The organism is Bradyrhizobium centrolobii (assembly GCF_001641635.1).
Taxonomy (GTDB): Bacteria; Pseudomonadota; Alphaproteobacteria; order Rhizobiales; family Xanthobacteraceae; genus Bradyrhizobium; species Bradyrhizobium centrolobii.
The window spans coordinates 1-56,646 of the sequence record NZ_LUUB01000045.1 but is presented as its reverse complement, the minus strand read 5'-3'; the positions used below and the strand labels follow the sequence as shown (position 1 = coordinate 56,646).

Here is a 56,646-nt window from a genome sequence, read left to right as displayed (position 1 = left end):
CTGCCGAAGGTTTTGCATCCCGTCGCGGGCCAGACGCTGCTCTCCCATGTGCTCGCCGCCGCGCCGCATGGAACCGGGACCTCGCTCGCGGTCGTGGTCGGTCCCGACCATCAGGCGGTCGCCGATGAAGCCAGGCGGATCTGTCCCGGGGCGCTCACCTTCGTGCAGGCCGAACGGCTCGGCACCGCGCATGCGGTGCTGGCGGCGCGCGAGGCGATCGCGCGCGGCGTGGACGATCTCCTGATCGCGTTCGGTGACACCCCGCTGATTTCCGCCGAGACGTTTGCGCGGCTGCGCGCGCCGCTCGCCAAGGGCGCGGCGCTCACCGCGCTCGGCTTTCGCGCCGCCGACCCCACCGGCTACGGCCGCTTCATTGTCGAGGGCGACCATCTGGTCGCGATCCGCGAGCAGGCCGATGCCAGCGCCGAGGAACGCAGGATCACGCTGTGCAATGCCGGCGTGATGGCGCTCGACGGGCGCCGCGCGCTCAAAATCCTCGACAGGATCGGCAATGCGAACTCGAAGGGCGAATATTATCTCACGGATGCGGTCGGCATCGTCCGCGAACAGGGATGGGAGGCCATGGTGATCGAGACCAGCGAAGACGAAGTGCGCGGCATCAACACCAAGGCGCAGCTCGCCGAGGCCGAAGCCGTCATGCAGGCGCGGCTGCGCAAGGCGGCGATGGAGGCCGGCGTCACGCTGATTGCGCCGGAGACCGTCTATCTCGCCGCCGATACCGTCTTCGGCAAGGACGTGACGATCGAGCCGTTCGTGGTGATCGGTCCGGGCGTGTCGATCGCCGACGGCACCGTGATCCATTCCTTCTCGCACATCGTGCAGACCTCGCTCGGCAAGAACGTCTCCATCGGCCCCTATGCTCGCTTAAGGCCTGGAACCTCGCTCGGTGACGGCGCGCGCATCGGCAATTTCGTCGAGACCAAGGCCGCGACGCTCGAGGCCGGCGTCAAGGTCAACCATCTCTCCTACATCGGGGACGCCACCATCGGCGCCAATTCCAACATCGGCGCCGGTACCATCACCTGCAACTACGACGGCTTCAAGAAGCACAAGACGATCATCGGGCAGGGCGCCTTCGTCGGCACCAATTCGTCGCTGGTCGCCCCGGTGAAAATCGGCAACGGCGCCTATATCGGCTCGGGCTCGGTGATCACGCGCGACGTGCCCGACGACGCGATGGCGCTGGAGCGCAGCCAGCAGACCATCCGGGAAGGCGGCGCGGCGCGCTATCGCGAGATGAAGACGGGCGGGAAGAAGCCGGAGAAGTGACCGGCGCTATTCGTCGTCGGCAAATTCCGAGAAGATGGCGCGGGTCAGGCGCCAGCCGCGCGGCTTGGCGCGCTTCACCGGCTCGCCCGCCGGGTGCTTCACGAAGACGGGCTTGCTTTCCTTGCCGCGCTGGGGCGGCGGCCAGTGCGCCAGATGCGTGCCAGTGGTCTCGCTGGCGCGCAGATACATCGATGACAGACCTTTGCGGTCGGATGATCCCTTCATGGCCATATCTCCCGGGCGGGAATCGTTGGCCAAATGTATTGACAGCGAGTTAACGTGCAGGGTTAAAGGCCGGTCAGTTCGACGCACGTTAGGGCTACCACCATTTGGCGCTGTCGCAATCCGCAATAATTGTTGAGTATCGCGTTCGTTGCGAGTTTCGATAAAAATCGAACAGGTCGTTTTGACGATTTTTCGGCGATTTGGGGGATATTGATCCGCATGTGCGGGATTGTCGGCATTCTCGGGCGCGAACCGGTTGCGGAGCAACTGGTGGATTCGCTCAAACGTCTTGAATATCGCGGCTACGACTCTGCGGGTGTTGCTACGCTCGAAGGCAGCCATCTCGAGCGCCGCCGCGCCGAAGGCAAGCTGAAGAACCTGGAGAAGCGGCTCTACGCCGAGCCTCTGAAGGGCACCACCGGCATCGGCCACACGCGCTGGGCCACGCACGGCAAGCCGACCGAGCACAATGCGCATCCTCACGCGACCGAGCGTGTCGCGGTGGTCCACAACGGCATCATCGAGAATTTCCGCGAGCTGCGCGAGGAGCTCGAGAGCAAGGGCACAGAGTTCCACACCGAGACCGATACCGAGATCGTGCTGCATCTCGTCGACGACCTGCTCAAGCGCGGCAACAAGCCGGTCGAGGCGGTGAAGCTGACGCTGGCGCGGCTGCGCGGCGCCTTCGCGCTCGGCTTCATCTTCGCCGGCGAGGGCGACCTCATGATCGGCGCCCGCAACGGGCCGCCGCTCGCGATCGGCTATGGCGACGGCGAGATGTATCTCGGCTCCGACGCCATCGCGCTCGGCCCGTTCACCGACACGATCAGCTATCTCGATGACGGCGACTGGGTGGTCCTGACCCGCAAGGACGCCACGATCTTCGACAAGGACGGCAATGCCGTCCAGCGCGAGAAGATCAAGCACGCTGCCTCGACGTCGCTGGTCGACAAAGCCAACTACCGCCATTTCATGGCGAAGGAGATCCACGAGCAGCCGGAAGTGGTCGGTCATACGCTGGCGCGCTACATCGACATGGCGACGGAGTGCGTGTCGCTGCCGGTCAAGCTGCCGTTCGACTTCAGCACCGTCCAGCGCGTCACGATCACGGCCTGCGGCACGGCGAGCTACGCCGGCTACGTGGCAAAGTACTGGTTCGAGCGCTTTGCGCGCCTGCCGGTCGAGGTCGATGTCGCCTCCGAATTCCGCTATCGCGAGTCGCCCTTGCGCAATGGCGACCTCGCCATCTTCATTTCGCAATCCGGCGAGACCGCCGACACGCTGGCCGCGCTGCGCTACGCCAAGGCCGCGGGCGTGCATACCGTCGCCGTCGTCAACGTGCCGACCTCGACCATCGCGCGCGAGAGCGAGACCGTCTTGCAGACGCTCGCCGGGCCCGAGATCGGCGTCGCCTCGACCAAGGCCTTCACCTGCCAGCTCATGGTGCTCGCAGCGCTCGCGGTCGCCGCCGGCAAGGCGCGCGGTGAACTGTCCGAGGCCGACGAGATCAAGCTCGTGCACGGCCTCGTCGAAGTCCCGCGCCTGATGGCGGACGCGCTCACCACCGAGCCGCAGATCGAGAAGCTCGCGCGCGAGATCGCGAAGTCGCGCGACGTGCTCTATCTCGGCCGCGGCACCAGCTTTCCGCTGGCGCTCGAGGGCGCGCTGAAGCTGAAGGAGATCTCCTACATTCACGCCGAGGGCTATGCCGCCGGTGAGCTCAAGCACGGGCCGATCGCGCTGATCGACGAGAACGTGCCGGTGGTGGTGATTGCGCCGCATGACCGCGTGTTCGAAAAGACCGTCTCGAACATGCAGGAGGTGGCCGCCCGCGGCGGCAACATCATCCTGATGACTGACGCCAGGGGCGCCGCCGAGGCGACGGTCGATTCTCTCGTCACCATCGTCATGCCGGATATGGCGGCGGCGTTCACGCCGATGGTCTATGCCGTCCCCGTGCAGTTGCTCGCCTACCATACGGCGGTGGTGATGGGCACCGACGTCGACCAGCCGCGCAACCTCGCCAAGTCCGTGACCGTGGAATAAGACATAAGGGATCAGGTCGCCGCCTGCTTCGTGGTCTTCCAAAACCTGCTAGAAGACCCTAGCTTGAATGCAGCGACTGACCTGGAACCCGAATGACCGCCCGCGACGACGCGTCTCCGCCTGCGCCTCTGCCCGATCCTGCCCCGGAACCGCATACCGGCCTGATGGGCCGTTTCCGCAACTATTTCCTCACCGGCCTCGTGGTGACGGGGCCGATTGCGATCACGCTTTACCTGGTCTGGTGGTTCGTCACCTGGGTCGATGGCGTGGTGCGGCCGTTCGTGCCACTCGCCTATCGGCCGGAAACCTATTTGCCCTACGGCGTCCCCGGCTGGGGACTGATTGTCGCATTTTTCACGTTGACGCTTGTCGGCTTCCTCGCCGCCAACCTGATCGGCCGGACGCTGGTCGATGTCGGCGAGACCTTTCTCGGCCGGATCCCGGCCGTTCGCGCCATCTACCGCGGCTTGAAGCAGGTCTTCGAAACGCTGTTCTCGGGCAAGGGCTCGAGCTTCCGCAAGGTCGGCCTGGTCGAGTTTCCATCGCCGGGCATGTGGTCGATCGTGCTGATCTCGCAATCGCCGAGCGAGGACATCGCGCGCAGCCTGCCGGGGCAGGAGGAGCACGTCTCGGTATTCCTGCCGTGCTCGCCGAACCCGACCACCGGTTTCTTCTTCTACGTGCCGAAGAGCAAGATCATCGAGGTCGAGCTGAGCGCCGAGGACGCGGCGACGCTGATCATGTCGGCCGGCGTGGTGCAGCCGGGCTCGGCGCCCGATCCGAAGAAGGCGGCGGCGCTCGCCGGCGTGGCGAATGCGGCGCGCATCGCCAATGCTTCCGCCAAGCTCCAGCCCGAGCCTGCGAAGGTCGAGTGAGCGGCAACCCATGACCGACGAAAAGACGTTCCGCGATAGGGTGCATGAGGCTCGCGAGGGCGGCGTTCGCATGCTTACACCGGGCGAAGCCAAGGAGTTGCTCGACCACGGTGGCGTCACCGTCATCGATGTCGGCGAAGAATGGCAGTTGCTTGAGCGCGGCACGTTGCCCGGCGCGCGTAACGTCACCCGCGGCGAACTCGAGATCAAAGCCGATACGAAGGAAGAGCGCCGCGATCTCGCCTTGCGGGACCGGCACCAGAAGATCCTCCTGACCTGCGGTGGAGGCGGCAAGACAACGCTGTCGGCGGCCGCGTTGCAGGAGATGGGATTTACCGACGTGTCCGTGCTTCAGGGCGGATGCCGCGGCTGGCAGAAGGCCGGCTATGCGCTGGAGCCGTATCCAGGTCCGGACAGCGCCACTACCGCGCGGGACACCAGCAAGTAGAATCCGCGGCCGACGGTTGGCCTTGCTGTGGCCGGAACCCGATCGGAGCCGACGATGACAACCACGATTGCAATCCTTGCACCGGGCGCCATGGGCAGCGCGGTGGCCCGACGCCTGAGCGAGCATGGCGCGCGCGTGCTGACGTCCCTGAAGGGACGGAGCGAAGCCACGCTGAAACGGGCGGCGGATGCAGGCATGGTCGGCACCGACGATGATGCGATCGCGGACGCCGACATCATTCTCTCGATCGTGCCCCCGGGCGAGGCGGTGGCGCTGGCGGAGCGTCTGGCAGGGTTGATCGTCAGGCGCGAGAAGAAGCCGGTCGTCGTCGACTGCAATGCCGTCAATGTCGACACCGTGCTCCGGATCGAGGAGATCATCGGCTCGGCGCAGGCGCCGTTCGTCGATGCCGGCATCATCGGCTTCCCGCCGCAGCCCGGCGGCAAGAGCCCGGCGTTCTATATGTCCGGCGAGCACGCGAAGGACGTCGCGGTGCTGAAACAGCTCGGGCTCGACCTGCGGATCGTCGAGGGACCGGTCGGTGCAGCCTCCGCGCTGAAGATGTCGTACGCCGGCATCGTCAAGGGCCTTGCCGGCATCGGCTCGGCCATGGTGCTCGCAGCGACGAAGGCGGGCGCGGCCGATGCGCTCCGCGACGAGCTCGCGCTGAGCCAGCCCGCAATTTTGGCTCGGCTCGAGGTCGCGCTGCCGGACATGATCCCGAAGGCCTATCGCTGGGTCGCGGAGATGCGGGAGATCTCAGGCTTTCTTGGGCCCGATCATCCGGCGAGCCAGATCTACGAGGGATTTGCGCGCTGGTTCGAGCATCTTGCCGAGGATGCCAAAGGCGAGGCGGCGGATGCCGCGCTGATGAAGGCGTTCGCGGCGAGTGTCCAAAAGAAGGTCTAGATTGTACCTGCAAGCCCGATGCGCTCGTGAAGGCTCGGCGCTCTGCGGCGGGAAAACCGACAGCGCGGGCATTGCGCCGGCCACGGATTAGCGTGCATTCGTCCATTGGCGCCAATGGGTCGGCTGAATGTCGGCGTGGGTTTTGCCCCACCGGTCGACCCAATTGGATCCATCCTTGTGACAAGGAAAAGGAAGCGAATGGACAATACCATCAAAGTCCAGCGCGCAGATTTCGAGATCTCCGTCTGACGGAGCTGTCGAAGCTGACTGCCATTCGGTGGAAACGAACTGCATAATCTACCTCCAGCAGGGATGCGGGGATAGTTCCAATGTACGCTCGGCGATCCGATGAATGCCGCCCCTCCGAAGCAGCACCTGCTTCGCCTCGCTTACCGCAATGCCTCACCATAGCACGAGTGATCCGTCCTTGAATGTGAACCAGTTCGCAACAAAGCAGGGCAAACCGTACACTTCATTGGGGCAATTGCATTGTCCTTGCTTCGGGCGCCTATGACACCTCCGGACGCACGATCACCGCTTGCAAGTGAGTCCGTCTCGGCTGCCGCCGGTTCACGAATTGGGCGTGAGGCCGAATGTCGCGAAACGCCAGGCCACGCTTGAGCATGCTCTGCGGCCGAGACTTTCAACTCGTCATGCGCGAGTTTGACCGGCGCATCTATCAAAGATGCATGCCAAGAAGAGTTGCTTCGGGTGACGGATTGCCGGGTCAGGCCCGGCAATGATGGGACCACGTCGCTTCAGCCCGCTCCAATCAGCGGAATCGCCTCGTCCCGCTCATACAGATACAGCAGGCAGCGCAGCGCTTCGCCGCGCTCGCCCTTCAGCTTAGGATCGTCCTTCAAGATGCGCAGTGCCTCGTCGCGGGCCTGCGTGATGAGCTGGCCGTGAACTTCCGGGCGCGCGATGCGGTAGCCGGGCAGGCCGCTCTGGCGCACGCCCAGCACGTCGCCTTCGCCGCGCAGCTTCAGATCCTCCTCGGCGATACGGAAGCCGTCGGTGGTCTCGCGGATCACCTTCAGCCGCGCCTTCGACATCTCGCCGAGCGGCTCTGAGTAGAGCAGGAGGCAGGTCGAGGCTTCCGAGCCGCGTCCGATGCGGCCGCGCAGCTGATGCAGCTGCGCAAGGCCAAAGCGCTCGGCGTTCTCGATCACCATGATGGTCGCGGCCGGCACGTCGACGCCGACCTCGACCACTGTGGTCGCGACAAGAAGCCCGATCTCGTGGGCGGCGAACTGCGCCATCACGCGGTCCTTCTCAGTGCCCTTCATCTGGCCGTGGACGAGGCCGACGCGGTCGCCGAAGCGCTTCTGCAAGCTCTCGAAACGTTTCGTTGCGTTGGTGAGGTGCTCGGTGCCTTCGGCCTCGGATTCCTCGACCAACGGACAGATCCAGTAGACCAGCTTGCCGGCGGAAAGCGCGCGGCCGACGCCGTCCATGACCTCCTCGATCCGGCTCATCGGCACCGCGCGGGTGTCGATCGGCTGGCGGCCGGCGGGTTTCTCGCGCAGCTCAGAGATGTCCATGTCGCCGAAATAGGTCAGCACCAGCGTGCGCGGGATCGGCGTTGCGCTCAGCACCAGCACGTCGACGGCATCGCCCTTCGAGGTCAGCGCCAGCCGCTCGCGCACGCCGAAGCGATGCTGCTCGTCGACGACGGCAAGCGCGAGGTCCTTGAAGATCACATCGTCCTGGATCAGCGCATGGGTGCCGACGAGGAGGTCGATCTCGCCCTCGGCAAGCCGCGTGATGATCTCGCGCCGTTCCTTGCCCTTTTCGCGGCCGGTGAGGATCGTGACCCGCAGGCCGGCGCGCTCGGCGAGCGGCGCAATGGTCTTGATGTGCTGGCGCGCCAGGATTTCGGTCGGCGCCATCAGCGCGGCCTGCTTGCCGACTTCGGCGACGGCGGCGGCAGCGAGCAGCGCCACCACGGTCTTGCCGGAGCCGACATCGCCCTGAAGCAGGCGCAGCATGCGCACCGGTTGTTTCAGATCGTCCGCGATGGCAGCTGCCGCGTTGCGCTGGGAGGGCGTCAGCGCATAGGGCAGGGCGTCGATGATCTTGTTGCGCAAGTGTCCGTCGCCGGCATTGCGAACGCCGGCGGGCCTGCGCAACTGCGCGCGGATCAGCGCGAGCGCCAGTTGCCCGGCCAGGAGCTCGTCGAAGGCGAGGCGCGACCAGTAGGGTTTTTCGGGCAGGATGTCCGTGAGCTCGACCGGTTGGTGCACGCGGGTGAGCGCCTCGGCGATCGGCGGGAAGTTGCAGCGGCGCAGCACTTCCGGGCTGATCCATTCCGGCAGGCCCGGCAGCTTTTGCAGCGCCTGGGCGATCGCGCGCCGCAGCGAGCCGAGCGCAAGTCCCTCCGTCAGCGGATAGACGGGATCGATGCCGGAGAGCTTTGAAATGGCCTCCTCGTCCAGCACGCGGTCGGGATGCACGATCTGTGGGGTGCCGTCATACATCTGCAGCGTGCCGGAGACGTAGCGTTTGGCGCCCATTGGCAGCAGCTTCTCGACATAGCCGGGCTTGGCGCGGAAGAAGGTCAGCACGACGTCGCCGGTGTCGTCGCTGGCGTAGACCAGATAGGGCGCGCGGGAATTGCGCGGCGGGGGCGGGCGGTGGCGGTCGACCGTTACCTCCAGCGTCACCACGGTTCCCGGCACGGCGTCGCGGACCTTCGGCCGCGCGCGGCGGTCGATCACGTTGCTCGGCAGGTGCAGGAGCAGGTCGACCAGCCGCGGCGTCTCATCGCGGCTGAGCAGGTAGCGCAGCAGCTTGTCCTGCTTCGGGCCGACGCCGGGCAGGCTGGTCACGGGAGCAAACAACGGGTTGAGCAGGCTAGGGCGCATCAGGCGAATCTAGGATCGTTTTTGCCCGTCATGCCCGGCTTTATGCCGGGCATCCACGTCTTTTTTCACGTCCCGGCGCGGGCGGAGGGCCATGAGGAATCGATGGCCTGAACTGCCGCAACAAAGGGCTGACACGGGTCATCCGAGTGGCTATATCACCCCCGCCCGGCACGTCCGGGCTTTTCGCGTTGGACTGGATTTGAGACATGACGGGAACGACACGATCGAGCGACGGGCTGGATGAGCGTCGCAAGCGGCTTCTGTTCCGCTGCTGGCACCGCGGCACGCGCGAGATGGACCTGATCCTCGGCCGCTTCGCAGACGCCGAGATCGGCAACCTGTCCGATGCCGAGCTGACCGAGCTCGAGCGCCTGCTCGAAGTCAACGATCCCGACCTCTATGCCGCCGTCACCGGCGACAAGGTGCTGCCGGCCGAGGTCGCCGGCGCACTGTTTGCCCGCATCAAGGCGTTTCCGATCGCGGACCGCAAAGCATGAAACAGCCGTCGAAATCGCCGGCCGAATTGCTGGCACCGGGTCGCGCCCTGACGCTCGCCAATGTCGCGGAGGGCGCGGAAGGCCTCGTCGTCTCCGATCTCGCCCGTGCCATCGCGGCGCGGCCGAAGAAACCTGCCGTCAGCCTCGCCGTGGTCTGCCGCGACGGCCCGCGCATGCAGCAGCTCGAACGCGCCCTGCAGTTCTTCGCGCCGGACTTGCCAGTGCTCCAGTTTCCAGCCTGGGACTGCCAGCCCTATGACCGCGTCTCGCCGCATGGCGGCATCTTGGCGCAGCGCCTGACCACACTGGCGCGGCTCGCCTCGCTCACCGGCAGCGACAAGCCGCTGATCGTGCTGACGACGGTGAATGCCATCGTGCAGCGCGTGCCCTCGCGCGACCTCGTGGCGGCGCAAGCGCTGTCGGTCGCGCCCGGCAACGTCGTGCCGATGGACACCATCGTCGCCTGGCTCGAGCACAATGGCTACAACCGTTCCTCGACCGTGCGCGAGCCCGGCGAATATGCCGTGCGCGGCGGCATCCTCGACCTGTTTCCGGCCGGCCTCGACCAGCCGGTCCGCTTCGACTTCTTCGGCGACAGCCTGGAATCGATCCGCACCTTCGACGCCGAGACCCAGCGCACGCTGCTCGACATGCGCGCGCTCGACCTCGTGCCGATCTCGGAATTCCAGCTCGTCACCGACACCATCCGCCGCTTCCGCATGGGCTATGTCGCCGAGTTCGGCGCGCCCGAGCGCGATGACGCGCTCTACGAGGCCGTCAGCGAGGGCCGCCGCCATCCCGGCATGGAGCACTGGCTGCCGCTGTTCCAGGAGCGGATGGACACGCTGTTCGACTATCTGCAGGGAGCGCCGATCGCGATCGAGCCGCAGGCCGAGGACGCGATCCGCGAGCGCTTCAAGCAGATCCTCGACTACTACCAGGCGCGCCGAGACGCGCTCGAGCATCCGACCGGCGGCGCCATCTACAAGCCGCTGCCGCCGGACCGGCTGTACCTGACGGAAGAGGAGTGGACCAGGCGCGAAAGCGGGATTCCGCTGGCGCGGCTGACGCAGTTCTCCGTGCCGGCCGACGGCGCGACCGTCGTCGATGCCGGCGCGCGCAAGGGCCGCGACTTCGCGCCGGAGCGTAACGACACCACCGTCAACGTGTTCGAGTCCGTGGTCAGCCACGTGATGGCGCTCCAGGCGCAACGCAAGAAGGTCGTGATCGCGCTCTGGACCGAAGGCTCGCGCGACCGCATGACGTCGATGCTGCGCGACCACAAGCTGACCCACACCACCAGCGTCAACAGCTGGCGGACGGTGCAGGCAACCCCGCGTAACGAGACCATGCTCGCCGTGCTCGGCCTCGAAAGCGGTTTTGAGGCCGACGAGATCGCGCTCATCAGCGAGCAGGACATCCTCGGCGACCGCCTGGTGCGGCCGCGCAAGGCGAGCCGCAAGCTCGACAATTTCATCTCGGAAGTGACGAGCCTTGCCGCCGGCGACATCGTCGTCCACGTCGACCATGGCATCGGCCGCTTCATCGGCCTGCAGACGCTCGCCGTCGCCGGGGCGCCGCATGACTGTCTCGAGCTGCATTATGCGGCCGAGACAAAACTGTTCCTGCCGGTCGAGAACATCGAGCTGTTGTCACGCTACGGCTCCGACCAGACCACGGTCGAGCTCGATCGTCTCGGCGGCTCTGGCTGGCAGACCCGCAAGGCCAAGCTGAAGAACCGCATCCGCGAGATCGCGGGCGAACTGATCAAGATCGCCGCGGAACGCCAGCTCCACGAGGCGCCGAAGCTGCCGGTGCAGCCGGGCCACTATGACGAGTTCTGCGCGCGCTTCCCCTATGACGAGACCGAGGACCAGTTGGGCGCGATCGAGTCGACGCTGAAGGACCTCGAGCGCGGCCGCCCCATGGACCGGCTGATCTGCGGCGACGTCGGCTTCGGCAAGACCGAGGTGGCGTTGCGCGCGGCCTTTGCCGTCGCGCTGGAGGGCAAACAGGTGGCGGTCGTCGTGCCGACCACGCTGCTCGCCCGCCAGCACTACAGGACCTTCTCGGAGCGCTTCCGCGGCTTCCCGGTGCAGGTCGCGCAGGCCTCGCGCCTGATCCCGACCAAGCAGCTCAACCAGGTCAAGAAGGGCATCACCGACGGCTCGGTCGATATCGTCGTCGGCACCCACGCGCTGCTCGGCAAGTCGATCAAGTTCCGCGACCTCGGCCTTCTCATCGTCGACGAGGAGCAGCATTTCGGCGTCAGCCACAAGGAGCGGCTGAAGGCACTCCGCTCCGAGGTGCACGTGCTGACGCTGTCGGCGACGCCGATCCCGCGCACGCTGCAACTCGCGCTCACCGGCGTGCGCGAGCTCTCGATCATCGCCTCGCCCCCGGTCGACCGTCTTGCGGTCCGCACTTTCGTTGCCCCGCATGATGCTCTCATGATCCGCGAGGCGCTCCTGCGCGAGCGCTATCGTGGCGGCCAGGCGTTCTACGTGGTGCCGCGCATCGACGACCTCGCCGAGGTCAAGGATTTCCTCGACAAGAACGTGCCGGAGATGAAGGTCGCGGCCGCGCACGGCCAGATGCCGCCCGCCGTGATCGAGGACATCATGACGGCGTTCTACGACGGCAAGTTCGACATCTTGCTGTCCACCACCATCGTGGAGTCCGGTCTCGACATCCCCAACGCCAACACGCTGATCGTGCATCGCGCCGACATGTTCGGCCTTGCGCAGCTCTATCAGCTCCGCGGCCGCGTTGGACGCTCTAAGCTGCGCGCCTACGCGCTGTTCACGCTGCCGGCCCAGCAGAAGATCACGGCGCAGGCCGAGCGCCGGCTCACCGTGCTGCAATCGCTGGAGACACTGGGCGCGGGCTTCCAGCTCGCCTCGCACGACCTCGACATTCGCGGCGCCGGCAATTTGCTCGGCGAGGAGCAGTCCGGTCACATCAAGGAGGTCGGCTTCGAGCTCTACCAGTCGATGCTGGAAGAGGCGATCGTCAATCTCAAGGCCGGGGTCTCCGAGCCCGCCGCCGACCGCTGGTCGCCCTCGATCACGATCGGAATGCCCGTGCTCATTCCAGAGGATTATGTCGGCGACCTTTCGGTGCGGCTGTCGCTGTACCGGCGGCTCGCCGATCTCGACACCGAGGAGGAGATCGAGAACTTTGCCGCCGAGATGCGCGACCGTTTTGGCGTGCTGCCGGACGAGGTGCGCTATCTCTTCAAGGTCGCTGCGATCAAGGCGTTCTGCCGCAGGGCCAATGTCGAGAAGATCGATGCCGGTCCGAAGGGCGCCGTCATCGCCTTCCGCGACAACTCGTTCGCGCATCCCGACCGCCTGGTGTCGTTCATCCGCAGCCACGGCCAGGCCGCAAAGGTGCGGCCCGACATGAAGGTGGTGTTCTTCCAGGACTGGGAGACGCCGGAAGAACGTCTCGCCGGCACCACAGAGATCATGCGCCAGCTCGCGCAGCTCGCTCAGAGCAAGAAGGCGGCGTAGGGCGCAGAAGTAGTTTCCCCGTCATTGCGAGCGAAGCGAAGCAATCCAGAAATGTATCCGCGGAAGGACGCTGGATTGCTTCGTCGCTTCGCTCTGCGCAATGACGGTGTTACTGGAAGCATTTGTACGGTGGGTAAAGGTGCGTAGCGCCATGCCCCCATCTCTGCACCCGGAACTGGAATCGGTGGGCCACCCTCGATCAATCGAGATGGAATCTCAAGTAAAGGTTTCCGGCCGGCTCATTCTGGAAATACAGGAGCCCTCGCGGCGCCACGCCGGTAAAAAAGCGAAGCCTCGGTGGCGGGTCGCCGGGCACTATCCTCTGCGATGGCGCACCTAGTTCGAAGAAACAGCAGCCGGGCTTGCCTTCGATTTGAATGCGCGCGTGGTCAGGGTCGTCGCGAGACAGGAAAATGATGACCGTCAGGTTTAGCTTCTCGACCTTCACATGGCATACCCCATAGGGGCACGCCGTCGAACCTGCATCGCTGTCGGTTGGTGTTTCAACGCCGTAATCCAGCCTGTAGTCCTTGGCGTAGCCGGAAGCCGGCATGAGCAGAACGGCGGAAATGAATGCTGTTGCGAATTTCATCGTCGACCGGAATATCGAGTCGCACCACAGACGAGTTCTCGCCCGGAGGTTGCAGGCAGATCATAGAAACAAATCAAGAACAAAGTCAACCGGCTCCTGGCTTTCGTGCATTGACGACAGCGGTGATGTCGCTGCGGGTGCGCCTTCTGGGCATCTGATGAACTATCTCAATCCCTGACGACGCGACGGAGAACTCGGATGTTCGGGTCATTACGATCGGGAGTTCGCTCGACGGGCGGGGCGACCGGAACACGATTGGTCTGCACTGCCTTGGGCGTCGAGAGCACGCCCTGGTCCGTCGGCGCTGCAAGAATTTGTATTCTCCCATTCGTCGTTGGTGAGGCATAGATTGGCGGGCGCGCTCGCATGATCGAATCGTTTGGATCGCGCGGACGGATCTCGCTACGGCCGTCATCCTCTAGATTCGGGATCGCATTGCTGGCCTGCTTGATAGCCGCATCAATCATTTCCTTTATAGGACCCAATACTGAGCCGGGGTCATCGACATATTGCTCGGACGCGATAACGCCGTTCTTAAATCTGTTGAGGTCATCGATGGTCTGCTGGACAGATTTTCGCGGCCCCTCGTCGCACCAGGACCCCTTGCCAGACATGTAATGATCTATGACGTCGCGCGCGCGCCTCGTAATGTCTTCCTTGTCTGACGGATTGATCGTGACAACCCCAGAGCCGATCGGCGGTAAAGGTTTCTTTTCAATCGTCGGCATCAACAATTCTCCTGTGCAAATGAAAAAACCCGCAGCGAATTTCTCCGCGCGGGCCAACTGATTTATTTCGATGATGCCATTCTGCCGGTGTTTTGCCCGACGTGGCTTCGTAAAATCCGTATGGCTTCACGTCAGCAATTGACAGCTCCTTTGCATGGGGTTGTCTTTCAGATTTTGTCGGATCACAGGGCAAACCGAGGTCCGAAGGGGCGATCCTGCGAAAGAGGGCGCGATGATATCTACGACGCCGCGCGCGGCGCTTCAGCCGAGAGACGCGCGAGCAGCGTCCGCGCGGTATCCGACGGCGACAGCGAGTCGACGCTGACGACGGGATCGCTGCGCATCTCGCGCTTGCCGTTTGAAGTGTGCCGCATCACCGCCGACAGGCGGCGAGCGATCATGTGCGCGGTCCGGAAGTCGGTTTCGGCAAACACCACGATCACCGAGCCGTCCTTCTGGACAGCGCCAAAATCCATCTGCCGCATCAGCCGGCTCAAGATTCGTGCGGCATCGAGCTGGGCGCGGGGATTGCCCGGATCGAAGGCGAAGCGCGCGACCGACAGGCCGCCGCCGCGGGCGAGCGTCTGCTCGACCGCCTTGGAAAAATCGCGGGCGAAGGCTTCGACCGTCAACAGTCCGCTGCGCGGATCGAGCCAGCCGCCGGCGTCGATCGAGCGCAGCGTGCGGCTCAGCTGAGCCTCCATCGCGTGCTGGCGGATCAGCGGCAGCGCGTTGGCCGCGATCCTGGCCGGCTCGCCCGAGATCAACTCGAGATTGGGCAGGTCGTAGCCCTGCGAGAGCTGGTGCGCGGTGACGACGACGGGCAGGTTGCGGAAGCGGGTATCCTCCGCGAGCACCGTGAGGAAGGCGTCGGCGACGCGCGCGGTGAATCCCTCGGCGAGGACGACGCCGTCGATGTCGCGCGTGTTGAGGTGCTTTGCGGCGGCCTCGATCGAGAGCGCGCCGATCACACCCATGCGTTCGCCGAGCGCGACCGAGAGTGCGGGATAGGCCGCGCCGCGGCCGATCAGGAGCACGGTGGCATCGCGCACGGGATCGGCCTCGGGCAGGGAGACCTTTGCCGTCACCTCGGGAAGGCGGCGCAACACGGTCGCATGCAGCGTGCGCACGCGGAGCGCCGCACGCAGCCGCGCGATCAGGCGGTCCGGATTGCCTTCGCGTGAGGAGAACGGCAGGGCGTTGTGGGGGAGCGTGCCCGGCGCATCCAGCGCGACGAACGGAATGTAGAGTGATTGGTCGGCGATCTTCTTGGCGAACGGCGCGATGTGCGGCTCGTGGCCGCCGGTCATTGCGGCGAGGACCGCGGCAGGTTGAACCTGCTCGACGACGCGTGCAGCACTCGTCCAGTCGCTGTCGACGATGGGGAAGAAACGGCCCTCGTCCAGCGCCGAAATGAAGGCCGGCCGCTCGGCATTGGAGACAAACAGGATCGGGCCCGCCTGGGACATCGCAAACTCTGATCACGCAATACGTGGCGCGTAATCTAGTTTGGCCGCCTTAATGCAGCGTCAACGTATCAGTTGAAACTGCGCTCAAACCGGGCCGGAACGATCGCGAAAAGCCTCAACCATCAGGGGGTTAAGGCCGAGCTCGCTGAGCGCCTCGCGGGCGCGGGCGTTATCCTGGGCGCGGCCTGCCAGCCGGTGCCCGGAGAGCCGGTCGGGCAGCGCGGTCAGGAGCGCGCCCTGGCCGAGCCGGCGCGCCCATTCCTGGAGGTCGTTGGACAGGAAGCGGTAGCCGCCGACCGCCATGATGCCGGACGGGGGCGCGGTGACGCAGATCGCGCCGCTCGTGCGGTCGATCCGCGCGGCGTAGCCGGTGTCGACATAGTCGCGCGGCGGCTGCGCCGTCAGCGCCTCGCCCACCGGCTGCGGCGGGGCGTAGGCCGCGATCGGCACCATCGGCCCGCGAAGGCCAAGCGTTCCCTTTGGCGTAAGCAGGATCTCGCCGGCGATCGAGGAGCCGGACTGCTCCCGCGGCGCGCCATGCGGGCCCGGCATCACCGGCACCGGCGTGCCGTCCTCGCCGCGCCGGGCGCCGAACAGGCCGGCCTCGCCGAACAGATAGATGTCGGTGAGCGGCGCATGCGGTGCGATCCAGGCATCGCTCGCGGCCACCTGCTCGGGCGCGCGCCACAGGCCGATGACGTTGCGCAAGGTCGGCATCCGCGCCGCGAGGTTGGAATCGCCGAGCCTAAGTGCGAGCTGCGCCGGCGCGATCAGCACCTCGCACTCATGCTCGTTGATCTGCTGCTCCAGCACGTCGTGCTCGAAGGGGTGATGCAGCGCCAGCGTGCCACCGGAGAACAGCCACGCCGCGAGCGAGGAGGCGAGGCCCGCAAACGACATCGGCGTGAACGCCGCCATCACCGTCGCACCCTGCTTGATGTCGGCTTCCAGCGACATTGCAAGCCCGCCGGCGATCAGGCTGAAATGCGGCCGCGGCACCGGGCGTAAGCCTTCCGCGGTGACGTCGAACGAGATCATCGCCGCCTTGCGGCCGTCCTGAATGACGCTGCGCGTGGTGCCGGGCGGGCGCGCCAGCACCTCGTCGAGCGAGGCCATGCCTTCGGGCAGGTCGGTGCCGAAGCCGAAGACGTGGCGGATCGAGAAGGCCTCTGCCGCGGCATGCATGGCGAGGTCGGAATAGATCACGCCGTCGATCTTGCTCATGGCGACGATGGCGCGTGCCGCGGTGCGGTTGAGCGCGGCGGTCAGTTCCGCATGGCGCCAGAGCAGCGGCAGCACGGCGACGACAAGGCCGGCGCGATGGGCGGCGAGCACAGTGAGCACGAACTCGACCGTGTTCGGCAACTGGATCGCGATGACGGAGTTGGCCGGCAGACCGGACTCGACGAAGTGCGCCGAGAGCGCCTCGATGGCGAGGTCGGCCTCGGCATAGGTCAGCCGCTTTGGCGAGCGCCCGGTCACGCGGACCTTGTTGAGGGGGTCGAGCAGCGCCGGCGCATGCGGCTGGCGGGACAGCGTGCGCTGAAACAGCGTGTCGAGCGTCGGCGATACGGGTGGCTGGTTCACGGCGTCACTTCGCTTGGGGCTGCCCCTTCGACCACCAGGTCTCCGGCAGATAGCCGGACAGCGCAGTGGTCGACGGTCGTTCTATCCGATTCCAGCGCGCGATCCATTGCTCCGATACGTTAAACAGCGGGATTGTGTAGAAGCCCGCGATCAGGGCCCGGTCGAGCGCCCGCACCGCTGACACGAACGCCGTATGTTCACGGGCCTCTAACAGGGCCGCGATCATGGCGTCGACGGCCAGATCCTTGACGCCCATGTAGTTGCGGGTGCCTGGACTGTCGGCAGCCGCGCTGCCCCAATAGAAATATTGCTCGTTGCCCGGGGACAGCGACTGGTCCCAGCGGTTCTGGATCATGTCAAATTCGAAAGCGAGGCGGCGCTGGTCGAACTGCACGGGATCCACCGATCGCACGGAGGGCTCGATGCCGGCCCGCTTCAGGTCGCGCTGGAAGGCGAGCGCGATGCGCTCCTGGTCGCGGGTCGTGACCAGGAGCTCGAAGGTGAGGGGGGCCTTGGTCCTGCGATTGCGCAGCACGGTGCCGTCGAGATCGTAGCCGGCGTCGGACAGAAGCTTGAGCGCCGCGCGCAGCGTCGTCCGGTCGCGCCCTGAGCCGTCGGTGACCGGCAGGCGGTAGCTGCCGTCCATGATGTCCGGCCGAATCTGCGCGGCGAAGGGCTTGAGCAGCTCGCGCTCGCGCGCATCCGCAGGGCGGCCGTAGGCCGACAGGTCCGAGCCGGCAAAATAGCTGGCCACGCGCGAGTAGAGCCCGAAGAAATAGTTGCGGTTGACCAGCTCGAAATCGAACAGCAGCGTCAGCGCCTGGCGCACGCGGATGTCGGCGAAGACCGGACGTCGCGTGTTGAACACCAGGAACTCCGAAGGCTGCGGCACGCCGGGTTTGATGGTGTCGCGAATGACTTCGCCGCTCTTTGCGGCGGGAAAATCGTAGCCGTCATGCCAGCGCAGGGGCTCGTTCTCGACGCGGAAATCATAGAGGCCGCGCTTGAAGGCTTCGAACTGGCCGTTGGCCTCGCGGTAATAGTCGAGCCTGATCTCGTCGAAATTATAGAGCCCGCGATTGACCGGCAGGTCGCGGCCCCAATAGTCGGGATTGCGGGTCAGCGTCACGCTGGCGCCGGGCTTGACAGCAGTGACGCGATAGGGGCCCGAGCCGATCGGGCCCGCCATCGTCGTCTCCTCGAAGGTCGCGACGTCGACCGCATGTTTCGGCAGGATCGGCATCAGGCCGAGGATCAGCGGCAGCTCCCGGTCGTTGGCACCGGCGAGATCAAAGCGGACGGTGAGGGGATCGAGCGCCTCGGCCTTGGCGACCTTGGCGTAGTATTGGCGGTGGTTGGGACGGCCGTGATCGCGCAGGAGCTGCCAGGAGAACAGGACGTCCTCTGCGAGCACGGGCCTGCCGTCGGAGAACCGCGCGCGGGGATCGAGATGGAACGTGACGTAGGTCCGCTCGTCGTCGGTCTCGACTGATTTGGCCAGGAGCCCGTAGAGCGTGAACGGCTCGTCATAGCCGCGCGCCAAAAGGCTCTCGACCACGTAGTTCCGCGTCTGCTGCACCGCCAATCCCTTCACGATGAACGGATTGAGGCTGTCGAAGGTGCCCAGAATGCCCCAGGTCAGCCGGCCGCCCTTGGGCGCGTCGGGGTTGGCGTAGGGCATATGGGTGAAACCCGCTGATAGCGCCGGCTTGCCGTGCATGGCAATGGCGTGGGCTTCCTCGGCCCGCACCGCAGTTGCCGGCAGCGCGACGGCGAGGGCAAGGCCGGCAATCAGGCGGACGCCGGGGCCCTCGATCAGGCGCTGGAACATGAACATCGGCACACGTTGATTCGAGGAGCGGCGAACCTGAATCCTATCACAGGGAATTTCACGAAGCGCAGGCACTGGCGCAGTCAAAGATGGTTGTCGGCATTGATCTTTTCGTCCGCCACGTTAAGAAGGCGGGCAATCGCGCAAGAGCGCCGAACCCGTCACTTTTCCGCCTCTATTGACGGGGAGACAGCCGCGCCAAGGCGGCGGCCTGGTTCGGTGCTTCGGGGCGGTTCGGGCACTTCCCGTTCAGAAAGGGTTTTCCGCAATGAATTTCCGTTACTTGGCCGCGTCCGTCCGGCCGCGCGGGCGACTTCTCGCCCTTTTGACGGCGACGGCATTGGTCGTTCCGTTTGCCGTAGAGGCCCAGACCCCCGCGCCGGCTCCCGGTGCGCCCAAGGCGGCTCCGGCGCCGAAAGCTGCTCCGAAGGCTGCCCCCAAGGCGCCGGCTCCAGCTCAGGCACCCCAGGCGCAGCAGGCTCCTGCTCAGGGCGCCCCGGCGCAGCAGCAGGCTGGACAGCCCGCAGATCAGCAGATCCAGCTGATTTACGCACCGTGGACCAAGTTCTGCCTCAAGGGCCAGGACGCCAACGCCAAGCAGGTCTGCTTCACCGGCAAGGACGGCCGCATTGAGTCGGGCCAGCCGGTCATCGCGGCCGTGATCATCGAGCCGGAAGGCGAGCCCAAGAAGATCCTGCGCGTGACCCTGCCGCTCGGGATGCAGCTCGTCCACGGCACCCGCATCATCGTGGACAACAACGCGCCGCTGCAGAGCCCCTACGTGATCTGCTTCGCCAATGGCTGCATGTCGGACTACGAGGCGACCCCCGACCTCATCAACAACATGAAGAAGGGGCAGAACCTTGTTGTGCAGGCGATCAACGCCAATGGCGCGCCGCTGACGCTGCCGCTGCCGCTCGCCGGCGAGTTCGCCAAGGCCTATGACGGCCCGCCGACCGATCCGAAGAAGTTCGAGGAAGACCAGAAGAAGCTCCAGGAAGAGCTTCAGAAGAAGGCCGACGAACAGCGCAAGAAGCTCGAACAGCAGGGTGCAGTAGCTCCCGGCGGCGCTCCCGCAGCGCAGAAGTAATCGGGGCTCAACGCCCGGACATGAAAAAGGCGCTCGGTTCGAGCGCCTTTTTTGCTGCCCGCTTTATCGGGGCGAAACTCAGTTCAGCGAAGGGTTGCGCGGGCGGTAGCCGCCGGCCTTGTCCTTGATGAAGATCTCGGCGACCTGGGAGTGGCGGATCGGCTCGCCGGAGTCATCCGGCATGAGGTTCTGCTCCGAGACGTAAGCGACGTATTCCGACTCCGCGTTCTCCGCGAGCAGGTGATAGAACGGCTGATCCTTTTGGGGCCGCACCTCCTCAGGGATCGACAGCCACCATTCCTCGGTGTTGTTGAATTCCGGATCGATGTCGAAGATCACGCCCCGGAACGAGAAGATCCGGTGGCGCACGACCTGTCCGATCTGGAATTTGGCGGTCCTCGCTTTAATCATTCCCCGTCGATAGACCAGGATTGTGGCCGATGCTAGTGCCTGATTCCGAATTAACCCGCCGTTGGGGGGCGGATAGCCCCCAAGCCTTCAGAAAACACTTCATCAATGGTCGATATCCTCAATCTGGCCTTACCTTATTTTGGCCTGATCTTCGTCGGCTTCGCCTGTGGCAAGTCCAAGTCCCTGCCGGAATCGGGCCTGGCCTGGATGAACTTCTTCCTGCTCTACGTGTCGCTGCCGGCGCTGCTCTTTGCGATCATGTCGAAGACGCCGTTTTCGGAGCTGAACAACCCGCCGTTCCTGGTTGCGACCACGCTGTCGACGGTTGCAGCGTTTACAATTGCACTCGTCGTCGGAAAGGTCCTCGGACGGCTGTCGCTGCGCGAGGCGACGCTTGCCGGACTCTCCGGCGGCTATGGCAATATCGGTTATATGGGGCCGGGGCTGGCGCTGGCCGTGCTCGGGTCGAGGGCGGCGGCGCCGACCGCGCTGATCTTCTGCTGCGACAGCATCTTCCTGTTCACGATCGTGCCGCTCCTGATCGAGCTCTCCGACCGCGACCATCCCTCGCTCGTGCACGCCTTCGGCGTCGTCCTGAAGCAGATCGTGCTCAACCCGCTGATCATGTCAGCCTGCTTCGGCGCGGCTGTCGCGGCGCTCCATATCGAGCTGCCGGTCGCGCTCGATCGCACCATCACCTTCCTCCAGAACGCCGCGGCCCCGACCGCGCTGTTCGTGCTCGGCGTGACGGTGGCGCTCCGCCCGTTCGATCGCGTGCCCTGGGAGGTGCCGGGCATGATTGCGGTGAAGCTCCTGATTCATCCGCTCGCGTCGTTCGCGCTGATGCTGGCATTCGGCCCGTTCGCGCAGCCCTGGGCCGCGACTGCCGTGCTGATGGCCTCGCTGCCGCCGGCGCTGAATGTGTTCGTCATCGCGCGCCAGAACGATGCCTGGATCGAATCCGCATCCGTCGCGGTGCTGCTCGGGACCTTCGCATCCGTGGTCACGCTGACCAGCGTCATGTGGTTCATCCAGACCGGGCGGCTGGCGTTTCCCTGAGCGGCCGCTAGCGCTGCCGAATTACCGCCGCCACGTCGGTGTCAGCCCCTCGCGCATGGCGAAGCGCCGCAGCGGGCCGATGGCGCCCAGCAGGTGCATGCCCACGGCGCGGACCGGCTGGAGCAGCAGGAAATCGTTGAGCAGAGAGCGGTTCGCGATGTCGATCATGAAGGTCCGGCTCAGGATGTCCGGACGCCGCGCCCAGTCGTAGCGCCCGAGCACCTCAGGCGCACCGGGATCGCGGCCGGCGGCGATCGCCTCGCTTGCGATCTTGGCGATGTCGGCGGCGTCGCGGAGGCCGAGATTGAGGCCCTGAGCGCCGATCGGGGGAACCACATGGGCGGCCTCACCGACCAGCGCGATGCGGTCGCGGGCGAAGGATTGCGGCCGCTCGATCGCCAGCGGGAACAGGTTGCGGCCGGGCTCGACCGTCATGCGTCCCAGTATGGAATGCGACTGTTTCTCGATCGCGGCAGACAGCTCCTCGTCGGTCAGGGCGCGAAGCCGCTCGGCTTCACTGGGGGCCGCGACCCAGACGATGCTGGACCGGTTGCCGGGCAGGGGCACGAACACGCAAGGTCCATGCGGCGTGTGGAACTCGGTCGAGACATTCCGGTGCGGCCGCGCGTGGGCGACGTTGAAGGTCAGCGCGGACTGCGTCAGGTCGCGGCGGTCGACGGCAATGCCGGCTGCCTCCCGGCATAGCGAATGCCGGCCGTCGGCGCCCACCACGAGCCGTGCCGTCAAGAACCGTCCGGACGCCGTGCGAACCGCGACGTCGTCGGCCCCGATGACCACGCTTTCGGCGTCGTCGTCGAAACGGACGAGCTCGGGCAATTCGGCCGCTCGTTCTTCCAGCGTCAGCATCAGCGAACGGTTGTCGATGTTGTAGCCGAAGGCCTCCAGGTCGATCTCGTGACAGGAGAACCGTACCTCCGGCGCGCGGATCAGGCGGCCGGTATCATCGACGAGACGCATGACCTCGAGCGCCGCCGCCTTGTCCTTGCAGCGGGACCAGACGCCGAGACCCTCCAGGAGATCGACGGAGGCGCCGAGCAGCGCGGTCGTGCGGTTGTCGGCATAGGGCATACGCCGCGCCACCAGCGCGGTGCGTACACCGGCCCCGGCCAGCGCGATCGCCGCCGCCAGTCCGGCCGGTCCGCCGCCGATGACGGCTGCGTCAAAAGATACAGATGCATCTGTCATGAAGGACAAATGACACGCCCCGCGGCAAATTCAAGCCCGCAGATTTTCCCTGATTTTGTGACGAATTGCGCGGCCGAACGCCGCGATGGCGGATGTGCAAACCGGTCTCATTCTGATAGCAGAAGCCATGGACAGCCAAGAGGATTCCTTGAAGCCCACGCCCGCGATCCGCGCCGCGGCCTTCTCGGTCCACATCTTCACCGCTTGCGGCGCCGCGCTCGCGCTGCTCGCGATGCTGGAGGCCGTGCGCGAGCACTGGGCGGCGATGTTTCAGTGGCTGGGCGCCGCGCTGATCGTCGATGCGATCGACGGCCCGATCGCGCGCAGGCTGGACGTCAAGCATGTGCAGCCGAACTGGTCGGGCGACGTGCTCGATCTCGTTGTCGACTTCGTCACTTATGTCTTCGTGCCGGCCTACGCGATCGTCGCCAGCGGCCTGCTGCTGCCGGTCGCTGCTCCGCTGCTGGGGATCGCGATCATCGTCACCAGCGCGCTTTATTTTGCCGATCTGCGCATGAAGGCCGATGACAATCATTTTCGCGGCTTCCCGGCGCTGTGGAACGCGGCGGCATTCTACCTGTTCCTGCTGCATTGGCCGCCGGTTCTGTCGACGCTGCTGGTCGCGGCGCTGGTCGTGCTGACGTTCATTCCCTTCCACGTGCTGCATCCGGTCCGCGTCAAGCGGCTGCGCTGGCTGACGATGTCGCTGATCGTGATCTGGGCGCTGCTCGGGCTTTATACGCTGGAGATGGATTTCCGCGTCGGCCCCGTCGTGACCGTCTCGCTGTGTGCGATCGCGCTCTGGATCGCCTTCAGCGACGCACTGATCCGGCTCGTAAAATCCTTCGCATGATGCATCTGTTGACCAGCCCCGAGGCCTGGGCCGCGCTCTTGACCCTGACCTCGCTCGAGATCGTGCTCGGCATCGACAACGTCATCTTCCTGTCGGTGATCGTCTCGCGCATCCCGCAGAAGCAGGCGCATCGCGCCCGCCAGATCGGGCTGGCGCTGGCGCTGGTGTTCCGCATCATCCTGCTCAGCGTGCTGGTCTGGCTGATCGGCCTGACCGCGCCGGTCCTTGCGTTCAAGGGCTACGACTTCTCCTGGCGTGACATCATCCTGATCGGTGGCGGCCTGTTCCTGATCGCAAAAGCGACCCACGAGATCCATGCCGAGGTCGATGCCGATGACGAGGAGGGCGAGGGCTCTTCCGGCCGCAGCGCGTTCCTCTGGGTGATCGCCCAAATCGTCGTCATCGACATCGTGTTCTCGCTGGACTCCATCATCACCGCGATCGGCATGGCGCAGGACATCGAGATCATGATCGCGGCCGTCGTGATCGCCTGCCTGATCATGTATCTCTCGTCGGGGCCGGTGGCGCGATTTGTCGCGGAGCATCCGACCACCAAGATGCTGGCGCTGGCGTTCCTGGTGCTGATCGGCGTCGCGCTGGTTGCGGATGGATTCAAGTTTCACATTCCGCGCGGCTACATCTATTTTGCAATTGCGTTCTCGGCGGCGGTCGAGTTCTTCAATGTGCTGGCAAAGCGCAACCGCAAAATGGCTCGCCGTTCGCCGCTTTAGTCGTTCTATCCAGCGTTGAGTTGACAAGGCGGACGCGATGCCTTTCGCTTGCGAAGCGGGGCGGGACCGAGGGAGGCCAAGCGATGACCAAAGCCGTCCGGGTGCACAAGGTCGGAGGTCCCGAAGCCCTGGTCTATGAGAGCGTCGAGGTGCCGGCGCCGGGCCCCGGTGAGGTGCGCATCCGCCAGCACGCGGTCGGGCTGAACTTCATCGACGTCCATTATCGCACCGGGCTCTACAAGGCGCCGGGGCTTCCGTTCATCGCCGGCAACGAGGCCGCGGGCGAGGTCGTCGCGATCGGGCCCGGCGTGACGCACTTCCACCCCGGCGACCGTGTCGCCTACTACCATAATCTCGGCGCCTACACCGGCGAGCGCAACCTCCCCTGGGAGCGGCTGGTCAAGCTGCCCGACCACATCACCTTCGAGCAGGGCGCCGTGCTGATGCTGAAGGGGTTGACGGTCTGGTACCTCCTGCACAAGACCTTCAAGGTCGAGCCGCATCATCGCGTTCTGGTCCACGCCGCCGCCGGCGGCATCGGTCTGCTAGCATGCCAATGGGCGAGAGCGATGGGAGCGCATGTGATCGGCACGGTCGGCTCGCGTGCCAAGGCCGAGCTCGCGGAGGCCAACGGCTGTGACCACGTCATCCTCTACAATGAGGAGGATTTTGTCGCGCGCGTGAAGCAGATCAGCCGCAACGAGGGCTGCGACGTCGTCTATGACGGCGTCGGCAAGGCGACATTCCCCGGCTCGCTGTCCTGCTTGAAGCCGCGCGGCATGTTCGTCTCGTTCGGCAATGCCTCAGGTCCGGTGCCGCCATTCGCGATCGCCGAGCTCAACAATCACGGCTCGCTGTTTGCGACCCGGCCGAAGCTCAACGACTACATCGGCAAGCGTTCGGAGCTGCTGGAAGGCGCCGACACGCTGTTTGCCGCCGTCATCAGCGGCAAGCTGCACGTGCCGATCAACCACGCCTACGCGCTGAAGGACGCGGCCAAGGCGCATATCGATCTCGAAAGCCGCGCCACGACGGGTGCGTCGATATTGAAGCCGTAGTTGACCGTCATTCCGGGGCGATGCGAAGCATCGAACTATGGTGCGCAATTGCGCACCTGAGAATCTCGAGATTCCGGGTTCGGTCCTTGCGGACCGCCCCGGAATGACGTGAGTGTGTGCGGCTACGCCACCCGCCGTGCCGCACCGGCCTTGGTCAAAATCCCGTCCAGGCAGTCGATCATCTCGGCGATCGCCTGCCGCGTGACGTTCAGCGCGGGCATGAAGCGCAGCGTGTCGACCTGCGGCGCGTTCAGGAGCACGCCGGCCTCGAACGCCTGCGCGACGATCGCGGGTGCGATCGGCAGCTTGAGATCGAGCGCCAGCAACAGACCGCGGCCGCGCACGCCCCCGAGGCCGTGCCGCGCCGAGACCTTCTGTAGCTCGCTCTCGAGCAGGAGCCCGGTCTCAGCGACCGACTTCAGGAAGTCCGGCTTGCCGACCTGCTCCAGCACGGCGAGGCCCGCTGCACACATGATCGGATTGCCGTTGAACGTGCCGCCCTGGTCGCCATGCTCGAAGCAGGACGCGCGCTCGGTCGCGAGCAGCGCCGCGAGCGGCACGCCGCCGCCGATGCCCTTGCCGAGTGTCATGATATCAGGCGCGATCCCGGTGTGCTCGTAGTGGAAGAGCTTTCCGGTCCGGCCCATGCCGGTCTGGATCTCGTCGAAGATCAGCAACAAGCCATGCGCAGCAGTGAGCGTGCGTAGCTCCTGCAAAAACTGATCGGTCGCCGGCCACACGCCGGACTCGCCCTGGATCGGCTCGAGCATCACGGCGACGGTGTTGTCGTTGATCAGCGCTTCGACGGAGGCGATGTCGTTGAGCTTCACCTTCTTGAATCCGGCAACCTTCGGCTCGAACAGCGGCTCGAAGGCTTTTTTGCCCGACGCCGACATCGTCGCCAGCGTGCGGCCGTGGAAGCCGCCTTCGAAGCTGATGATCTCGAACGCGCCGCTCTTGTGCAGGCTGCCATATTTGCGTGCGAGCTTGATCGCGCCCTCATTGGCCTCCGCGCCGGAATTGGCGAAGAACACCTGATCGAAGGCGCTGCTTTCGACGAGCGCCCGCGCGAGCTTGAGACTTGGCTCGTTGTAGAATGCCGGGCTCGGCGTCAGCAGGCGCTTGGCCTGCGCGGCGAGCGCATCGGCGATCGCCGGCGGCGAGTGGCCGAGGCAATTGACGGCCCAGCCCTGCACGAAATCGAGATAGCGCTTGCGGCTGTCGTCCCAGAGGTAGGAGCCCGCGCCGCGGACGAACACGGCCTTGGGCCGTGCGGTGATGTCCATCAGCGCGTCATACGGATGGGTGGCGTCGGTCATGTCGAACTCCTCTGGAGGCGGGTGAAAAAGGCGCGCGAAAAGCAGAAAGGCCGCACTTTGCGGGTGCGGCCTTCTCGAAAACTTTGCTGAATTCAGTGCTTCAGCGGCGTCGTCGGACATGGCGCAACCCATCATCGTCGCGGGTACGACGACGGAAAGCTGCGCGGCGGTTGGTCCGAGAGTTGATCATGGGGCGCGGCCATACAGCCGAATGGCAGGGGTTGTCAAGCGGGCGTTCTGCAAGACACCCGCCTCGCGTGTATCGGTCAGGTCAGATGCGCGGCTTCCTCGGCATCCTCGTCACCCCAATCCGCCTCCGCGATCGCGGTGTCGATGAGCTCGCCGCGCAAGAGCTTGAGCGGCGATTTCCAGTACAGCGCGATGTTATGGAAAGGATCGGTCAGCACCTTGAAGACCCAAACCAATCCGGTCGTGACGTCGCGCGTCATGAAGAGCTGGATCATGCGAATGATGCCGCCGCCGATGCCGATTGCGAGCCACACCGCGCCGACATCGTTGATGAAGTCGAGCCGCCCAGTGGGTGGATCGAACAGGCCGAACAGTGTCGGGACTGCGTACAGGACAAGTGGCGTGCTGCCCCACACGATCAGCAGGATGATCTTGCGGGTCTGGTTGTAGCCGACCTTGACCGCTTCCTTGTATTCGTTGCTGACGTCGTTCACGGCGTCATAGCCGTTGGGCTCGAAGAAGAAGTGCCCGGTCTGCCGCGTCAGCATCGCGAGCCAGCCGACGAGGCCAGCAAGCGCAGGATCCCTGAACAGCAGCGCGTAGCAGCCGAGGAAGATCACGGCGCTGATCAGGTGCAGCGTCTGATTGACGGTGCTCTGGTGATAGTAGCGGTAATCGTCGAAGCGCTGCGTGCGCAGCATGTCCGAAAGACGGCTCATCATCAATCCTCGCTCGCGTTGCAAAGCGCGGCAGCCATAGGCCGAGTCCGTGACTGATGCGTGAATGCACTATAGTTACGCATCGCAGCATGCCGCCGCGCGCGAAACGACGATGCTGCGGTGGAAGATGACTGAATGTCGTAATAGTCGAACGCATCAGCGATGCCGGCATTGATCGTGTTTGCGGCTGCGATGGCGCGCTCCGCGCCGTCGGCATCACGCTTCTTGCGCTTGGCAAGTCCGCGGCCGTAGAGCGCGCTATCGAGTTGCGGCTTCGCCATCAATGGCGCATCGTCATTCGCAATGGCGGCGTCGAGATTGCCGAGCTTGAGGAAGGTGAGGGCGCGGCTGTCGAGCGCGCAGCGCGCGGAAGACAGGGATTGCGCGGTGGCGGGCACGGCAAGCAGGGCCAATAGGGCGCCGATCGCGCACAGGTATACCAGCCTTGGGATTGTATTTCATTGATTGCCGCGCAGAAACTATTGAGGCTCTAGCGCGTTTGTGATCAACGGGAGTGGATTGGTTCGAACCGAACGCCTGGCGAATCAGACCAAGTGGGGCGGGATCAATCAGATAGTTTTCAGCCTTGTCAGATACGCCTTATCCAATCGACCTCGACAGCATCCGCGGCGCGTTTCCGCCGGGCCTCGAGGCGCCGTCGTTGCTGCTCGATTTTGCCGGCTGGCTCAGGGGGCGCCCCTGGGGCAGCGTCGGCTGCTTCTCGCTGCAAGGCCAGTTCTCCGACCAGGCGCCGATCTTCGACGGCAGTCCGTTGCGCGATCGGTTCGCGCTGTTCATGCGGCTGCCGGATGGCTCGGCCGTCGGCGGCTGGTATGGCGCCGGCCTCGACCGGGACGATCCGCCGATGGTGGGGCTGGGATCGGAGGGCGACTACCAGCTGCTCGCGCCGACCCTCGACGGGCTGCTTGCGAAGCTGACGTCGCAGGAGTTCGACAAGGCCTGGAGCGATCTGTTGCCGGACGATGAGGTCGAGTGTCAGACGGTCGAGCTTGCGCAGTGGCTCGCCGGACGCCCGACGGCCGAGCCGAAGACGGCACCCGAGGAATCGCCGTCAGACCTGCCCGACTTCCGCGGCTTCGTCGAAAAATGGAGCCGGGATCGCGAGGACTACTGGGCCAATCACCGGCTGATGGCCGAGCTCGGCTGGCGGCTTGCGGCCCACCTGCCGAAGGGCAAGAAACCCTGGGACACGACGCGGTTCGAGATCGCGATCGTCGGCACGCAATATCAGGCGCGCGTCCTGACGCGCGGACCGCAGCCGTTCGAGGAAGCCGCCTCGATCGAATCGCTGCTGCGCGACCTGCGCGAGGAGATGCGTCGCGCGCAGCCCGAGCTCGGGCTGTGGTACGCGATGAATTTCGCACTCTATGCCGACGGCCGGGTCATGCCGCGCTTTGAATACGACGCATGCCCGACCATCGACGGCGAGCCCGCAAAACTCTCCGAAGCCAAGGCCGATCTTGCGCGGGCGCCACGGCCGCAGCGCTGGGTGCCGAAGTGGCTGGTCTGACGGAGCGCGATCAGAATCCCGCGACGCTGCCGTGCAGATCGTATTCGTCCGCGCGCTCGATCTTGGCGGTGACGATCTCGCCGACGCGCAACGGGCGGCGGCTGGAGAGATAGACGGCACCGTCGATCTCCGGCGCGTCCGCCTTCGAGCGGCCCCTTGCAACGGTCGGGCCGACCTCATCGATGATCACCTGCTGGCGCGTGCCGACCTTGCGCTTGAGCCTGCGCGCGGAAATCTTCTGCTGCCGCGCCATCAGCGCGTTGTAGCGTTCCTGCTTCACCTCATCCGGCACAGCGCCGGGAAGCGCATTCGACGTGGCGCCGGCGACCGGCTCGTATTTGAAGCAGCCGACGCGGTCGATCTCGGCTTCATCGAGCCAGTCGAGCAGATAGGCGAAATCGGAATCGGTCTCGCCGGGGAAGCCGACGATGAAGGTCGAGCGCAGAGCCAGATCGGAGCATTCCTCGCGCCAGCGCTTGATCCGCGCCAGCGTCTTGTCCTGCGCCGCCGGCCGCTTCATCGCCTTCAGCACCTCCGGGCTTGCGTGCTGGAAGGGGATGTCGAGATAGGGCAGCACCTTGCCCTCGGTCATCAACGCGATGACCTCGTCGACATGCGGGTAGGGGTAGACATATTGCAGCCGGACCCAGGCCCCGAGCTCGCCGAGCTCGCGCGCGAGATCGAGGAATTTGGCGCGCACCGCGCGATCCTTCCACGGGCTCTCGGCATATTTCAGATCGACGCCGTAGGCCGAGGTGTCCTGCGAGATGACCAGCAATTCCTTGACGCCGGCGCCGACCAGCCGCTCGGCCTCGCGCAGAACGTCATTGGCCGGGCGCGAGACGAGGTCGCCGCGCAGCTTCGGGATGATGCAGAAGGTGCAGCGGTTGTTGCAGCCTTCGGAGATCTTCAGGTACGCGTAGTGGCGCGGCGTCAGCTTGATGCCCTGCGGCGGCACCAGGTCGAGATGCGGATTGTGCGCCGGCGGCAGCGCACGGTGCACGGCATCGAGCACGGACTCGTATTGCTGCGGGCCGGTGATGGAGAGCACGCCGGGATAGGCCTGCTCGATCTGCTCGGGTTCCGCGCCCATGCAGCCGGTCACGATCACCTTCCCGTTCTCGGCCATGGCCTCGCCGATCGCCGAGAGCGACTCCTGCTTGGCGCTGTCGAGGAAACCACAGGTGTTGACGATGACGATGTCGGCCCCGTCATGCTTGCGGGCGAGCTCATAGCCCTCGGCGCGCAGCCGCGTGATGATGCGCTCGGAATCCACCAATGCTTTGGGACAACCGAGGCTGTGGAAGCTAATGCGCGGCGCTCTGTCCATGTAATTGGCCCTGAATCACGTCTGAATTTGCGGGATATTCGATCTAACTAGTTGTGCCCATAGAAAAATTCAATAACTAGCGCAGGCGTTGCTGTGATAACGTAATACACGTAATAGGAGATTGGAATCCACCAATGCCTAGGGACCTGTAAGGTTCATGAGCGGCCGGAACTCGGCCCCATCGAGCCGCAGAAATTCATCAACAAGGAGGGGTATGGACGGACTGAAGGTATCGAAGCTGCAAGGCGCGCAGCTCGACTATTGGGTAGCGCGCGCCGGCGAAGTATGGGCGTGGGCGCACGAGCTGTTCCCGACGATGACGCTCGACCCGACGTTCAAGGGCGTGGAGTTGTTCACGTTCGAAGGTGGCCGCACGGTCTGCCGGCTGGTGCCGCGCAATCCATTCCGCCAAGACTACCGGATCTTCACGCCGTCGACGTCGTGGGAGCATGGCGGCCCGATCATCGAGCGCGAGCGCATCCTGTTGTGGCCCTGTACGCAGGCCAACTACGGCAATCCAATCCGCAACTGGACGGCACGCGTCGAGCGCACGCCAGACGTTCAATACTTCTCGGACACGCCGCTCGTCGCGGCGATGCGCGCCGACGTCGCCAGCAAGTTCGGCGATGAGGTAGCGGCATGAAAATTACCGACCTGACACGCCGCGTGCTGGCTGTCCGCCGCGAGGAGTGCCGCATGAAGGCGGCTGGCTACCGCATCCCTTTTGTGAAGGCGGCCCACTCCTCACTGATTGTGACCCGAAATATGCCCGGAGGTATCGCGCCGACTTTTGTTGGATCAAGATCAGCCAACGGAGGATTGCACACTTTGATGAAGAAGTTGACGGCGTTGTCGGTTGCCTGAACTCCAGCCACCTGAGCCTCAGGTGCATGCGTTCTGACACAAGCTTTGAGATTGGAAATGACTTGCCGCAGTTGCTCATTTTGAGTCGTCTGCGCCGATGCCGACAAAGGCACAGTTGCAAGCAGCAGTGTGATTGCGGTTCTCAACGTATCAATTCCACAAAATTAAGCCCCGCCAGAATTGGGTTAGGTCATTGCGGTTTAAGTGTGGATAGCACCCGCGCGACGCGCCAGCTACTGGATAGTCGCCTTTGGGTGGCGGCCGGTAAGGCTTCGGATTCAGCACATGAATTCTGTTTCGCATCCGGAAGCCGACATCTCGCCTTAATGAGCACACGCCCTAAATGACAAGTTGATAGTCCAGACGACAGCCGCCTTCGGGCGGCTTTTTCTTTGGGGAATGCACAGCGAAATATACATTCGTTGTCTCAGGGGCAACCAAGCGATGCGAAAGAAATAGTCGGCGCTCTTTTCATGTATTCGCCCGAAACCTACGTCCGAATTATTCGTGAATGCGATCCAAGTAATTGATCCCATAGAAAAATTCAACCACTAGCGCACTGAGGGCGATGGCATCGTACTGCACGCAGTGGGCAAGTGAATCAACCAGTGCCTATGGACCTGTAAGGTTCATGAACGGTCGGAACTCGGCCAAATCGAGCCGCAGAAATTCATCAACAAGGGAGGGGTATGAAAGAGCCGGAAATCTACCAGACAGCGCGATGGCTATTACCGGACATTCCGACGCCAGCGTTCAGCTCCGCGCGTGATTCATGACTCCGTATAAAAGTCCAACGACAATGCAGACAAAAAAGACAAGGGCACAAATGCGGTAAACCACAATTGCAGGACGCAGCTCTCGAACCACTGCTGCAAGTTGCGTCTCTTGTTCCCGCGACAGACCGTCCCTGAACATTGGGCCGCCGAGTTGCCTGGAGAACCATGGACGTCCGAATTGAAAAGAAAACTCGGTGTAAGAAAACCTCTCTCTCACACCATCAAGCGATCTGTAGATCGAATAAACTCGCCAGTGCCAATACACTGCACAAAGCAGGACAAGTCCGCAAAGAAGCCCAGCTAAAGCAAAAGGAATAAGCGACGACATCGATGCTTCCACTATTGCGATATGGCCGTTCGTCCTACACGCCTTACTCGACGTGTTGATAGTCCAGATGACAGCCGCCTTGGGCGGCTTTTTCTTTGGAAGCGCAGGTCGAAAAATATACATTCGTTGTCTCAGGAGCAGCCAAGTGATGCGAAAGATATAGTCGGCGCTCTTTTCATGTAATCGCCTGGAGCCTGCACCCGAAATGTTTGGATATGCGATCCAACTAATTGATCCCATAGCAAAATTCAACCGCTGGGCATGTTCCCGCGATGATTTTGGCCAAGCTTTTAACGACCGTTAAAGAGACGTTCGCCTAAAAGTTGTTAGATTGAGGCGACGCGGTTTATGCGCGTACAGCAGGACGGAGCGGAGATCGGTGCCGAAAACGCGCATCATGTATATTGAGAATAAATCCTCTTCGCTGAATGGACCGGCGCGGATCGGCCGCGTCACGTTCTCGAAGACCGGCAAATCCATCAACTATGGAGGGCGCACTTTCCAAAGCCTGAAAGGCAGTGGCTTCAAGGCAAATTTCTTCGACGTTGAAACTGGAGAAAGGTTTTGGATTTCGGGTCCGCGAAAAGATGGCAAAGATCGCCTCTACGCTGAGAGCTCCGCACCTGTCGAAATCGATGCTGAAGTCACCGAGGAATACTGGCGTGACATTAGAGGAAAGCTCTCCGATTGAGATCCACGAACGTAGCTCTGATCCTGCTTCGCATCCGAAAGCCGACATCTCGCCTTGATCCGTACACGACCTAATTGACGAGTTGATTGTCTAGACGACAGCCGCCTTCGGGCGGCATTTCTTTCTTGGGGGTGGGCGGCCCAGAAAGTTTACATTCGTTGTCTCAGGACCACCCGAGCGACACGAAGCTGACCTTGGGCGCAGCCGTCTGATCCATACCTGATCTGCCTGATTGGCTGCCGGCGGCTAGTCCTAATTTCCCACAATTACAACCCTTTGCATGGCGCCCGGGCGTGCTATGGATGCAGTCCGCCGGGTGGTGAGTTGAGCGATGAGCGCCGAACAGTCGCCGAAAATTGTGATTGTCGACGAAAGCCCGATCCGGGCCGCGATCCTTGAGGAAGGCTTGCGGGAGGCGGGCTTCACCGAGGTCGTCCATATCCGCGAGATGCAGAGCCTGCTCGCGCGCATCTACGCCGTCGATCCCGACATCATCCTGATCGACCTGGAGAACCCGAGCCGCGACGTGCTGGAACAGATGTTCCAGGTCAGCCGTGCCGTACGGCGGCCGATCGCGATGTTCGTCGACCAGAGCGATTCGGCCTCGATCCAGGCGTCCGTGGAGGCGGGGGTGTCCGCCTACATCGTCGACGGACTAAAGAAGGAGCGCATCAAGCCGATCCTCGACCTCTGCGTGTCCCGCTTCAATGCCTTCGCCAAGCTCCAGGAGGAGCTGGAGCGCACCAAGTCGCAGCTCGAGGACCGCAAGATCATCGAGCGTGCCAAGGGAATCCTGATGAAGGTCAAGGGCCTCACCGAGGACGAGGCCTATGTGCTGCTGCGCTCCACCGCCATGCGCGAGAAGAAGAAGATCGGCGAGATCGCCCAGTCGATCATCACCGCGTCGGAGATGCTGAAATGACTGGACCGCTCCGCATAGGGTTCATCCCGCTGGTCGATGCCGCAGCGCTGATCGTCGCCGTCGACAAGGGGTTTACCGCCGTCGAAGGGCTCGAGGTCGAGCTGGTGCGCGAGGTCTCCTGGTCCAACGTCCGCGACAAGCTGAATATCGGCCTGTTCGACGTCGCGCATCTCTTGGCGCCGGTTGCGATCGCGTCCTCGCTCGGGCTCGGCCACGTCAAGGTGCCGATCGCCGCGCCCTTCAACCTCGGCATCAACGGCAACGCGATCACGGTCTCGCCGGCGCTCCATGCAGCGCTGATGGAGGAGATCGACGGCGACCGCTTCGATCCGCTTGCTACCGCAAGGGCGCTGGCGCGGGTGGTCGCAAAGCGTCGCAAGGCTGGCGCCGAGCCCCTGACCTTCGGCATGACCTTTCCGTTCTCGACCCACAATTACCAGCTCCGGTTCTGGATGGCGGCGGCCGGCGTCGATCCCGACGAGGATGTGCGCCTGGTGGTGCTGCCGCCGCCCTACATGGTCGACAGCCTCGCCAATGGTCATGTCGATGCGTTCTGCGTCGGCGCGCCCTGGAATTCGGTCGCCGTCGATCTCGGCATCGGCCATATCCTGCACTTCGTCTCTGACATCCTCGTGCATGCCGCGGAGAAGGTGCTGGCGGTCCGCCAGACCTGGGCCGAGAAGAATTCCGAAACGGTTGCCGCTCTTGTGCGCGCCGCAGTCAAGGGCGCCGCATTCATCGAGCAGCCGGAGAACCGGATCGAGGCTGCGCGGATCCTCGCTCGGCCGGAGCGGATCGACGTCGATGCCGAAGTGGTTCAGCGCACGCTCGACGGGCGCCTGAAGATCTCGCCTGACGGTGCGATGCGCGAAAGCGGCCGCTACCTGCTGGTCGGACGCGAAGGGGCAGGGCGGCCCGATCCGGCTCAGGCTGCCTGGCTCTACGCTCAGATGGTGCGTTGGGGGCAGACGGCGCTGAGCCCGGAGGCCCTCGTCACGGCGATGGGTGTGTTCCGGCCGGATCTCTATGACGCTGCCGTGGGGCAGAGCGCGGGCACCGCAGACGCGCCGGGCGGGTCGTTCGGCGCGTTTGCAGGACCCGCCTTCGACCCCCGGGATGTCGCCGGCTATCTCGCTTCATTCGACGTCGCGCGTCGCGCCCGCTAAGTCTGCCTAAAAATTAGGCATATTGATTCGAAGCTTAATCTTTGGGCTATTGCTGCCCGAAGCAGCATGAATGTTGGTCCACTTCATGCACCGCACACAAATCTAAATAGCTGATTCCAAGCCATTTCTGGATTTTTGCTGCGTTGGCACACTCCTTGAATAGGAGGAGGCAAGCCGCCCGGCGTGGGCGCCGGCGGCCCCAAGTCCATGATGGATTTCCGCAGCAACGAGGCTGATCGGATCGCCCAGGGTTCCGGTTAGGCCGCGCGTGCCTGCAATCGTGCTCCCAGCGATCAACGTCGTTTCAACCCGTTGTGGCCGCAAGCGCGGCAGCTGGAGCTTCGATATGGATTACGCAAAACCCTCTGACGTCGTGGCCTCGATGGTCGATGCCAGCCTGAAGAAGCTGGCGCTCGCCCCGCGCGACATCATGATCCGTGGCGCGATCTCGGGGGCGTTGTTAGGAGCCGCCACCACGCTCGCCTTCACCGGCGCCCTCACGACCGGCCAGCCCCTCGTCGGCGCGCTGATCTTTCCCGTCAGCCTCGTGATGATCGTCCTGCTCGGCCTCGAGCTCGTCACAGGGAGTTTCGCCATCGTGCCGCTCGCACGGCTCGAGGGCAAAGCCACCTGGAATGCCGTGATCGCGAACTGGTCCTGGGTCTTCGTCGCCAACCTGCTCGGCAGCCTCGCTTTCGGCGTGCTGATCGCGATCTCGCTCACCAACATGGGCAAGGTCGAAGTGGCCGGCGTCGCCGCGCGCATCGTCGCTGTCGCCGAAGCCAAGACGATCGGCAATGCCGCGATCGGCACCGCCGGCATGGTCTCCGTCTTCGTGAAGGCCATCCTCTGCAACTGGCTGGTCTGCCTCGGCGTGGTCATGGCGATGACCTCGACCTCCACGGTCGGTAAGATCGCGGCGACGTGGCTGCCGATCTTCCTGTTCTTCGCGCTCGGCTTCGAGCACGCCGTCGTCAACATGTTCGTCATTCCGACCGGCATGCTGCTCGGCGCCAAGGTCAGCCTCTCGGACTGGTGGCTCTGGAATCAGATTCCCGTGACGCTCGGCAATCTCGTCGGCGGCTTCGTCTTCACCGGTCTTGCGCTCTACGCAACGTACAAGCCCGCAAAGCCGGCAGCCGAAGTGGCGCAGGTCGCGGTCCAGGCAGCAGAGTAGGTCCATTCAGCCCATGAAACTCGACACAGCACCCACGGCCGACTTCTCCGACGAGCAGAAGCGCTATCTCGAAGGCTTCATGTCCGGCCTCCAGGTCGGACGTGTCGGGCGCGCGTTTGTCGCCGGCGGCGCGCCTGCCAACGCAGGCAGCGCGCCGTCGGAGCCGACGGGTCCCGATGCCGCCGCCATCAAGGCGCAGGACAAGCTCACTGCGGCGGGCAAGAAGCTCACCGACCAGGAGAAATTCAAGCGGGAGCTGCATCCCTTCGACGGCTATGAACGGCTGAAGGATCAGGCGCGCAACAACGCAAATCCGACGCCGGCGGACAATTTCCGCTGGCGCTATTACGGCATCTTCTGGGTGGCGCCGGCGCAGACCTCCTACATGGCGCGCCTGCGCATCCCCAATGGCATCCTGAAGCACTGGCAGATCTCGGGCCTTGCCGATCTGGCCGAGGCTTATGGCGGTGGCTACACCCACGTCACGACGCGCGCCAACTTCCAGATCCGCGAGATCGAGCCGAAGAACGCGGTCGCGCTGATCGAGGGCATCCAGGACATCGGCCTGTGCTCGCGCGGGTCCGGTGCGGACAACATCCGCAACGTCACGGGCACGCCGACGGCGGGCATCGATCCGCAGGAGCTGCTCGACACGCGCTCCTACGCGCGCGAATGGCACTACCACATCCTCAACGACCGCTCGCTCTACGGCCTGCCGCGCAAGTTCAATGTCGCCTTCGACGGCGCGGGTCGCATCGCCGTGCTGGAAGAAACCAACGACATCGCGTTCTCCGCGGTCGAGGTGAAGGACGGTTTTGGCGTCGACGCGGGCGTCTGGTTCCGGCTCGGCATCGGTGGCATCACCGGCCACAAGGACTTTGCCAAGTATTCGGGCATCGTCGTTCGCCCCGAGGACGCCACCGCAGTTGCTGATGCCATCGTGCGCGTCTTCATCGAGCATGGTGACCGCACCAACCGCACCAAGGCGCGCCTGAAATACGTGCTGGACAGCATGGGGCACGACCAGTTCCTCAAGCTCGTCGAGGAGCGGCTCAAGAAACCCTTCGCGCGCGTGCCGGCGGATGCGTTTGCACCGCGCCCAAGCTTCGATCGCATGGCCCATGTCGGCGTGCACAAACAGAAGCAGGCTGGTCTCAACTGGGTCGGCGTGGCGCTGCCGGTCGGCAAGCTCACCTGCGAGCAGATGCGCGGCATCGCCAGGATCGCCCAGGACCTCGGCGACGGCGACATCCGCCTGACCGTCTGGCAGAACTTCCTGATCTCGGGCGTGCGCGACGAGAACGTGGCGCTGGTGACGGCGGCCGTCGAAAAGCTCGGCCTCGCCACGCAAGTCTCGAACGTCCGCGCCGGCCTGATCGCCTGCACCGGCAATGCCGGCTGCAAGTTCGCCGCCTCCGACACCAAGCGGCACGCGGCTGCGATCGGCGACTGGTGCGACGCGCGCATCAACCTCGACACGCCGCTCAACATCCATCTGACCGGCTGCCACCACTCCTGCGCCCAGCACTACATCTCCGACATCGGCCTGATCGCGGCCAAGGTGCCGGGTGCGACGGAGGAGGACCAGGTCGAGGGCTATCACCTCTTCACCGGTGGCGGCTTCGGCCCCGATGCCGATATCGGGCAGGAGGTCTATCACGACGTCAAAGCCGAGGACGCGCCAAAACGCGTCGAGGGGCTGCTGAAAGCGTATCTCGCCAATCGCACCTCGCCCGACGAGACGTTCCTCGCTTTCTCACGTCGCCACGACGGCGAAGCCCTGCGCAAACTGGCCGGAGCGGAAGTCACAGCATGACCCAGATGCCTGTCCCACCGAAACTCGAGATCATCCCGCCCAACGCGCCCTTCAGCGAAGGCCAGCGGCTGTGGCTGAATGGATTTCTCGTGGGCATGTTCGGCCTCGACGGCTCGACGCCGCTGTCGCCGGCAGAGAACGGGGCCGTGCTCGCGCCGCCGCAGGGCGACGGCGATGACGGCGAGGCGCCCTGGCACGATCCGGCGATGGTGATCGCCGATCGCATGAAGCTCGCGGAGGGCAGGCCGCTCCGTCGCCGCATGATGGCGGCGATGGCGCAGCAGGATTGCGGGCAGTGCGGCTACAACTGCGCCGACTATTCGGATGCGATCGCCAACAAGAGCGAAGCCCGCCTCAACCTCTGCGCCCCCGGCGGCAAGGAGACGGCGCGGATGCTGAAACAGCTTTACGAGGAGCTCGACAAGGCACCGGCGGCGAAGCCTGCCGCGGGTGCGGCAGCTCCAGCTGCGAGCGCGCCGGCTGCGCCGGAAGTGAAGGCCGAACTCGGCCGCGCCCGCGAAAATCCGGCCGAGGCGACCTTCCTGTCGCGGCGCCTGCTCAACAAGCAGGGCTCCGAGAAAGAGACCTATCACATCGAGTTCGATCTCTCCGAGAGCAAGCTCGACTATGTCGTCGGCGACAGTTTTGGCGTGTTCGCGCGCAACGATGTCGGTCAAGTTGATCAGATCATCGCGTTGCTCGGCGCATCCCATACCACCAAGGTGAACGGCAAGACGCTGCGCGAGGCGCTGATCGAGGACGTCTCGCTGTCGCCGGCGCCCGACAAGCTGTTCGAACTGATCTCCTTCATCACCGGCGGCGCGCAGCGCGAGAAGGCGCGGGCACTGGCGCAGGGCGAGGATCCCGATGGCGATGCCGCCACCCTCGACGTGATGGCCGCGCTCCAGAAGTTCTCCGGCACGAGGCCGCATCCTGAAGCCTTCGTCGAGGCGCTTGAGCCGCTGCAGCCGCGGCTCTATTCGATCTCGTCGTCGCACAATGCGACGCCCGGAAAGCTGTCGCTGACGGTCGATTCCGTCCGCTACGTCATCGGCAAGCGCAAGCGCCTCGGCGTCGCCTCGACGTTCCTCGGCGAACGCATCAACGAAGGCGAGAAGCTCAAGGTCTACGTGCAGAAGGCGCACGGATTCGGCCTGCCGCAGGATCCGAAGACACCGGTCATCATGATCGGCCCCGGCACCGGCGTCGCGCCGTTCCGCGCTTTCCTGCTCGACCGCAAGGCGACCGGCGCGCCCGGCAAGAACTGGCTGTTCTTCGGCCATCAGCGCAGCGATTGCGATTTCTTCTACAGGGATGAGCTCAACGCGTTGAAGACCTCGGGTCTTCTGACCCGCCTGTCGCTGGCCTGGTCGCGCGACGGCGAGAAGAAATTCTACGTGCAGGATCGCATGCGCGAGCTCGGCCGCGAGATCTGGACATGGCTCGCCGAGGGCGCGCATCTCTACATCTGCGGCGATGCCAAGCGCATGGCGAAAGACGTCGAGCGTGCGCTCGTCGACATCGTGGCCCAGTTCGGCGCGCGCTCGACCGATGAAGCCGTGAGTTTCGTTGCTGAGCTCAAGAAGAAGGGCAGGTTCCAGGCTGACGTCTACTAAAGCGTGATGAGATCAGGATGAATCGTCCTCCCGCCGCACGCGCAAGGGATTACGCTCGTCGTCGTCGGCTACTTTGCATGGGGTTGTTTTCGACATTTTGTCGGACGGGCGCTGATCCCTTGCCCGAAACCTCATTCGTAGCAAGCCCTGGCGGAGCTGGAACCGGTTCCAATCGGCTCGGACTTTAGCGAATAAGATTCTTGGAACCCGAGCCCGAAGAGAATTTCTTCCCGCTATAGGGGATCTGAAGAGAAGCCTTGTCGCTATTTCCGGTTCCGTATTGCCTGCAGGCAAGGTTGATCTTTCATAATGCCGCAAATGGGGCATTGGAGATCGACCATGCGCGAACTGTCGGCGGAAGCCAGACTGCATTTCTACGCGCGTTCGCTCTCCCGGCGGACCAGGGCGAGCGTTCACCACATTGCACTCTTCAGTGCCTTCGCGGTCATCGCGGCCATCGTCTTCGGCACGCTGTCGATGCACCCGTTCTGATGAGGCTTCGTAGGGTGGGTTAGCGAAGCGTAACCCACCACTTTCGTCGCCGCGCAAGAAGAGGTGGGTTACGCTTCGCTAACCCACCCCACAATCTTGCGTCAGGGCGCCCGCTTGAACGGCGCCACCGCGATCCCCGCATCCTTCAACGCCTGACGCACGCCCCGCGCGATCTCGACCGCGCCGGGCGTGTCGCCGTGGATGCAGACCGTGTCCGTGCGCATTTTGATGACCTTGCCGGTCACTGACACGACCGCGCCGTCCTGCACCATGCGGACCACGCGATCGGCGATCGCCTTGGCATCATGAAGCACCGCGCCGGGCTTCTTGCGCGAGACCAGGTTGCCGTCGTCCTCATAGGCGCGGTCGGCGAACACCTCGTGCACCATCGACAGGTTGGCGTCTTCGCCGGCCTTCACCAGCTTCGAATTGGCGAGCACGACGAAGATCAGGCTGGGATCGACCGCCCTGATGCCGGCGGCGATCGCCTTTGCCGTCATGTCGTCCTCGCAGGCGACGTTCGACAGCGCGCCATGCGCCTTCACATGCGTCACCTTGTGGCCGGCGGCCGTGGCGATCGCCTGCAACGCGCCGATCTGATAGGCGACGAGATTCTCGATCTCGGACGCCTTCAGTCCGAGGATCGGATGGCGACCGAAACCGTGCAGGTCACGATAGCCGGGATGCGCGCCGACCGAGACGCCGCGCGCCTTCGCAAGCTCGACCGTCCTGCGCATGATGTCGGGATCGCCGGCGTGGAAGCCGCAGGCGACGTTCACGGAGCTCGCAAGCTCGATCATGGCAGCGTCGTTGCCCATCTCCCACGCGCCAAATCCTTCGCCGAGGTCGCAATTGAGATCGATCGTCTTCATGGTGCTCTCCGCCTCTGGTCTTCTTGTCGATTACGGCTCCGCCGATACCTGCCACGTTCCGGCATCGATTGCGCTCACCGCATAGCCGGCAACATTAGCATCCTGTAGTGCCTCGATGTTGAGCGCGACCGTGTCGGCCGACCGCAGCCGGTCGGGCAGGCTGCGGATGAGCTGCGCGAACTTGCGCGCCTCGTCCTGCGCCTCGGCCATGGTGACCTGCTTGAAGCGGAACGCGGTTCCAGCCGAGGTCTGCGCGAGCCGGCCGAAATCGGCCGTGATCACGGTTGCGATCTTCGGATAACCGCCGGAGGTGCCGCGGTCCATCATCAGCGCGATCGGCGCGCCGTTGCCGGGCACCTGGATGCTGCCGTTGACCGTGCCGTCGGAAACGATGTTGTGGCCGTGGAGGTGCTTGATCGCGGGGCCCTCGAGCCGGTAGCCCATGCGGTCGGAGGTTGGCGAGATCTTCCACTCGCTCGCGAGGAACAGTGCCTTGTTGGCATCGTCGAACTCGTCGTCCTGCGGACCCAGCACGACGCGGATCGGGCCCGCGACCGGCTTCGGCAATTCGATCCGCAGTTCCGACGCGCCGCTTGCCGCGTCGACAGTGAATTCGTCGCCGGCCAGAAGCGGGCGCGGGTAGGGGCTGCCGAGCCCCGCGCGCGCGTTCACCGCGAGGCTGCCGAACACCGGCTCGCCCTGGATGCCGCCTTCGATCGCGAGATAGCTGAAGGCACCGCCGCGGGCGAAGCCGAGCGTCAGCGTCTCGCCGTCCTTCAGCGTCACGGAACTGTCGAACGCCACCGCCCGCCCGGCGATGTCGGCATTACGCGGCGCTCCAGCAAGCGCGACGCGAACGGCGCCGTCACGGGCGGTGAAGGAGGCGCCGAACGGGCCGATCTCGACACCGGCTGCGAACGGCTCGTTGCCGACGAGGCAATTGGCAGCTGCCAGCGCCAGTCGGTCCATCGCGCCGCTCGGCGTCAGGCCATAGCGCTGCGAGCCGGGGCGGCCGCCATCCTGGACGGAACTCGCAGGGCCGATGCTGGCGACGACGAGGCGGCTCATGAGGCCACCTGCTCGGCAATCAGCTCACCCGCTTCCGCGGCGCGGTCCTGCTCCGCGAACGTCTTGTGGTCGATGGCAAAAAACGTCACGCGATCACCGGGTTCGGTGAGAAAGGTCGGATTCCGGTGGAGCTGATAGGTCCGCACCGGCGTGCGGCCCAGCAGGTGCCAGCCGCTGGGGCCTGCGAGGCACTGGATGCCAGTCTGGATGCCACCGATCGAGATCGTGCCGGCCGGCGTGAGCAGCCGCGGATTCTTCCGCCGGGGCATGTGCAGCGATTTCTCCAGGCCGCTGAGATAGGACCAGCCCGGCGTGAAGCCGATCATGGCGACGCGGTAGTCGCCGGCGACATGGCGGGCCACGATGTCATCGGGCGTGGTGTTCAGCGCTTTCGCGACATCCTCGAGATCGACGCCGTGCTCGCCGCCGTACGCCACCGGAATGCGCCAGCGGCGCGCCTTCACGCTCGGCGGCAGCGGCTGGCTGGCGAGCGCGAGCAGCTTGTCGCTCAGCGCATCAAATCCGATCCTGCCGGGGTCGTAGTGCACCAGCAGCGAGCGATAGGTCGGCACGGATTCGGTGATGCCATCGATGCTTGCAGCGGCGAGCGCTTTGTCGAGCGCCAGCACGCGCTGGTTGGCGTCATCGTCGATGGTCCGGCTGAACTCGACCGTGACGGCACTGTCGCCACTGGGCAGGAGGCGGGGCGGGGGAAGCGTCGCGGCCATGAGCTGTCGAAATTGGCTTGCAAAGCGCGGCCTCAGCCTTGAGTTCCGCGTCACCCTGCTTCGCGTAAATGCGCCCGCAAGTCCAATAAATTAATGCAGGGGTCGCCGATAAAGCCTTGTTATCGCATCGCATAACAGCTCTGCGGGCGTCCCTCACGGCCCTTGACGGAAGCCCCGCGCCTCGCAAGATGCGCGCGTCCTTTTCCCGCCCATCCGGAGCTCGTCTGTTTCCATGTCGCTATCCCCCGAAGCCTGCAAGACCCTCGCCGGCATCACCACCGCCACCATCACCACGGTCCTGCTCAAGAAGGGCCTGCGCAACGTGTGGATGCGCGGTGCGCGTCCGCTGCGGCCCGGTTTGCCCCGCCTGGTGGGACCGGCCTTCACGCTGCGCTTCGTGCCGGCGCGCGAGGATCTGGCGACGCCGGAATCCTGGTCTTCGCCGATCTCGACCCGCACCGCGATCGAGGCGATGCCGGAGGGCTGCATCGCGGTGGTCGATGCCATGGGCATCACCGATGCCGGCATCTTCGGCGACATCCTCTGCGCACGCATGGTCAAGCGCGGGGTCACCGCGCTCGTCACCGACGGCGTCGTGCGTGACGTCGAGGGCGTGCTCGGCACCAATCTGCCGGTCTGGTGCGATGGCTATGCCGCGCCGCCGTCCGTTGCGGGCCTGACCTTCGTCGGCTGGGGCGAGCCGATCGGCTGCGGCGGCGTCGCGGTGTTCCCGAACGACATCGTGGTCGCCGACCAGGATGGCTGCGTGCTGATCCCGCAGGCGATGCTTGATCACGTGCTTGCCGAAGGCGTCGAGCAGGAACGTATGGAAGCCTGGATCGTCAACGAGGTGAACAACGGCGCCGTGCTGCCCGGCCTTTATCCCATGAACGCCGAGACCAAGGCGCGCTACGCGGCAAGCAAGAAGTAACGACAAACCAAGCGAGGTCATCCCATGGAGATCCACGTCGCAGGCACGCGGCCGACCCGTCGCGCGCCCAAGGAAAACTTCACCGGCACCGTGCTGCAGGACCCCGTGATCATGGCGCCCGCGCCGGCACGGCTGAACTGCTCGCGCGTCTCGTTCGAGCCCGGCGCACGCACCAACTGGCATCACCATCCACTCGGGCAGACGCTGTACGTGATCTCGGGCGTCGGCCGGATCCAGGCCAAGGGCGGCCCGATCCGCGAGATCCGTCCGGGCGACACCGTCTGGATCCCGCCGGGGGAATTGCACTGGCACGGCGCCTCGCCGACCAACGGCATGACGCACATCGCCATGCAGGAAGCGCTCGATGGCGTCTACTCGACCTGGCTGGAGCCGGTGACTGACGCGGAATACTCGGCGGCGGTGGGCTAACTCTCGTGCCCCGGACAAGACCCATCGCCTCAAGGCGATGGGTCGCGATCCCGGGCCCAGAATTTCCACGGTATCAACTGACCAGGTTGTCGCAGCGCTTCACGCCGCGCCACGGGCCGCTCACAGGACATCGCGGCCCGCCGCGGTGATCCGGTATTCGACCTCACCTGAGGCGAGTGGTTCGGTCTCAACAAGCCCGAGTTCGACGAGTCGGGCGACGATTTCGTGGTCGAACAGGGGCGGGCTGATCCAGGCTTCGGAAGCCAACCGCCTGAGGAAGTCGCGCTCGGTCGCGGTAAGGTCCATCGGACAAAATCTCGCTTACCCAAAACTGAAGCGGCAGGCGTGTACTGGTTCCGGCGGACGACCTCTAGATATCTCCGAAAGCGCTCCAGAGCCCGATTGCGGTGGGCAAGAGGGCAACGCTCGACCATAGCGCGGGTGCACTGGAGCTTAGGCCGACAACAAATATCCAGACGCCGAAGCCCATTATGAGACCCGAAATCGCATAGGCGAGTACCTTTTCCATCGGCAAAAACAAGCTGCTGTGGATGATGCCGTTGCCCAAGGTGACAAACGTCATTTTGCGACGCGCGCTTCCTCCTTCTTGCTCACGTGCCAGATCACGAAGTGGTAGTGCGGAACGTCCACTCCTGGATGACCCGGGTTGAAGTAGATGCTGACGTGGTCAACTGTTCCAGCGAAGCCCGGCGCCTCCAACGACTTGTGATCGTCGATATCCTTCGTGGGCACCATATACACGCTCGCCACCAGTTGATCCCTGCGATCAAAGCAAAGAAAGGGCCCTAGCGGCAGAGTCTCGGGTTTGACAAAGAGGATACCCAGGCCAGGAAAGAACTTGGGGAAGTTCACGAGGTCGCTGACGCGCTTGTATCCGTTGTTTTCGGCGATCTTACGCTGATTTGGCGGTGAGCGGGCGACGTGGGGCTTCCTGCGCTCTTTGCTGACCTGGCGAGGCATCGCTTTGGCGCGAGGTACCGCTTTGGCTTTCCCGACCTTGTCGGCCGATTGCACCCTAGTCGGTGTGGGCGCGGCTGGCTGCACCGTGGTCGGGGCAGGCGCCACCGGCTGCATCCCGGTCGGGGCGGGCGCCCCCAGCGCTGGAAGTTGAAAAAATTGAGCGGCAGGCCGTTTCACGTCGGCGGTCAACGCGAGCAACACAACCAGGACCGAGATCACCAGTGAACTGCGCATCAAGACCTCCCAATGCCTGGGTCATCGGCCCTGCTGACGTTCTCGCCACCGCATAAAGTCCTGGAACAATTGTTCGCGGTCCGGCGGATTGCTGATTGACTTCTGCTCGAGGAAACGACCGAACGCCTTGCGAAGCGCGGCCTCTCCGCCGGATTGCTGCTGGAGCCAGCGCTCCGCCGGTCGAAATCGCCGCCAACCAGGGAGCAGCGCGGCCAGGTTCACCTCTCGCCACTTCGGGTGATGACCGTCGCCGAGAAATTCAGGAAACCGCGAGAACAGTGTCTGCACGAACAGTTCCAGGAGCGGAAACCGCTCGCTGCGGATCGGCCAATTGTAAGCGAAAAGCGCGCACTTGATTGCTATGGTGTCGACGCTGTCAGAGTCCCCGATGATGTCCGGGTAATCTTCGTGGCGGAGAGTCGATGGCAGATAATCATGCTGCAGCATCTCCCTCGAATAGGGGATGGACAGAAAGTGCAAGCCGTCGCCTTGCGCGTAGCGGGCCAGGAATCCAACCGGCTTGCCCGACACCAGCAAGGCGCCGGAGATTTGCCCCTTCCGCATCCCATCGAGCGCTGAGTCCAGAGTCAGGTTAGATTCGCTGACCTTCACCTGCAGATGGTTGAGCACCTCGCGGCCAAGGACAGCGCCAGCACTGCCTTCTTCGCCGAGATTGACCCTTTTTCCCGCAAGATCCGACAAGCTCTTGATCTCGGACCGCGCGAGGAGATGGAACTCTTCGACAAACAACGGGGTGATGTAGACAAGCTTGTTGCCGATATCTCCAAGCGTTCCCGTCGATCGGAGACGATCAGCCAGCAGGACAGGAGCGATCGCCATGTCGGCACCTGCCAGGCTGAGTATGTCGATGATGTTGCGGATGCCACCATTTCCCACCATCGGCAGCACCCGCAATGCGACCTCGCCGTGAGGGCCGGTCTCCTGGCCGCTGGCCAGGGTGGTTGCGATGTCCTGAGCTATGGCGAACTCGGTGCTCTGCGCCGCACCGGTTACAAATCCTGTCGTGTGCGGATCAGATGTTGCTGCTTCCTTCCTGGGGGCACTTTCCTTCCGCGGAGACACCTTCGCCGCTTCGTTTGGAGAAACGGTTTGCGCGAGGGATGTCTGGACCTGCCCGCCGAGCCAGGTCGCGGCAATGAATGCGGTGAACAAACCGGCCCGCACAGCCCCGCAGACCCTCATTGTTCAAACCTGTTCGCGGCGTCAGCGCCCGCTTGGCGCGCTCTTGTCTAGCCCGCAAATCTCACTCGGCCCATCCGTCGCGCGACAGGCTGGAATGGGTTTGCTTGGGTCCCAACGCACCGAGAGGAGCGGCGTTCCCGATGAGACGTCTGCTTGCTATTGTGCCGGGAGAACGAACCGTTGCCATGCCAAACCGCGGCGCGCCCGGATGCGCTGACTGCCGCGCTGCCAGAAGCGACCTGACCTTCTCTAGCTTTCGCGGCCTTGAGACAGTGGATTGCCCTGCGCAAGGACGGGTGTGCTCGCCAGCACGACCGTCGAAGCCGCTGCTGCAACGAAACTTCGGCGTTCTCTATCGACTGTCATCCCACTCTCCGCTGTTGAACGCGCCGAACCTCGAAGTCTGCCCAGTCCTCCCGATCGACCGCTCGACCGCCCCTTCGGCTTCTTCGGGCGGTTTGATGTGACGGAACGACAGCAGCAGTGTGATGTCATAGGCGATCTTGAGAGCGCCGCAGATCACGAGCGGGAGTCCCGAAAATGCCGTATCGAGCATCGCGCCAGCCGCGCTCGGACTGATTGCGGAGGCAAGGCTGCGCGGGACTGCGGTCACGCTGGCGGCCGCCGGGCGTTCCTCGGGTGTGACAACCGCCATAACGTAGGAGGTGCGTGTCGGGACATCCATCTGCGACAGCGCCGCCCGGATCGAAAGCAGGATCAGTACGACCGTCAGGTTCGGAATGAGAGCGGCCGCGATCAGGCAGACGCTTGAGGGGATGTGTGTGAAGACCATTGTGTTGACCAGCCCAAATCGCTGCGACAGTCTTGCGGCGAGCGGATAGGAAAAGGCCGAAAGCGTGTTGGACCAGAAAAAGAAGAGGCTTGCGCTCGAAAGCGAGAGATCGAAGCGCTCGAACAGCCACAAAGCGACAAGCGATTGAACGGCAAAGCCCCCGGCAAACGCATCAACACTGAAGAGAGCTGCAAGCCGGTAGACAACTTGTCGCGAGGGACCAAGAACGGAAGCCTCCGGTCGTGTGTCTATTGCGGGTGAGGATTCTGGTAGCAGTCGATAGAGGACTGCGCCGATGAGACCAAGGGTGGTATAGACGAAAAACATGGACTTCAGGGCAGCGAGCCTTGGCATGTCAGACGAAACAAGAAGGTCGGGCGCCGTGGCTACCAAGGCGCCCGCCGCAGTCGAGAGTCCGCCAATCAGGCTATAGCGGGCAAAGACCTGCGTCCGTTTCTGATCGCTCGCACTTGCCAGCAGTGCGTGCTCGAGCGGCACGAAGATCCCGATATCGCCCGGCGAGGGATTGATCGTTCCGACAAAGGCCAGGACCAAAATGACCGGAAAAACCTCGGCAAACGGAAACGTCAGACCCGTCAGCATCATCGCGAGCGCGCTCAAGAATAAGAGTGTGCGCAAGTCGCGATGAGATCCCAGCCAACCGACGCCCAGCGTGAGGATCGCGGTCCCCAGCAGGGCACCGGTGGCGACCACGCCGATCTGGAAAGGGGAGTAACCCAGTTCGACGAGGTAAGCCGGCAGAAGGATCGTGGCAAAGCCGTCACCAAGCCCGCGCGCCGCGCGTGCACTGAACAGCAACACGATTATGGACCGCGGCTTTAGCCGCAGTTCCACGTTCTGAGTGGTATCTGACCTAACGTTCATTCGCGCAGTGCCTCCAACAGTCCGGTTGCAGGCACCCACGCACTCGCGGGCGCGCCACGCGAGAGCGGCGCCGGTGCCTCATTCAATTGCCGGCAGCTACGGTGTAATCCGCGAAATACATGTGGCTGTCGGCCTTCGACCAAAGCCCGATCCGACCGGAGACAGGTTGAGTCAGCGTGTGCTCCAAATAGAGCTTGCCATCCAGATAGCCTTCCACCTTCGTGCCGTTGACGCGGATTTTGAGGTCGTGCCACTGCCGCGTCGCGGTCGGTGTATTGCGTACCCATTTGACGGAAGAGCGCTTGCCGTTCTCGAACTTCCACAGCACGATATTGTTCTCTAGACAGTTCGCGCGGACTGTCAGGTAGTCCCCGTTGGGCTTGAGGTTAAAGAGAATGCCGGCGCCCTGATCAATGCGACCGGACAAGCCTTCAAAGCGCACCGAAATTTCACCATTGGTGAAATTCTCTACCTTCGGCGCAACCACGTACGGATAATAGGCGTATGCCTGCACGCGATCGAGGAATTCTGCATACCGTTCCCCGTAGAGCGCACGTGCCTTGTCGGCGATGCCTGCTGACGATTGCCCTTCCTTCCACTGGCGGCCATCGACCGTGAGCACCTTCTTGCCGGCGTCCTCCTCGATCCTCCAGAAGCCCACCACTGGCACGAGTGATTTTGGCTCTCCGCCCACGGTTTCATTCGAGAGGTCAATCTTGATTGGTTCTGCGTTCAAGCTGGGCAGCGCTAGCGCCGCACAACCGATTGCCAAGAGGATGACTACTCCGATTTTCTGGCGGACACTCATGGCTTAACTCCTTGATGAATGCGAGAGCCTTTGTCTGGAGGGAGCCGGCGAATGTGTCGCCAGGCGAGCACGATCAAGAGCGGCAAGCCGCCGAAAAACCAGAGCAGCATCGCGTCCGCGCTAGCGACCAAAGGATAACCGGGATACTCTTCGCCCACGCTGGGCGCCGGCGGCTGCACGCCCGCGAGCGCATATAGCAGCGGCAGTATCTCACGCGGGCTGGTGGAGCGACTTAGGTCGCTTCGATCACCGTAGACATATTCGATCTGGCCATAGGCATCTGACGGATTCGCAACGTTGGGCCGCTCGTTCGCGAGAACGACGGTGACGTCAGGTAGGGCGCGCTCGAGCTTCCCGAGAACGTTCCGTCGAAGATCGATATAACGAGGGTCCTCAGCGGCTAGATTGATCCTGATGATCAAGGGCCGCCGAAGTGTCGCGAGCAAGCGTTCATCTGCTGACGAAAACGAGTTGCGACGATCCTCGCTGAGATCCACCGACGCCCTGACCTGCGCTGCGACGGTGAGCGCAACGACGACCACAAGCACACAAGACACAGAGCGGATGATTTTCGTTCGCACCGGCGTACCGGGAGGGAGCCAGACAACCGTCAGCGCAGCGAGCGCACCAATGACGGCCACTATTCTCAGCACGAGGCCCGTCGAGAGAAGTCCCTGCTCAAAGGGCCGCAGTGTCTGCGTTAGCGACAATTGGGCAAGCCAAGCCGACAGGCCCGAGCGGCCCGCGAGTGTGAAATCCAGCACCCACGATCCGATCGTGACTGCGAGCGCGATGATGGCGGCCGTAGCCGAGTTGTCGGAGATAACCGCGGCGAACAGCCCAATGGCGCCCACCAGGCCACCGTAGAGCAGATGACCGAACAGAAGGTTCAGCGTCTCCGACGCAGCCAGATGGCCGCCCAATATTGCCCACGCGAGCAGCGCAGAAAGCGCAGGTATGCTCACCACGAGCCAGGCTGCCAGCACAGCACAGAACTTCGTTGCGATCAGGGTCGAGGGTCGGTACGGAAATTGAACGAGCAAGCTCAACGCGCCACTTTCCTTCTCCTGGCCCAGCACCCGGATCGCCACGAAGGGGAACAACAACGTCACCGCGACATAGAACGAGCCGAATGTCGGGACCAGGATTCCATCAAGCGGTGACAGGCTCGTTGCCAGAACTGGCGACTGCAGGGCAGGGGCACTTGATTCGCTGTAGAGCGAGACTGCCTGGGCGAAGCTGTATCCGACGAGCGGACAGACCAGCAGCAACATCGTCCAAAGTGCTCGCCCGGCCGTGATCTCGCGAAGCTCCTTTGCGAGCAGCGGACCGATCGGTGCGGTCGGCGGCACGTATGCCTCATGTGAGCGCAAGGAAGATATCCTCCAGCGAGCCGTTCGGCAGTCCCGTCTGCACACGCAGTTCCGCAAGTCCTCCGGACCCGCGCACCTGCCCAGCCGAGAGCAGGATGAGGCGGTCACAGACCCGTTCGGCATCCGCCAACTGATGAATGGAGAGGATCAGCGTGCGTCCGCGGGCCGTCTCGCGACGCAGTACGCCCATGACATCGCGCGTCTGCCGCAAATCAAATCCGTCAAACGGCTCGTCCATCAACAACAGATCATGCGGCGCAAGCAGTCCGATGGTCAGCATCAGGCGTCGGGCATAGCCCTTTGATAGAGCGTGTACCCGCTTTCGAAGCACCGGCCGTAACCCGAGTGCTTCGATCGTCGACCGGATGTCTGCATCTGACCGTTGAAAGACGTTGGCGACAAACGACACGACCTGCTGTGCCGACTGGTCTTGGTATGGACGGACGCCATCAGGCAGGTAGAACAAGACGTCACGTCGACGGCCTGCGTGCAACGGCTCTCCGCGCCAAGAGACGTCGCCTGAATTCACCGGGAGGAGTCCGGCAATGGCTTCCAGCAGCGTCGTCTTGCCGGCGCCGTTTGGACCGATGATGCCAAGGATTTCACCCGCAACAGCAGAGAACGTCACACCGTCGATAGCGGCGCCGTCGCTTCCGTAGCGCTTGGTCAGATTTCTCACGCCCAGCAAAGGTGCTGAACGGTGTGGCGAAGGCCTGTCGTTGACGGTTGACATGCTGCGTCCTTCTCAGAATCCGGACGCGATGCTTGGGCATGTCGCCTCATGGGGAGATCGCCGTCCCCAAGCCCACGACTTTGCCAAAGCGGAATTGCTTGTCAATCAGGAACCAGCAGAAGCGAGGCCCGCGAACTTCGCCGGTTATTCAATTCAGTTTGATCAAGCCCCACGGCACGCGGCGCTCTGTAGCAGCGAGTGCGGGCCAATCACGTGCCGCTCTCATAGCCAGCCTGATTTCAGCGGTTCTCTTCAGGTTGGTGAATCCCGATACGCAATCGCGCATTGTGGAAGCCCGAGATTCCGGGTTCGGCTCTGCGAGCCGCCCCGGAATGACGTCATGAGGTTTCAGAATGGCAGTCGGCCCTAGTTCAAGCGCGTCCAGGTCTGGCCGCCGCAGAACATGCCGCCGAAGGCGCAGCCCTGCACGCGCAATCGGTCCGTGCCCTTCATCGCGATGGTGGAGTCGTAGGTCGAGCCGGTGTTGGGATCGAGGATGCGGCCGGACCATTTCTGGTCCTTGCCGGGCTTCATGTTGATCAGCACCTGCTCGCCGTTCTGGCTCGATTTGGCGTCGACCGAATAGCCGCAGAGATTGGTGCCGCATTGCTCGATGCGGACCTTGCCTTCCTTCTCCTCCGTGAGCCAGACGCCGAGCGGCGAATTGAGATCGCGCGTCGGTGCGGCTGTGGGCGCCGGTGGCGCGGCGGCCACAGTCGGGGCCGGCGGTGGCGCTACCGCAGGGGCGGCCTGCTGCTCGACCGGGGCGGGTGCCGGGGGCGGCAGCACGGCGGTATCGGCCGGCGCATTGGTCGCGGTCGTTGTCGGTGGCGCAGCCGGCGGAGCGGTTGGCGCCGGAGGCGGCGCTGCTGCAGCGGGCGCAGGTGCTGGAGCCTGCTCGGCCGCTGGCGGCGCTGCGACGGGAGCAGGGGCCGGCGCCGGAGCGGCCGACGGCTGCGGATCGACCTTGGCTTGCTGCGGCGTCTGCTGATCCGGCTTCGCCTCGTTCTTCTTGGCCTTCTTGGCCTTGCCGTGGCCGGTGTTGTCATAGACGCCGGGGATCGAAACCGTGCCGCGGTCGGGATCGATGCGGATGGTGCGACCGCCATATTCGAAGGTGTACTGCGCCTGAGCAGCGGTGCTCGCCAAAAGGAATGCGGCCGTGGCCAACAGCTTCCTCATTTCCATCTCCTGAGCAGGTGGTCCCCGCACCGACGCTTACGCCTCGGCCCGATCGCAAAACGTGATCTAGATCACTTTCATCGTGTGAGTCGTCCTCCCGCCGATCTTGGTTCAATAACACCGAAGTCGGTCCAGAGTTGGACAGCGGCGGCTGCGGGCAGGCGCGAGAGGCTTGCCTGGACGGGTGCAGGGCTGAAAGTACAGCCGTAGTGGTTGAAGTCATCCGACGGAACACGCCGCCCGAGCGGCGGTCGCCGTACGGCGATCTGCGGTCTCGCCGTAGCAGGAGACCCGATGCCAGGGCGTGCACTCAAGAAGGCGTATTGCCGCTCGTGCCCCAACTCGGACATTGGCGGGAGCTAATAATTGAGGCGGACGAGGACGTCGTTGATCTCAAAGGGCGTTGCGGACGTTGCGTCGCAGGCCCCGCTGCGCGCAAAGATGCAGGCAATGCCGTCATCACCCATGCTCGCGCAGCTGCGCTGTGAAAAATCCGCAGGCAGCTCGCTCGCCGAACTCGGCGGGGCAATGATGCGGTTAAACGCCTGTTCGTTCTTCTTCACCAAGACCGGAAGGCGTCCCGTGGCCAGAGGATCCTCGGGATGAAATGCGTATAGAGGTTCGCCGCGGGCCAATCGCTCGCTCCCGGGCAGCAAGTGGTAGGACGTGACGTAGAGTGCCAGACCGCAGAGTTCGGGATCGGCGCGCAGGTCCGCGGCCAGTCGAGCCGCCCCCGTGCCACGCATCCAATTGTCTTGCATCAGTTTCGTCGTATCGGCGAGCCCGAGCGAAAGCAGCACCCAGCCGCCGGCGATGATCGGCAGCGCCCAACGGCGCCATGCGGGCCTCGCGCGCAGCATCTGGCCCCAATCGGCAGAGCCAAGCGCCGCAGCGATGATGAGCAGGACGACCGACAGGAATATGAAGCGATATTCCTTGTGCTGGATCGCGCTATGAAAGGCGATATTCACGACCGCCGCGACGATGAGCAGCGGAGCGTGGCGCCAGCCACGCCGAAGCGCGCAGAGCAACAGCAGCGTTGCTCCCGACCAGATAATCAAGAGCTCGTAGAGGTAGGCCATGGCCGGGGCTACTCCGAATTCGGATGCCCGGTCATGCAGCAGGTTCTGTTCGATGTTCAGGATCAGCCATTCGAAAGGTGCGACCCCGTAGGCGACATCGACCATGGCAGCCAGCGCCAGAACGAGAAGCCCTCCACTGACCAGCGGAATCGCATTTCGCCACTGCCTCCAACACGCCCCAAGCGCGAACACCGCCATGGCCGGCGCATACTGGAAGCGCCAGACAAAGGCGAGGGCGAGCAGCGCGCCGCCGACGGCGAGCCGCTTCCACGAGAGGTCGCCTGTCAGCAGCAAGGCCGCCGGCGCGATCAGGGCCGTGGTCAAAGGTTCGCTCAGTGTGTGTGGCGCGAAGTAGACGATCTCAAACCAGATCGCGGCGACCAAAGCCGCAACGATCGCGTGCATTCGCGAGACCCGCGCCCCGAAGAACCAGGCACTGACGACGATCGATAGCGACGCAAGTCCGACAGCCGCGCGAGGCACGATGAAGGCGCCAGCTCCACCCGGCGCCAGCCGGTCACCCAAGACGACCGGTCCCGCGAACAAGGTGGGCAAGAACCAGCTCCGAATGCCGTCTCGCCATTCCCAGGTAACGATCCCGTCGTGCCCCAGCAGACGCCAGGCCGGTTCCAGATACTGAAATATCTCGTCGGGATGATTGATGTTTGGCCAGAAAGCGAGCGGCAGCCGGACTGCCACCGCCAGCAAGAGCAGCACGCCGAGTGGGTGGCACCGCTCCGCAAACGCTCTGACCTTGACAGCGAGGTCAGGCGCAACGTCGGCGTTTGTCGTCATTGTCTTTTCCGGCGTCACGCAATGAACCGCGCTACAGCTTGACGTGAGCGGTCTCGCATAATTTGCTTTTTTGACCTGCATCACGCGATGCGAATATCCATCGCTTTAGACGTGATCGATCTAAAGGCGAGTAAATTTCGATTGCGCAGTCGTGGCGATACAAGCAGAAGTAATTTCTGGTTAACGTTCGCTCAACCTGATTGCGTAGGCCTCGATCCCTGATGTCATGTCACACCGGGGTGCTCACGGGCGCGTACTCACGAATCTTCGTCCATGTCCGCTTCGCTCCGATAGCGACCGCTCTTGTGCAACCGCAGTAAATGAAGCGAAGGGTAGAGTCGAGATGTGGCGCGGTGGCGGTAGGCTGAACATATCTGTTTGCCGCCTCTTTCGTCTGGCGGTGCCTTAGTGGTTCACCCTTGGCTCCGTTTCCACATCCCGCTCATCGAACCGGACAGGCAGATTTCCCGCATCCGGCTCTCGGACAAGACTTCAAGCCTTCGCCCACGGCATGTCGCGCCCAAGCGCGGTTAGGCGTACGAGCCCGAAGTACCCATAGAGGTGCGAGAGTGGATAGGTCCCGCCCCTGCGTCGCCTGACCTTGTGCTTGAAGCGCAACCACCGGCGCAACCGCGCAGCCGCGTAGTTGTCGAGCGCCCGATACGCTTTGGTGACGGTGCCTACTTTGAAGTAGTTCGCCCATCCGCGCAGCGTGCGGTTCAACTGGCCTACGAGCTCCGTGGTCTCTTGCCAAGTTCCTGATCGGGCGGTGACCGTGTGAATGCTTTCGATCACGCGTTTGATGCTCTTGCGCGATGGCCGGTACCCCAGGCGCGCCTGGCCGGTTTTCGCTGAGTACATCCGCCCGAACGTGTAACCCAGGAAGTCGAACTCTCCTTCCGGCACCTTGCAGATTCGTGTCTTCTCCTCGTTGACCATCAGCTTCAGCCTTCCCATGATCCTGCGCAGTTGTCGCAAGGCCTCTTCAGCTTTGCCCCGCCTGCGCAGGATTACGAGATCGTCGGCGTAGGTCACGATACGAGAGCCGAGGCTTCGCTCCAGCCCGAGCATCTTCCATCCCAGCACAAACCGGCGCATGTAGAGGTTAGCCAGCAGTGGTGAGATGGGTGAGCCTTGCGGGATGCCGCGCCGGTTGTCCCGGGCCTCGGTCGTCCGTGTCTTTCGTCCTCGATCGTCGGTTTCCTCCACGGGACACTCCAGCCACATCTTGATCAGATGCAGCACGCGCCGATCCATGATCCGGCGCGCCACCGACTTGAGAAGGTCGGTATGCGGAATGCTCCCGAAGTAGTCCGCGAGGTCGGCGTCGACGACTTCCGGGTGACCACGGAACAGCTGCGCTTCCACCTCGACCACCGCCTGTTGGGCATTTCGCCCGGGACGGTAGGCATACTGCTCTGGTGGAAGATCGGCCTCGAAGATCGGTTCCAGCACCAGCATCGCTGCGGTCATGCAGACCCGATCACGCAAGGTCGAGATGCCCAATGGCCTGAGTTTGCCATTGGCCTTCGGTATGTACACTCTTCTGATAGGGTCCGGTCGATACGTCTCCTGCCTGAGCGCAAGCGCCAGTTCGCCAAGCCACCGCTGCACCCCATACGCCTCGATGTCCGCGAAGTCCTGACCGTCCACGCCCGGTGCGCCCTTGTTGGAGCGGCATTGGGCATAGGCATGGGCCAAGATGTCTTCCCGGCTGATCTTGTCGTACAGGGCGTAGAAGCGGTAGCCAGCTTCTGCCTTCGCTTTCGCGTGCAACGCCGTCTGCAGTTTCTGAACACTCTTCGGAGTTGATAGGTTGCCCAATCCCCAGGTCCCTCACCACGTCTTTGCGTTCGTCTTGAACTGAGGTCCCTTCCCTCCCCCGGCGTTACCCGGTTTCACCGGTACTACGAACCCCTCCGCATCCCCACGGCGCCCGGCCTATCCCTCGCGGGCGTCCGGTTGGTCATCCCTGACCACGTCGTGGGGCCTCCCGTGTTGCGTACGCTTTCCTTGTGTACATGCCGTCGCCACTACCCCGGCACAGCGACTGGAGGTATTGCTTCGCTCACTTCGCCCCAGTCGTGTCAGCCTTCCCTGATATGGCCGTCAGGTCGGCCTGTGCATCGTCCTTTTCGAGGCTTGCTCGGCGTTCACTCGCGTTACGGCCTGCACACTCGCGCGGTCACCGTATATCGTGACACGCTATCCGAAGGCTTCAGCCACTTCGTCACCTCCATAGCTGCTCCGGTTGCTTCCGGCTGGAGCGTTTGCCGGGTGGGGCTTGCACCCACTGGAAAGCGCCGCCTTATCACGGCGCACGCCA

The 56,646-nt window shown here is 63.9% G+C and carries 51 protein-coding genes (1 of these 51 only partly in view); 24 read left to right on the top strand and 27 right to left on the bottom strand.

The genetic code is table 11. The features are described from left to right. On the top strand, positions 1-1,290 hold the 3' portion of the coding sequence (gene glmU, locus AYJ54_RS12335; RefSeq protein WP_063699268.1) for a bifunctional UDP-N-acetylglucosamine diphosphorylase/glucosamine-1-phosphate N-acetyltransferase GlmU. It extends 66 nt beyond the left edge of the window; 1,290 of the gene's 1,356 nt are visible here — the last part of the coding sequence; the start codon falls outside the window, past its left edge; its stop codon occupies positions 1,288-1,290. A 6-nt stretch (positions 1,291-1,296) separates the two neighbouring features. Here glmU and AYJ54_RS12330 read toward each other — a convergent pair whose 3' ends face one another. Then, positions 1,297-1,515 carry a hypothetical protein gene (locus AYJ54_RS12330; protein ID WP_063699267.1) on the bottom strand — a complete coding sequence of 73 codons (219 nt, stop codon included), beginning with the start codon at positions 1,513-1,515 and terminating at the stop codon, positions 1,297-1,299. Positions 1,516-1,734: 219 nt separating this feature from the next. Here AYJ54_RS12330 and glmS point away from each other — a divergent pair, with 219 nt between their 5' ends. The 4 genes from glmS to AYJ54_RS12310 all read left to right on the top strand — a co-directional run bounded on the left by glmS (position 1,735) and on the right by AYJ54_RS12310 (position 5,793). Beyond that, positions 1,735-3,561, top strand: coding sequence for a glutamine--fructose-6-phosphate transaminase (isomerizing) (gene glmS / locus AYJ54_RS12325; RefSeq protein WP_063699176.1), 1,827 nt, complete (start codon positions 1,735-1,737; stop codon positions 3,559-3,561). Positions 3,562-3,653: 92 nt separating this feature from the next. Next, entirely contained in the window at positions 3,654-4,436 is a 783-nt protein-coding gene (locus AYJ54_RS12320; RefSeq protein WP_063699175.1) for a DUF502 domain-containing protein, read from the top strand. A 10-nt stretch (positions 4,437-4,446) separates the two neighbouring features. After that, positions 4,447-4,884, top strand: coding sequence for a rhodanese-like domain-containing protein (locus AYJ54_RS12315; RefSeq protein ID WP_063699174.1), 438 nt, complete (start codon positions 4,447-4,449; stop codon positions 4,882-4,884). Between the two features lie 54 nt (positions 4,885-4,938). Next, the gene (locus AYJ54_RS12310; RefSeq protein WP_063699173.1) at positions 4,939-5,793 is read left to right on the top strand and encodes an NAD(P)-dependent oxidoreductase; all 855 of its coding nucleotides are present in this window, start codon (positions 4,939-4,941) and stop codon (positions 5,791-5,793) included. A 758-nt stretch (positions 5,794-6,551) separates the two neighbouring features. Here the strand turns inward: AYJ54_RS12310 and recG are convergent. Further along, the gene (recG, locus tag AYJ54_RS12305) at positions 6,552-8,660 is read right to left on the bottom strand and encodes an ATP-dependent DNA helicase RecG (protein WP_063699172.1); all 2,109 of its coding nucleotides are present in this window, start codon (positions 8,658-8,660) and stop codon (positions 6,552-6,554) included. Positions 8,661-8,866: 206 nt separating this feature from the next. Here recG and AYJ54_RS12300 point away from each other — a divergent pair, with 206 nt between their 5' ends. Continuing rightward, positions 8,867-9,157, top strand: coding sequence for an FAD assembly factor SdhE (locus tag AYJ54_RS12300; RefSeq protein ID WP_063699171.1), 291 nt, complete (start codon positions 8,867-8,869; stop codon positions 9,155-9,157). Next, a complete protein-coding gene (gene mfd / locus AYJ54_RS12295; protein ID WP_063699170.1) occupies positions 9,154-12,672 on the top strand; it encodes a transcription-repair coupling factor in 3,519 nt (1,172 codons plus the stop codon). The genes AYJ54_RS12300 and mfd overlap by 4 nt, the downstream gene beginning before the upstream one ends. Positions 12,673-12,871: 199 nt before the next feature. Here the strand turns inward: mfd and AYJ54_RS12290 are convergent, their stop codons facing one another. From AYJ54_RS12290 to AYJ54_RS12270, 5 genes are all read right to left on the bottom strand, one after another. After that, positions 12,872-13,264 (bottom strand): hypothetical protein, encoded by a 393-nt coding sequence (locus tag AYJ54_RS12290; RefSeq protein WP_063699169.1) that lies wholly within the window; start codon positions 13,262-13,264, stop codon positions 12,872-12,874. 167 nt (positions 13,265-13,431) lie between these two features. Next, entirely contained in the window at positions 13,432-13,992 is a 561-nt protein-coding gene (locus AYJ54_RS12285; RefSeq protein ID WP_136623642.1) for a hypothetical protein, read from the bottom strand. A gap of 239 nt (positions 13,993-14,231) precedes the next feature. Then, the gene (locus AYJ54_RS12280; RefSeq protein ID WP_063699167.1) at positions 14,232-15,461 is read right to left on the bottom strand and encodes a hypothetical protein; all 1,230 of its coding nucleotides are present in this window, start codon (positions 15,459-15,461) and stop codon (positions 14,232-14,234) included. Positions 15,462-15,545: 84 nt separating this feature from the next. Further along, the gene (locus AYJ54_RS12275; protein WP_063699166.1) at positions 15,546-17,048 is read right to left on the bottom strand and encodes a class I adenylate-forming enzyme family protein; all 1,503 of its coding nucleotides are present in this window, start codon (positions 17,046-17,048) and stop codon (positions 15,546-15,548) included. Between the two features lie 4 nt (positions 17,049-17,052). After that, on the bottom strand, positions 17,053-18,885 hold the full coding sequence (locus AYJ54_RS12270) for an extracellular solute-binding protein (protein WP_063699165.1): 1,833 nt from the start codon (positions 18,883-18,885) through the stop codon (positions 17,053-17,055). A gap of 262 nt (positions 18,886-19,147) precedes the next feature. Between AYJ54_RS12270 and AYJ54_RS12265 the strand changes: the two genes are divergently transcribed. After that, entirely contained in the window at positions 19,148-19,969 is an 822-nt protein-coding gene (locus tag AYJ54_RS12265; protein WP_063699164.1) for an invasion associated locus B family protein, read from the top strand. A gap of 78 nt (positions 19,970-20,047) precedes the next feature. Here AYJ54_RS12265 and hspQ read toward each other — a convergent pair whose 3' ends face one another. Continuing rightward, on the bottom strand, positions 20,048-20,380 hold the full coding sequence (gene hspQ / locus AYJ54_RS12260) for a heat shock protein HspQ (protein WP_063699163.1): 333 nt from the start codon (positions 20,378-20,380) through the stop codon (positions 20,048-20,050). A 105-nt stretch (positions 20,381-20,485) separates the two neighbouring features. On the opposite strand from hspQ, the gene AYJ54_RS12255 reads away from it, so the two are divergent. Further along, positions 20,486-21,439 carry an AEC family transporter gene (locus tag AYJ54_RS12255; protein ID WP_063699162.1) on the top strand — a complete coding sequence of 318 codons (954 nt, stop codon included), beginning with the start codon at positions 20,486-20,488 and terminating at the stop codon, positions 21,437-21,439. 21 nt (positions 21,440-21,460) lie between these two features. On the opposite strand, the gene AYJ54_RS12250 is transcribed toward AYJ54_RS12255, so the two are convergent. Beyond that, on the bottom strand, positions 21,461-22,645 hold the full coding sequence (locus AYJ54_RS12250) for a UbiH/UbiF family hydroxylase (RefSeq protein ID WP_063699161.1): 1,185 nt from the start codon (positions 22,643-22,645) through the stop codon (positions 21,461-21,463). Positions 22,646-22,730: 85 nt separating this feature from the next. Here AYJ54_RS12250 and pcsA point away from each other — a divergent pair, with 85 nt between their 5' ends. From pcsA to AYJ54_RS12235, 3 genes are all read left to right on the top strand, one after another. Then, on the top strand, positions 22,731-23,498 hold the full coding sequence (gene pcsA / locus AYJ54_RS12245; RefSeq protein ID WP_063699160.1) for a phosphatidylcholine synthase: 768 nt from the start codon (positions 22,731-22,733) through the stop codon (positions 23,496-23,498). Then, positions 23,495-24,229 carry a TerC family protein gene (locus AYJ54_RS12240; RefSeq protein ID WP_063699159.1) on the top strand — a complete coding sequence of 245 codons (735 nt, stop codon included), beginning with the start codon at positions 23,495-23,497 and terminating at the stop codon, positions 24,227-24,229. The genes pcsA and AYJ54_RS12240 overlap by 4 nt, the downstream gene beginning before the upstream one ends. Before the next feature lie 83 nt (positions 24,230-24,312). Beyond that, positions 24,313-25,287 (top strand): quinone oxidoreductase family protein, encoded by a 975-nt coding sequence (locus AYJ54_RS12235; protein WP_063699158.1) that lies wholly within the window; start codon positions 24,313-24,315, stop codon positions 25,285-25,287. 122 nt (positions 25,288-25,409) lie between these two features. Here the strand turns inward: AYJ54_RS12235 and AYJ54_RS12230 are convergent, their stop codons facing one another. The 3 genes from AYJ54_RS12230 to AYJ54_RS52255 all read right to left on the bottom strand — a co-directional run bounded on the left by AYJ54_RS12230 (position 25,410) and on the right by AYJ54_RS52255 (position 27,927). Further along, complete coding sequence (locus AYJ54_RS12230) at positions 25,410-26,606, bottom strand: acetylornithine transaminase (RefSeq protein ID WP_063699266.1); 1,197 nt, start codon at positions 26,604-26,606, stop codon at positions 25,410-25,412. A gap of 266 nt (positions 26,607-26,872) precedes the next feature. Further along, positions 26,873-27,514 carry a hypothetical protein gene (locus tag AYJ54_RS12225; protein WP_063699157.1) on the bottom strand — a complete coding sequence of 214 codons (642 nt, stop codon included), beginning with the start codon at positions 27,512-27,514 and terminating at the stop codon, positions 26,873-26,875. A 2-nt stretch (positions 27,515-27,516) separates the two neighbouring features. Beyond that, a complete protein-coding gene (locus AYJ54_RS52255) occupies positions 27,517-27,927 on the bottom strand; it encodes a hypothetical protein (protein ID WP_063699156.1) in 411 nt (136 codons plus the stop codon). 173 nt (positions 27,928-28,100) lie between these two features. Between AYJ54_RS52255 and AYJ54_RS12215 the strand changes: the two genes are divergently transcribed. After that, positions 28,101-29,045, top strand: coding sequence for a hypothetical protein (locus AYJ54_RS12215; RefSeq protein WP_063699155.1), 945 nt, complete (start codon positions 28,101-28,103; stop codon positions 29,043-29,045). Between the two features lie 10 nt (positions 29,046-29,055). Here the strand turns inward: AYJ54_RS12215 and rimO are convergent, their stop codons facing one another. Then, a complete protein-coding gene (gene rimO / locus AYJ54_RS12210) occupies positions 29,056-30,375 on the bottom strand; it encodes a 30S ribosomal protein S12 methylthiotransferase RimO (RefSeq protein ID WP_063699154.1) in 1,320 nt (439 codons plus the stop codon). Between the two features lie 214 nt (positions 30,376-30,589). Here rimO and AYJ54_RS12205 point away from each other — a divergent pair, with 214 nt between their 5' ends. The 9 genes from AYJ54_RS12205 to AYJ54_RS49235 all read left to right on the top strand — a co-directional run bounded on the left by AYJ54_RS12205 (position 30,590) and on the right by AYJ54_RS49235 (position 40,223). Continuing rightward, on the top strand, positions 30,590-31,018 hold the full coding sequence (locus AYJ54_RS12205; protein ID WP_063699153.1) for a phage protein NinX family protein: 429 nt from the start codon (positions 30,590-30,592) through the stop codon (positions 31,016-31,018). Further along, complete coding sequence (locus tag AYJ54_RS49240; protein ID WP_136623640.1) at positions 31,015-31,239, top strand: hypothetical protein; 225 nt, start codon at positions 31,015-31,017, stop codon at positions 31,237-31,239. The genes AYJ54_RS12205 and AYJ54_RS49240 overlap by 4 nt, the downstream gene beginning before the upstream one ends. Positions 31,240-32,722: 1,483 nt before the next feature. Then, positions 32,723-33,034: a 1-deoxy-D-xylulose-5-phosphate synthase gene (locus AYJ54_RS12200; protein ID WP_201724177.1), complete on the top strand. Its 312-nt coding sequence runs from the start codon at positions 32,723-32,725 to the stop codon at positions 33,032-33,034. A gap of 331 nt (positions 33,035-33,365) precedes the next feature. Next, entirely contained in the window at positions 33,366-33,956 is a 591-nt protein-coding gene (locus AYJ54_RS12195) for an ANTAR domain-containing response regulator (protein ID WP_063699152.1), read from the top strand. After that, entirely contained in the window at positions 33,953-35,122 is a 1,170-nt protein-coding gene (locus AYJ54_RS12190; RefSeq protein ID WP_063699151.1) for a CmpA/NrtA family ABC transporter substrate-binding protein, read from the top strand. The genes AYJ54_RS12195 and AYJ54_RS12190 overlap by 4 nt, the downstream gene beginning before the upstream one ends. Positions 35,123-35,468: 346 nt before the next feature. Further along, entirely contained in the window at positions 35,469-36,299 is an 831-nt protein-coding gene (locus tag AYJ54_RS12185) for a formate/nitrite transporter family protein (protein ID WP_063699150.1), read from the top strand. 13 nt (positions 36,300-36,312) lie between these two features. After that, positions 36,313-38,115: a NirA family protein gene (locus AYJ54_RS12180; protein WP_063699149.1), complete on the top strand. Its 1,803-nt coding sequence runs from the start codon at positions 36,313-36,315 to the stop codon at positions 38,113-38,115. After that, positions 38,112-39,731 carry a sulfite reductase subunit alpha gene (locus AYJ54_RS12175; protein ID WP_063699148.1) on the top strand — a complete coding sequence of 540 codons (1,620 nt, stop codon included), beginning with the start codon at positions 38,112-38,114 and terminating at the stop codon, positions 39,729-39,731. Before AYJ54_RS12180 ends, AYJ54_RS12175 begins: the two co-directional genes overlap by 4 nt. A 339-nt stretch (positions 39,732-40,070) precedes the next feature. Beyond that, positions 40,071-40,223 (top strand): hypothetical protein, encoded by a 153-nt coding sequence (locus AYJ54_RS49235; RefSeq protein ID WP_201724176.1) that lies wholly within the window; start codon positions 40,071-40,073, stop codon positions 40,221-40,223. A gap of 101 nt (positions 40,224-40,324) precedes the next feature. On the opposite strand, the gene AYJ54_RS12170 is transcribed toward AYJ54_RS49235, so the two are convergent. Genes AYJ54_RS12170 through pxpB form a run of 3 tightly spaced genes read right to left on the bottom strand, consistent with a single transcriptional unit; the run spans position 40,325 to position 42,891 of the window. Next, positions 40,325-41,095, bottom strand: coding sequence for a LamB/YcsF family protein (locus tag AYJ54_RS12170; protein ID WP_063699147.1), 771 nt, complete (start codon positions 41,093-41,095; stop codon positions 40,325-40,327). Positions 41,096-41,125: 30 nt separating this feature from the next. Then, positions 41,126-42,163 carry a 5-oxoprolinase subunit C family protein gene (locus AYJ54_RS12165; protein ID WP_063699146.1) on the bottom strand — a complete coding sequence of 346 codons (1,038 nt, stop codon included), beginning with the start codon at positions 42,161-42,163 and terminating at the stop codon, positions 41,126-41,128. Beyond that, positions 42,160-42,891 carry a 5-oxoprolinase subunit PxpB gene (gene pxpB, locus AYJ54_RS12160; protein ID WP_063699145.1) on the bottom strand — a complete coding sequence of 244 codons (732 nt, stop codon included), beginning with the start codon at positions 42,889-42,891 and terminating at the stop codon, positions 42,160-42,162. The genes AYJ54_RS12165 and pxpB overlap by 4 nt, the downstream gene beginning before the upstream one ends. A 232-nt stretch (positions 42,892-43,123) precedes the next feature. Here pxpB and AYJ54_RS12155 point away from each other — a divergent pair, with 232 nt between their 5' ends. Both AYJ54_RS12155 and AYJ54_RS12150 read left to right on the top strand, forming a co-directional pair. Continuing rightward, complete coding sequence (locus AYJ54_RS12155; RefSeq protein ID WP_063699144.1) at positions 43,124-43,822, top strand: ribonuclease activity regulator RraA; 699 nt, start codon at positions 43,124-43,126, stop codon at positions 43,820-43,822. 24 nt (positions 43,823-43,846) lie between these two features. Further along, positions 43,847-44,251, top strand: coding sequence for a (R)-mandelonitrile lyase (locus AYJ54_RS12150; protein ID WP_063699143.1), 405 nt, complete (start codon positions 43,847-43,849; stop codon positions 44,249-44,251). Positions 44,252-44,371: 120 nt separating this feature from the next. Here the strand turns inward: AYJ54_RS12150 and AYJ54_RS12145 are convergent, their stop codons facing one another. The 11 genes from AYJ54_RS12145 to ltrA all read right to left on the bottom strand — a co-directional run bounded on the left by AYJ54_RS12145 (position 44,372) and on the right by ltrA (position 56,096). Continuing rightward, the gene (locus tag AYJ54_RS12145; RefSeq protein ID WP_063699142.1) at positions 44,372-44,557 is read right to left on the bottom strand and encodes a hypothetical protein; all 186 of its coding nucleotides are present in this window, start codon (positions 44,555-44,557) and stop codon (positions 44,372-44,374) included. A gap of 64 nt (positions 44,558-44,621) precedes the next feature. Then, on the bottom strand, positions 44,622-44,834 hold the full coding sequence (locus AYJ54_RS12140) for a hypothetical protein (protein ID WP_063699141.1): 213 nt from the start codon (positions 44,832-44,834) through the stop codon (positions 44,622-44,624). Then, positions 44,831-45,466, bottom strand: coding sequence for a hypothetical protein (locus AYJ54_RS12135; RefSeq protein ID WP_063699140.1), 636 nt, complete (start codon positions 45,464-45,466; stop codon positions 44,831-44,833). Before AYJ54_RS12135 ends, AYJ54_RS12140 begins: the two co-directional genes overlap by 4 nt. A 21-nt stretch (positions 45,467-45,487) precedes the next feature. Then, positions 45,488-46,639: a TAXI family TRAP transporter solute-binding subunit gene (locus tag AYJ54_RS12130; RefSeq protein ID WP_245328999.1), complete on the bottom strand. Its 1,152-nt coding sequence runs from the start codon at positions 46,637-46,639 to the stop codon at positions 45,488-45,490. A 382-nt stretch (positions 46,640-47,021) separates the two neighbouring features. Then, a complete protein-coding gene (locus AYJ54_RS12125) occupies positions 47,022-48,284 on the bottom strand; it encodes an MFS transporter (protein WP_245328998.1) in 1,263 nt (420 codons plus the stop codon). A gap of 145 nt (positions 48,285-48,429) precedes the next feature. After that, positions 48,430-49,155: a LamG domain-containing protein gene (locus AYJ54_RS12120; protein ID WP_063699137.1), complete on the bottom strand. Its 726-nt coding sequence runs from the start codon at positions 49,153-49,155 to the stop codon at positions 48,430-48,432. Continuing rightward, positions 49,152-50,507: an ABC transporter permease subunit gene (locus tag AYJ54_RS12115; RefSeq protein ID WP_283808652.1), complete on the bottom strand. Its 1,356-nt coding sequence runs from the start codon at positions 50,505-50,507 to the stop codon at positions 49,152-49,154. The genes AYJ54_RS12120 and AYJ54_RS12115 overlap by 4 nt, the downstream gene beginning before the upstream one ends. A 7-nt stretch (positions 50,508-50,514) precedes the next feature. Beyond that, positions 50,515-51,261 (bottom strand): ABC transporter ATP-binding protein, encoded by a 747-nt coding sequence (locus AYJ54_RS12110; protein ID WP_063699136.1) that lies wholly within the window; start codon positions 51,259-51,261, stop codon positions 50,515-50,517. Positions 51,262-51,627: 366 nt separating this feature from the next. After that, positions 51,628-52,443 carry a DUF2147 domain-containing protein gene (locus AYJ54_RS12105; protein WP_063699263.1) on the bottom strand — a complete coding sequence of 272 codons (816 nt, stop codon included), beginning with the start codon at positions 52,441-52,443 and terminating at the stop codon, positions 51,628-51,630. Between the two features lie 359 nt (positions 52,444-52,802). Next, complete coding sequence (locus tag AYJ54_RS12100) at positions 52,803-54,320, bottom strand: glycosyltransferase family protein (RefSeq protein ID WP_063699135.1); 1,518 nt, start codon at positions 54,318-54,320, stop codon at positions 52,803-52,805. Positions 54,321-54,812: 492 nt separating this feature from the next. Next, on the bottom strand, positions 54,813-56,096 hold the full coding sequence (gene ltrA / locus AYJ54_RS12095; protein ID WP_201724175.1) for a group II intron reverse transcriptase/maturase: 1,284 nt from the start codon (positions 56,094-56,096) through the stop codon (positions 54,813-54,815). Between the last annotated feature and the right edge of the window lie 550 nt (positions 56,097-56,646).

What these genes read in the sequence shown, in the direction of transcription:
- AYJ54_RS12330 (WP_063699267.1), bottom strand. Translation starts at nt 1,515, where the DNA reads ATGAAGGGATCATCCGACCGCAAAGGTCTGTCATCGATGTATCTGCGC.
- glmS (WP_063699176.1), top strand. Translation starts at nt 1,735, where the DNA reads ATGTGCGGGATTGTCGGCATTCTCGGGCGCGAACCGGTTGCGGAGCAA.
- AYJ54_RS12320 (WP_063699175.1), top strand. Translation starts at nt 3,654, where the DNA reads ATGACCGCCCGCGACGACGCGTCTCCGCCTGCGCCTCTGCCCGATCCT.
- AYJ54_RS12315 (WP_063699174.1), top strand. Translation starts at nt 4,447, where the DNA reads ATGACCGACGAAAAGACGTTCCGCGATAGGGTGCATGAGGCTCGCGAG.
- AYJ54_RS12310 (WP_063699173.1), top strand. Translation starts at nt 4,939, where the DNA reads ATGACAACCACGATTGCAATCCTTGCACCGGGCGCCATGGGCAGCGCG.
- recG (WP_063699172.1), bottom strand. Translation starts at nt 8,660, where the DNA reads ATGCGCCCTAGCCTGCTCAACCCGTTGTTTGCTCCCGTGACCAGCCTG.
- AYJ54_RS12300 (WP_063699171.1), top strand. Translation starts at nt 8,867, where the DNA reads ATGACGGGAACGACACGATCGAGCGACGGGCTGGATGAGCGTCGCAAG.
- mfd (WP_063699170.1), top strand. Translation starts at nt 9,154, where the DNA reads ATGAAACAGCCGTCGAAATCGCCGGCCGAATTGCTGGCACCGGGTCGC.
- AYJ54_RS12290 (WP_063699169.1), bottom strand. Translation starts at nt 13,264, where the DNA reads ATGAAATTCGCAACAGCATTCATTTCCGCCGTTCTGCTCATGCCGGCT.
- AYJ54_RS12285 (WP_136623642.1), bottom strand. Translation starts at nt 13,992, where the DNA reads ATGCCGACGATTGAAAAGAAACCTTTACCGCCGATCGGCTCTGGGGTT.
- AYJ54_RS12280 (WP_063699167.1), bottom strand. Translation starts at nt 15,461, where the DNA reads ATGTCCCAGGCGGGCCCGATCCTGTTTGTCTCCAATGCCGAGCGGCCG.
- AYJ54_RS12270 (WP_063699165.1), bottom strand. Translation starts at nt 18,885, where the DNA reads ATGTTCATGTTCCAGCGCCTGATCGAGGGCCCCGGCGTCCGCCTGATT.
- AYJ54_RS12265 (WP_063699164.1), top strand. Translation starts at nt 19,148, where the DNA reads ATGAATTTCCGTTACTTGGCCGCGTCCGTCCGGCCGCGCGGGCGACTT.
- hspQ (WP_063699163.1), bottom strand. Translation starts at nt 20,380, where the DNA reads ATGATTAAAGCGAGGACCGCCAAATTCCAGATCGGACAGGTCGTGCGC.
- AYJ54_RS12255 (WP_063699162.1), top strand. Translation starts at nt 20,486, where the DNA reads ATGGTCGATATCCTCAATCTGGCCTTACCTTATTTTGGCCTGATCTTC.
- AYJ54_RS12250 (WP_063699161.1), bottom strand. Translation starts at nt 22,645, where the DNA reads ATGACAGATGCATCTGTATCTTTTGACGCAGCCGTCATCGGCGGCGGA.
- pcsA (WP_063699160.1), top strand. Translation starts at nt 22,731, where the DNA reads ATGGCGGATGTGCAAACCGGTCTCATTCTGATAGCAGAAGCCATGGAC.
- AYJ54_RS12240 (WP_063699159.1), top strand. Translation starts at nt 23,495, where the DNA reads ATGATGCATCTGTTGACCAGCCCCGAGGCCTGGGCCGCGCTCTTGACC.
- AYJ54_RS12235 (WP_063699158.1), top strand. Translation starts at nt 24,313, where the DNA reads ATGACCAAAGCCGTCCGGGTGCACAAGGTCGGAGGTCCCGAAGCCCTG.
- AYJ54_RS12230 (WP_063699266.1), bottom strand. Translation starts at nt 26,606, where the DNA reads ATGACCGACGCCACCCATCCGTATGACGCGCTGATGGACATCACCGCA.
- AYJ54_RS12225 (WP_063699157.1), bottom strand. Translation starts at nt 27,514, where the DNA reads ATGAGCCGTCTTTCGGACATGCTGCGCACGCAGCGCTTCGACGATTAC.
- rimO (WP_063699154.1), bottom strand. Translation starts at nt 30,375, where the DNA reads ATGGACAGAGCGCCGCGCATTAGCTTCCACAGCCTCGGTTGTCCCAAA.
- AYJ54_RS12205 (WP_063699153.1), top strand. Translation starts at nt 30,590, where the DNA reads ATGGACGGACTGAAGGTATCGAAGCTGCAAGGCGCGCAGCTCGACTAT.
- AYJ54_RS49240 (WP_136623640.1), top strand. Translation starts at nt 31,015, where the DNA reads ATGAAAATTACCGACCTGACACGCCGCGTGCTGGCTGTCCGCCGCGAG.
- AYJ54_RS12195 (WP_063699152.1), top strand. Translation starts at nt 33,366, where the DNA reads ATGAGCGCCGAACAGTCGCCGAAAATTGTGATTGTCGACGAAAGCCCG.
- AYJ54_RS12190 (WP_063699151.1), top strand. Translation starts at nt 33,953, where the DNA reads ATGACTGGACCGCTCCGCATAGGGTTCATCCCGCTGGTCGATGCCGCA.
- AYJ54_RS12185 (WP_063699150.1), top strand. Translation starts at nt 35,469, where the DNA reads ATGGATTACGCAAAACCCTCTGACGTCGTGGCCTCGATGGTCGATGCC.
- AYJ54_RS12180 (WP_063699149.1), top strand. Translation starts at nt 36,313, where the DNA reads ATGAAACTCGACACAGCACCCACGGCCGACTTCTCCGACGAGCAGAAG.
- AYJ54_RS12175 (WP_063699148.1), top strand. Translation starts at nt 38,112, where the DNA reads ATGACCCAGATGCCTGTCCCACCGAAACTCGAGATCATCCCGCCCAAC.
- AYJ54_RS49235 (WP_201724176.1), top strand. Translation starts at nt 40,071, where the DNA reads ATGCGCGAACTGTCGGCGGAAGCCAGACTGCATTTCTACGCGCGTTCG.
- AYJ54_RS12170 (WP_063699147.1), bottom strand. Translation starts at nt 41,095, where the DNA reads ATGAAGACGATCGATCTCAATTGCGACCTCGGCGAAGGATTTGGCGCG.
- AYJ54_RS12165 (WP_063699146.1), bottom strand. Translation starts at nt 42,163, where the DNA reads ATGAGCCGCCTCGTCGTCGCCAGCATCGGCCCTGCGAGTTCCGTCCAG.
- pxpB (WP_063699145.1), bottom strand. Translation starts at nt 42,891, where the DNA reads ATGGCCGCGACGCTTCCCCCGCCCCGCCTCCTGCCCAGTGGCGACAGT.
- AYJ54_RS12155 (WP_063699144.1), top strand. Translation starts at nt 43,124, where the DNA reads ATGTCGCTATCCCCCGAAGCCTGCAAGACCCTCGCCGGCATCACCACC.
- AYJ54_RS12150 (WP_063699143.1), top strand. Translation starts at nt 43,847, where the DNA reads ATGGAGATCCACGTCGCAGGCACGCGGCCGACCCGTCGCGCGCCCAAG.
- AYJ54_RS12145 (WP_063699142.1), bottom strand. Translation starts at nt 44,557, where the DNA reads ATGGACCTTACCGCGACCGAGCGCGACTTCCTCAGGCGGTTGGCTTCC.
- AYJ54_RS12140 (WP_063699141.1), bottom strand. Translation starts at nt 44,834, where the DNA reads ATGACGTTTGTCACCTTGGGCAACGGCATCATCCACAGCAGCTTGTTT.
- AYJ54_RS12135 (WP_063699140.1), bottom strand. Translation starts at nt 45,466, where the DNA reads ATGCGCAGTTCACTGGTGATCTCGGTCCTGGTTGTGTTGCTCGCGTTG.
- AYJ54_RS12120 (WP_063699137.1), bottom strand. Translation starts at nt 49,155, where the DNA reads ATGAGTGTCCGCCAGAAAATCGGAGTAGTCATCCTCTTGGCAATCGGT.
- AYJ54_RS12110 (WP_063699136.1), bottom strand. Translation starts at nt 51,261, where the DNA reads ATGTCAACCGTCAACGACAGGCCTTCGCCACACCGTTCAGCACCTTTG.
- AYJ54_RS12105 (WP_063699263.1), bottom strand. Translation starts at nt 52,443, where the DNA reads ATGAGGAAGCTGTTGGCCACGGCCGCATTCCTTTTGGCGAGCACCGCT.
- AYJ54_RS12100 (WP_063699135.1), bottom strand. Translation starts at nt 54,320, where the DNA reads ATGACGACAAACGCCGACGTTGCGCCTGACCTCGCTGTCAAGGTCAGA.